The sequence below is a fragment of the Biomaibacter sp. TOL genome (assembly GCF_059717795.1).
Genome location: NZ_AP046092.1, coordinates 2,548,765 through 2,606,435, shown reverse-complemented (window position 1 = coordinate 2,606,435; position 57,671 = coordinate 2,548,765). Strand labels below are relative to the sequence as shown.

The window sequence follows — 57,671 nt, the reverse complement described above, 5'->3', positions numbered from 1 at the left end:
TACCTGGTGAAGAGCTCGTAGTATTCCAGTCTCAATGCCTGTATGAAAACTATCAGGCCTTCCAGGCCTATGATTATTATATTTCCTATTACGAGAATCACAATATCTTCCCATGCGGAACCCATCATCTCCCCCATAGTGGCGAAGGCTACATAGAGCCCCACATGGTTTAAGGCAAAGGCTCCCACCCTTATGAAGGAGATGGTGTTCGACATCATGGAAAGGAGGGTTTCGATGACCCCGAAACCTTCTTCGATATAGTAATCTGCCGGAGAACCCTTATAAAGCTTATCCGAATGTGTGATCTTCCCCGCCAGAGGCTGCTTGAACACCATCAAAAGCAAAAGTCCCGCCATTATGAAAACCAGTGCCGGGGAAACGCCGCTGTGGGCAAGGGCGGCATGGGAAGCCGCGTACAGCAGAATCAAATAGAATGCGAGCCCCGCAACACCGTTTCTGCCGAACAATCCTTCTTCAATGTTCCCTTCAATCTTTGAATTCATGATGTTGTATATATATCCGCCCATGATGAGTACAATGCCGAAAACAACTGCCGCGACCAGCATAAAATTAATATTGGCCATGGGCCTTACAACCAGCGGCGGTATTATTTCCTCCGAACCGAATACGCTGCCGTAAATAAACCCGAATACGGTGGATGCAAGGCCTATCCTGCTCAGCACGCCTCCCAGGCCGGTCCTTTTTGCAGCATGCTCGAGAAAGAGCCCTGTAAGAAGCAGCACAAGGCCCTGGCCCACATCCCCGAACATGGCCCCGAAAAGCAGCATGTAAGTCAGGCCGAAAAATACCGTCGGGTCTTTCTCGTTGTATGCCGGGGTGCCGTACATTTTCACCAGCGTTTCAAAAGGCCTGAAAAGTTTCGAATTGCTGAGCTTTGTGGGCGGGGTTATGCCCGGCCCGCCGTTTATGTCGTCCACCAGCACTATTATATCTTCCCTGAACTGGCTTTCCAGAGCGTTTTTAAGGTCCGGCACGCTGCTTGTGGGCACAAATCCGAACATAAAAAACAGTTTATCGCCCACAGCAAGCTCTGTTTTCAGCTCCTCGACCTTTTTCTCCATCTCAAGCCTAGAAAAGCCTTTTTCGAATTCCTCCGCAAACTTTACCCTGTAGTCTTCCAGTGATGTTTTCAGGGCGTCAATCGCTTTCTGATCCTCCTCTATGCTTTTAGTCAAATCTTCGATCACACTTGACGCGGTGCCCGGGCAGCCCTCCGGCAGAGGAAGAAGGGTGTGGTTGAGCGAACTGAAGATTTTTTCCACGGTTTCCTCAAGGCTTACCGGCGTAATCGACGCCACAATCACGTATTTGCCTTCCGCTGCAACCTTTATGACCACTGCGGGGATATTTTCGTAGTTCTTTTTGAGCTTATCGTAATTTTCCCGGGTTATCTTCAAAAGCCTGAAGGCTAGGTATTTCATGCCGGTCAAGCGGCCCATGTCAAAGCCATACTTTGCCAGGTACCTGAGACTTTCAATGTACTCCCTTTTTTTCTCAATGGAACGCATTCTTTCCTTTATCTCATTGTCTTTGGAACGCACCTTTTCGTGGATGTCGGAAAGCTTTTTTATGAACTCATCATAGTCGTAATCCTGGCCCAGGTGCTCCAGCTTCACCCTGGGTGTAATCCCAAACAGGTTCAACAACGATGTCACCACTTCTTCATCATGCGAAAAATCTCTTTTTGAAGAGTAGGGTTTGAGGAAAGGCAGTTCTTCCAGAGCCTCTATGTTTTTCTCGCTAGGGGGCAGGAAGAAATCGCTGGAATTGACTCTCACCAAGGCGTTTATCACATGCATGCTGCCGTTTAAAACCACCAGCCGGAGCACACGGCTCAGGAGACTATTCTTGCCTATTACCCCTACTATTTTCATTTTTTCTACAGCCAAGCCAATCACCTCCCTGAACTCATGCAGCCTTCACCAGAAATTTTCTGATTTCTTCCGGGGGCAACTCGTATCTGATGCTTTCTATTATTGATATTATATCCCTGATTTCAAAATCAAAAGACCATACGTATCCCACGGTTTGGATTATGCTCATGGGATATTTGCGGATAAGTGCCCTGAGCTTATAGTATATGAAGCGATTTATTCGCCTTTCCATGTAAATATCCCTTGACATCTCTTCTTTTTTAAATAGAAACCCGTAACCGGAATCCATGGTCATGCGGTACAGCTCATCAAGATTTTTTGCATAGCACATGGCTTTTCTGTCGGCAAAAGTCAATTTGTCCCCGAAATTCATAGTATAGTTTAAAAGTTCTTCGGGCGACAGTTTGTAGAATTTCTTGCCCCGGTAAATCCACTGGATATTGTACAGATCCGCCACCATGCCTTCCCACTTTTTCAGCACTTCCCGATCTTCTACGGATACTTTCTGCACCCTGTTTTGAATGATGCTGAAATAGCCCATGTCCAGAGCCATTTCAAATCTGAAAAGGTTTTCCCTTTTTCCGTCCAGCAGGGGTTTTAATATCTCGAAGAATTCCGAGCCTTCCAGTGCATATATGAGATTCTTTATTGATGTAGCCTTCAAAAGCTTTCCGGTATCCGCACGGCTGTATTTGCCCAAAAAAGCAAGGGGCCTTTCCATGGTTTCGGGTCTTTTGCCGTTGAATATAGCCCTGGCCAAACTTTTTAAATCCTCTATCTCGTATTTCGTATAAAGGGAATGTATAAAGTCCCTGTAGTCATCCCGGAAATAATGGGTAAGTCTATCCATGTTCTTTATCATGTTGCGCTTTAAAATGTCTTCCAGGTCTCTCCTGCTGATATTTTCGATGCGTATATCCCCCAGGAGCCTGCCGTATGAGGTTCTCTCTTTAAGGTAACGGGCAACGTCAGCCACAGACTTCTTCTGAAGGAGGTTAATGTAATCTTCTTTTTTTAAAAAATCTCCTTCCATGGCTCTTATCTTTGTGTTGACAGCGGCGTATAAGGCAACTTTATCCATGGGTCTCCCTCTTTATATCAAAAATCCGCTTCTGTATTTCATCCGCCATATCTTTGCAGATTTTTTCAAACTCCCGTTCCATATTTTCAAGAGTTTCTCTGGTTTTCACGTTAAGCTTTTCAACCTCCTCCTTTCCTTCCTGCAGGATGTTCCGGGCGGCTTTTCTGGTTTCATCTTCAATCATTTGAGCAAAATCCCGAATCATTTTTTGTTATTCTTCTTTATACCGGCGCTCGAGGTCCGCCAGCTGCTTTTCCCTGCTTGTGCTTATTTCCACCGCCCTTGCATCAATTTCCATGAGCCTTTCTATGGCCTGTTCTTCCAAAATATCACCTTCTTCGCAGCGCTAAATTATTCTCCAGGAAGCTCAAAAACCTGCCCGCAGAAGGGACAGGCCGAAAAAATTAAACTTTTTAAGTTTCACAGACTTATTTTTAAGTATATTACTGTTATGTTACAAAAGCAATTATTATTATAGTATAAATACAATAAAATAACGGCAAATAGCATCAATACAGTCTTTTGGCGAATATTTGCTTGAAAATCATTTCATTTGCTGTAAAATACTAATCGGCATACAATATACATGATTTTTAAAAAAAATATAGCTGTTGAATAAAATTCAACAGCTCAAGTTTCCCTCATTATGCGATTTTTTTCATGCCCCGCGTGTTTTCGGCGGCATTTTTAACATCCTGCAGGCCCTTTCCGAAGCTGGCTTCCATGGCGGCGGCTATGGCTCCCTCAATAAAAGGAGCATCTGCTATAGCCGCCCTGGATCTCGTCGGTTCTTCCAGAGATTCTATGGCTACTTCGGTGCTCATGATCGAGCTCCCTAAATCTACTATTACAATCACTCCATCGCCTGTATCCGCTTTCCTTATCTTTTCTCCGATCAACACCGGATCGGTGCCCAGGCGGTTGTCACAGGTTCCGGCGGCAATTTCTATCAAGACTTTTTCACCGGTCATCTGCTTTATCAATTCTAGAGTCCCTTCCGCAATTTTCGGGGCGTGGGATACCAGGACAATTCCGACCATTAAAACGCCTCCCTCTCAAATCTAACACTTGTTACCGGACATCTCTTTTATCTTTTCTATCGCCGCCTGCAACATCAAATAGCACGAGGTTGCTCCGGGGTCCTGATGCCCTATGCTCCTTTCTCCAAGGTAACTGGCCCTCCCCTTTTTGGCGATTATGTTTTTCGTATATTCCACTCCCTCTTTTGCAGCATTGAGTGCTTTGTCCATAGCCGAATTTTTATCGGAAAAATCTTTTTCTTTTTTTAGGACTTCTACAGCAGGCTCCAGCGAGTCGATGATGGTTTTTTCGCCCATCTGCGCTTTTCCACGATATTTTATGCCTTCCAGGGCCTGGTCCAGGATGGTTACAAAATCTTCAAAATCAAGACTCGACTTGCCCGCCACTGCCTGGCCCGCTTTCATAAAAGCTGTCCCGTAGAGCGGCCCCGACGCTCCTCCCACTGTCGATACGAGTGTCATACCGACGGTTTTCAAGATCGTTCCGCAATCATCGATTTTCTGCGAATGAAGCTTTTCAAGAACCGCCGAAAATCCCTTGGACATGTTTATGCCGTGGTCCGCGTCCCCAATGGCCGAATCCAGTTCGGTCAAAAATTCGCGGTTTTCGCTGATTTTTCCCGCCACTGCTTCAATTATTTTCACAAGTCCCGCTGTGTCCGTTGCCATTTGACAGGTCTCCTTTCGCAATAGTTGTGGTGCAATAAAGCTTTAAAACTGTCTGAAAGCGGGGGTATCCGCCGGTGCATCCAGCAGGTTTTTCAATTCCTCGTCCAGTTTGAGCAGCGTTATCGAGGCGCCCGCCATTTCCAGCGAAGTCATGTATTCGCCGATGTATGTCCTGTGAACTTTTATGTCATGTTCTTTCAATATCTTGCTCACTTTATTGTTCATTATGAATTGTTCCATGATGGGAGTGGCTCCAAGGCCGTTTATCATGACCGCCACTTCGTCTCCGGGCTTGTAGGGGAGGTCCGTCAGTATTTTTGACATCAGATGCTCCACTATTTCGTCGGCTTTCATGATCTTTGTCCGCATGGTGCCCGGTTCGCCGTGGATTCCCATGCCTATTTCCATTTCATCTTCAGCCAGAGTAAAGGTGGGCTTTCCTGCTGCCGGCACCACACACGGGGTTAAGGCCATTCCCATGCTTCTAACATTGGCGATGACCTTTTCGGCTGCCTCTTTTACTTCTTCCAGGGTGCCGCCGGCCTGGGCCTTTGCTCCGGCGATTTTGTGCACGAATACGGTACCCGCTATGCCCCTCCTGCCCGTGGTGTAAGTGCTGTTTTCCACCGCCACGTCGTCGTTTACCACGACTTTGGCCACTTTGATGCCTTCCATCTCCGCCATTTCGCCGGCCATTTCAAAGTTCATCACATCACCGGTGTAGTTTTTGATTATGAGCAGCACTCCGGCGCCGCCGTCCACAGCCTTAACAGCCTCGAATATCTGGTCCGGAGTGGGAGAGGTGAATACGGCTCCGGCAACGCCGGCATCCAGCATGCCCTTGCCCACAAAACCTGCATGAGAAGGCTCATGGCCGCTGCCACCGCCGGACACAAGGCCCACCTTGCCTTTTACCGGCGCATCGGCTCTCACGATGACGTTAAAGCCTTCCAGCTTCCTTACGTAGCCGGGGAAAGCCGCCACCATCCCCTCAAGCATTTCTTCTACCACATGTTCGGGGTTGTTGATGAGTTTTTTCATTTCAAGCCCTCCTTTAAAATAATAGATGTAAAATATATCAAGCAAGAATCGTGCCAGTTAAAAAAGGGCATTATAATGCCCTTTATTATCTATCGGCCTGGTAATTTTTATCAACCTGCATCATTTGCCACTGCTCTGACTATGTCATAATTCTCATCCATGGCCGGAATAAAGCCATTTATGATAGATCCGCCCCCGTTCATCTTTTCTTTTTTTGCTCTGTAAGCCATAAATCCGCTCTTCAGGCTGTCCACCACGCTTTTTTCGAGGCCCGGCCTGGCAGCTATGCAGTCTTTCGGGATCGGGTCGGTTTTTGCAAGATATACGAGTTTTTCCACCGCAAGCCCCCGCTTTTTTGCGTCGTCAAGGGCTTCGGAATAAGTGGCGCCCGCATCCACGGTCCCCTGCAGCACCGCTTCCACCACTCTGCTGTGGGTGCCCAGAAAGACTTTCTCCGAAAGGTCTCTATCCGGATCGATCCCCGCCTTTTTTAAAAGCATCCTCGGATAAGCGTACCCCGAAGCAGACTTCGGGTCTACGAAGGCCAATTTCTTTCCCTTCAAATCTTTTATGGAAGAAATACCGGAACCCGGAACCGTTATTATATAACCCCTGTAGTTTGCAGCCCCGTTTACCACCGGCGTCGCAATGGGAGTTATGTCGGCTTTATATCTGGCGTTGACGTATGCCAGGGGAGAAAACCAGCCCACATCCACTATTCCTTCTATAAGGCAATCAGCCAGAGCATTGTAATCCGCCGCTATCATCACCCTGAAGTTGAATCCGGCCGTCTCCCCCACTGCGTTAATGGCCGGCAGGTACATGGCTTTTATTACATCGGGGCTTAAAGCGGGATTTATTCCTATAATAAATTCATCCTTTTTCTTGAACTTCAACGTGGTTTTCTGAAGAGCGTAAACATTTTTTACGAGTTTTTCCGCTATGTCGAGCAGCATTCTGTTGTTCTGTTCCTGTTCTTTTATCAATTCCGTAACCTTGCGGGTGGAGTCTGAAGTGGCAGCAGTCTCCCGGGCAAGAGAAGAAAAAATCTCGCTCAGGGAGCTCGCCGTCTTAGCCTGTCGGGATATGGATTCGAACAGTTTTTCGTTTACACCGGCTATATCTTCGAACACCTTCACCGATTCATCCATGACATTCCCGCTGAGCTGAGTCTTTTCTCTGACACCTTTCAATCTGGCGGCGCTTTCTCTGGAAATTGAGTGTGCCCGGCTGATACCTTCGTTGATTATGCCTGCAGTCTCCTGAATCTCGTGGGCTCTTGTACTGCTCAATTCCGCTAGCTTCCTTATCTCCGACGCCACTACGCCGAATCCCCTGCCGACCTCTCCTGCTCTTGCCGCCTCAATAGTCGCATTTATCGCCAGAAGATGTGTCTGACGGGCGATGCTCCTCACAAAGGTCACAAATCCCGCAACCTTATCGGTAAGCTCCAGGAGGCCTGCCACATCATTCGAAGATCCGTCCATTTCCTCCGAAACCCTGTCAATCAGATTCTGAACTTCGGCAATAGCAAGGCTTCCCTCCCTTATTTTCCCAAGGCTTTCTCTGGACTTGTTCAATACCTCGAGAGCGCTCTCCTTCAGACCTGAAGAAAATTTGGAAAGCTCCTCCAGGTCCGATGTGCCTGCAGTTAAACTATTACTGTTTTTCTGGGAATTTGCATTTATACCTTCTATTATTTCTACCAATTTTCTGGATTTTTCGGAATTCCTGTCAACTATCCAGTTTATCTCATGGGCATCATAACCTAATTTTTCACTAAGAGGCAGAATGTCGTCAATCCCCGATATCCCCAAATCGACCGGCATGATACTACTCCTTTCTCCGTTTTACACCAAAAGGCCGTACTTTCTGGCTTTGGCCGCCACCGTCTTGTGAGTGAGCCCCAGGGCTTTTCCGGCAGCGTTAAAACTCTTATACTTTTTTAGAGCAAATTTTATTATTTCCTTCTCATACTCCTCGAAAGGCGCTACTTCTCCGTCGGTATCGGGATTTACCAGAAATTGTTTGTCCTCGATGCTGATGCCTGTGACGTACGTCGGAAGATCGTCTATGTCTATTACGTTATCGTCGGTGAGATTTATGGCTCGTTCAATGACGTTCTCCAGTTCCCTCACATTTCCCGGCCAATCGTAGCCCAGCAAATATTTCATGGCCCGGCGGGTTATGGCTGTAACGTCCTTTTCCAGCTCACGGCTCAGCTTGTTTAAAAAATGTTCTGCCAGGTCCGGAATATCTTCTTTTCTTTCTCTCAGCGGCGGAAGCACAATCGGCACCACATTCAGCCTGTAGTAAAGGTCCTCTCTGAAGGTTCCTTTTTTGACCATTTCTTCCAGATCTCTGTTTGTGGCAGCTATGACCCTCACATCCACTTTTATCGTCTGGGTTCCCCCTACTCTCTCGAACTCTCTTTCCTGCAATATTCTCAAAAGTTTTGCCTGCATTTCCACATTCATTTCTCCGATTTCATCTAGAAAGACGGTGCCTCCGTTGGCCAGTTCAAACTTCCCCAGCTTCTGATAGAGTGCTCCTGTAAATGACCCCTTCTCGTGGCCGAAAAGTTCGCTCTCCAGGAGAGGCGAAGGTATGGCAGGGCAGTTTACGCGGACAAAAGGTTTATCCTTCCTTTTGCTGGCATAATGTATAGCTCTCGCTATAAGCTCCTTGCCGGTGCCGCTTTCCCCGCGTATCAGCACCGTGGAGTGGGTCTCGGCCGCCTTGGAAGCGATGGCCAGTGCATCCTGCAGCCTCCCGCTTCTGCCAACTATGGGTTCAAAGGCACTGTCCAGTTTCTGAGTCCGCTTTAATTCTTCCTCAAGGTACTCGGCTTTTGCCACCGCTTCATTTATCAAATCGATCCTGTCTTTTAATTCTTTAAATTCATCCAGTTTGTCTATAAGCCTTTCAATCTGAAGGATATCCTGAAATACTATAACGGCTCCGAGTATTTCATTGTTGATGATTATCGGAGTGATATCGGTGACCACTGCGGATTTCCCTATGACCTTTTTGCTGCCCAGCTCGTCCCTTCCATCCCGCAGTATATTTTCCATTTTTATTCCGGGAATGATATTTTCTATTTTTTCACCGATTACCTCATGGCTCTTGAATCCGGTAATCTCTTCAGCCGCACGGTTGAACATCGTAATGCAGCCCTTTTTATTTACCACTATAAGGCCGTCGGCAATACTCTGAAAGATTGTGTCCGAAGTTAAAGCATTTTCCTCCAGGATGTTATCCATTTTTTCAATCTCTTCACTGTTTTTTGGCGAAAAGTCACTTTTCAGCAATCTATCAAAACAATCTACTGCTTCCACTACCCTGTTGCCTTTTGCCACAATGGTTATTTTTTCTCCGGATTTTAAATTGAGCGAATGGAGGGCCATGAGAGCGGTAGCAGGAACTTCCTTCCCGTACCGGTTGCGTATATATACATTGGTGCCCCAGTTGTGTTCAATCTCATGCGCTTTCTGAACCATCATGGCCGCCGCTCTTATGTGTAGACCTTTCGGATGACAGAATACCACTTCTTTTTGAAGCAAGTTCCTCACCCCTAATGCGAGATGGCCTTGAAATTATTCAGCCCAGCTTCTCGAAGCTATTACGTCCACTCCGGTACCCGCCACATCTTTTAAAACCACATCGCCCATCTTCACAGGCGCGGCAACTGATACATTTTTAAGTTCCTGCATGGCTTCTTTCAGCTTAGATTTAGGAATCGGAGTCCGTGTACGGACAGGAAGAACATGAGCAGCCTCCGCCTTCAATCTGACCGTTGTAGTCAGAATCCTCTTCGGCGACGTCACTTCGTCTTTGGCATATTGAAGGCCCCGCCTGCAGCGATAACCGCTCAGGTTCAGTATATTTCCGTTTTCAATCTCCACCTCTATTCGGCATCCCACGGGACATATTATGCATGTCACATTTTTCTTATCACTCATCGGAAGCACCTTCTTCCTGAAGGATGAATTTCAGATGGCCCGCCGCTTTGGATATTTCCGATTTGCTAAGTTCAATATTTATCATTTCGCTGGGCTTTACATATGAAAGCATCTTCGTTTTTATAGTGCCGTTTTCGGATTCAATGGCAAGTTTTGCTTTTTTCATGGGTCTCGTGCTTCTCATGAAAAAGTTCTGTTTTTCATCGAGCATTTTTTCTACGCCAACAGCGTGCGGAAGCACATATCTCAGGCCTTCGCCCGCGATGACGGACATCTGCCGGTAAGCCCCATCTTTTTCTTTCAGGTACCGGGCGGCTCCCCGGGCCGCAAGTTTTGCTTCCATCGTCACAAAGTCCACCAAATCATGAACGTGCAGCACATTGCCGCAGGCAAAGATCCCCTCGCAGGATGTCTCCATCCTTTGATTCACCATGGGGCCCTGGGTGCTTGCATCAAAATCAGCACCGGTCATTTTTGTTAATTCATTTTCGGGTATCAAGCCCACCGATAGCAGCAGAGTGTCGCAGGGTATGAATTCCGCAGTTGACAGGATAGGTTTTAGATTTTCATCGACCTTCGCCACGGTGACACCTTCCACTCTTTTTTTGCCATGGATATCTATTACAGTATGGCTCAGCCTGAGGGGTATTCCATAATCCTCCAAACACTGCACCACATTTCTTGTCAGGCCGTTGGAATAGGGCATTATTTCAAGGACGCATTTTACTCTGGCCCCTTCCAGAGTAAATCTTCTCGCCATGATGAGGCCTATGTCGCCCGAGCCCAGAATCACTATCTCTTTTCCCGGCATGTAACCTTCAATGTTCACATATCTCTGGGCCGTTCCGGCGGTGAAGATTCCTGCGGGCCTGAATCCCGGGATGTTCAGGGCCCCCCGGGTGCGCTCCCGGCATCCCATTGCCAGGATAACGGCTTTTGCCTGAATCTCCAGAACGCCTTTTTCGCTGTTTACAGCAAATATTCGTTTATCCGGTGTGATTTCAATCACCATGGTGTCCAGTAAAACTTCAACTCCGGTGTTTTCCAGCCTATCGATAAATCTCTGGGCATACTCCGGCCCTGTCAGTTCTTCTTTGAATACGTGCAGCCCGAAGCCGTTGTGTATGCACTGCTGAAGGATACCCCCGAGGCCTGAATCCCTTTCGACTATCATGACATCATTTACGCCCTGTTCAGCGGCCTCCAGAGCCGCGGCAAGCCCCGCAGGACCTCCTCCGATTATTACCAAATCCTTATGAAGCATCTGCCGCACCGCCTTTCCAGCTAAGGCTTTCGACATCTTGAGCGTTTAAAAACTTATTCTCGTCCCCTTCTGCAATAAATTCTTTATAACCGCCCTTCAATATTTCCGAACCCGGACCGCACTTGGTTATCTGCCTCGGATCGAGCTTGAGCTCCCTGGCCAGGATGGATAGCACTCTCGATGAGCAGAAACCTCCCTGGCACCTGCCCATGCCCGCTCTGGTCCTCCGCTTGACACCGTCCAGGCTTCTTGCTCCCAGCGGCCTTTTTATGGCGTCCACAATTTCCGCTTCGGTGACGGTTTCGCAGCGGCATATCACATGGCCGAAGGCGGGGTTTTCCTCTATAAGCTTTTGCCGCATTGCATTGTCCATTTCCCGAAAGCGATACTTTATAGGTCTTGTCGGCACAAAACCCGGTTTTTCTATCAAATCCATTCCTTCCTCCTTCAAAATCTCTATGACAGTTTCCGCGATGGCCGGAGCAGAAGTAAGTCCCGGCGACTGGATGCCTCCCACATTGACAAAGCCCTTTACCTTTCTGGATGCTTCGATTATGAAATCGTTGGTATTGGAAACAGCCCGAAGCCCCGCAAAAGAAGTTATAACTCCCGACAGCGGCAGATGTGGGACCAGTTTTTTTCCTCCTTCGATGATCTCTTCGATGCCTTCCCTGGTGACACCCACGTCGGTTTTGTCTTTAATGTCGTTGGAATTGGGGCCTATGAAAACATTTCCGTCCACCGTCGGGCATACCAGGATTCCCTTGGATTTCTCCGAAGGAGTAGGAAATATGACTCTCTTTACGAGATGGCCGAAATTTTTATCAAAGATGAGATATTCTCCCTTTCGAGGAGTAATGGTGTATTCTTCCGCTCCCGCCATTTTCGAAATCTCGTCGGAGAAAAGGCCCGCCGCATTTATTACAAACCGAGCTTTTACAGCCCCATGCGGTGTCTTTATGATAAAGCCGTCGTTTTGCATCATAATCTCCATCACCGGAGAATTGAACCTGAATTCTACACCGTTTTGAGCCGCATTTTCTGCCAGAGCCACGGTGAATTCGTAAGGACATACGATTCCCGCTGTGGAAGCATAAAGCGCCGCTTTTGCTGCAGGATTTAAATTGGGCTCCATTTTCATCAGTTCGTCATGCCCTATTATTTTTAGGCCGGAAACACCATTTTCTTTCCCCTGATTCATCAGTTTATCTAGGACCTTGATCTCACCCTCATCAACAGCGACAACCAGCGACCCGTTGTTTTTATACGGCACATCCAGTTCGGCGCAAATTCCCGGAAATAAGGCATTTCCCCTTACATTCATCTTCGCCTTCCAGGTGCCCGGCTTGGCGTCAAATCCCGCATGGATTACCGCACTGTTGGCTTTGCTGGTGCCGCAGGCCACATCTTCTTCTTTTTCCAGCAGTATAACCCTTATATCATACCTTGATAATTCTCTTGCTATCATGCAGCCCGTCACACCGCCGCCGATAACTACCACATCATACATTAAAATCCCTCCTAAAAAAAGGAAAACCACACCCTATAAAAGAGTGTGGTTCTCCTCATCTCCACCACGCATCTTTCTTAAAGTTATATATAACTTATTCTTTCTCCCATTCCATAGCCCTCTTGACGGCTTTTTTCCATCCGCTATAGAGACTGTTGCGTTTGCCCTCATCCATGTCCGGTTTAAAGACTCTGTCGATCTGCCACTTGGCGGCAATTTCTTCCCTGCTTCCCCAGTATCCCGTGGCAAGACCCGCAAGATAAGCTGCACCCAGTGCCGTGGTCTCGATTACCTTGGGTCTTGAAACGGGAACTCCCAGTATATCAGACTGGAACTGCATCAGGAAGTTGTTGGCAACGGCTCCTCCGTCTACCTTCAGGTTGGTAAGGGTTATGCCGGAATCCTTCTGCATGGCTTCCAGAACGTCCCGGGTCTGATAGGTAATTGATTCAAGAGCTGCCCTGATGATATGTTCTCTCTTGGCGCCTCTGGTGAGGCCTACTATGGTGCCGCGGGCGTACATATCCCAGTAAGGAGCGCCAAGGCCCACGAAAGCCGGAACCAGATATACGCCGTTGTTGTCGTCCACCTTTGTGGCGTATTCTTCGCTCTGAGCTGAATTGTCTATGATCCTGAGCTCATCCCGCAGCCACTGGACTACGGCTCCGGCAATAAATATGCTTCCTTCCAGAGCGTATTCGACCTTTCCGTCAACTCCCCACGCAATCGTCGTCAGAAGTCCGCTCTTGGATTCCACCGCCTTTTCGCCGGTGTTCATGAGCATGAAGCAGCCGGTGCCATAGGTGTTCTTGGCCATGCCGGCACTGTAGCAGGCCTGGCCGAACAGGGCCGCCTGCTGGTCGCCCGCGTCCCCGGCGATTGGCACTTCAGCGCCGAATACCTCTTTGCTGGTTTTGCCGTAAATATGGCTTGAAGGTTTGGGCTCCGGCAGCATTGCTTTCGGTATGTTCAATTCCTTTAATATATCCTCATCCCATTCCAGCTTATGAATGTTTAAGAGCATGGTGCGGGAAGCGTTGCTGTAATCGGTAACATGAACCTTGCCGCCCGTCAGGTTCCAGATTAGCCATGTATCCACGTTTCCAAAAATTACTTCGCCCTTTTCAGCCTTTTCCCTTACCCCCTCCACATTGTCGAGAATCCATTTCACCTTGGTGCCGGAAAAATATGCATCCACTACCAGACCGGTCTTCTGGCGGATGGTTTCGGCAAGGCCCTTGTTCTTCAGGTCATCACAAATGGGGGCGGTCCTGCGGCACTGCCACACTATGGCATTGTAAACCGGTTTGCCTGTATTTTTATCCCATACTATTGTGGTTTCCCTCTGATTGGTGATACCGATGGCGGCAATATCTTCGGGCGAAATGCCGGCTTTTTCCAGAACTTCTTTCGCTACGCCTATCTGAGTCCCCCAGATCTCCATGGGATCATGTTCCACCTACCCGGGTTTCGGGTAAATCTGAGTGAACTCCTTGTTGGCCACGCTTACAATCGAACCGTTTTCATCAAAAATGATCGCCCGCGAACTGGTGGTTCCCTGATCAAGGGCCATGACATACTTTGCCATGTAAACAAACCTCCCTTTAATTTTACTTAATATTTTTATTTATTGCAATCCATGAGGGCAAGAACAATTCTTAGAAACCGGAGCTAGGGAAATTAAGCCTTCATGGATTTGTCGGCCTTAAGGCTCTCTTCCATCTTCTTCGGCAGGAATGGCGAAATAAGGTAGTCGTAAGCATAAGCGCCGAGCGGACCGCCGATCAATGGACCTATTACGGGAACCATCAGCCAGTAACTGCCGGAAAATGCTCCCTGATCGCCAATCATAGCCGCAAACAACCTGGGCCCAAAGTCACGGGCCGGATTTATGGCATATCCGGTAGGTCCGCCAAGAGAAAGGCCCAGGGCATATATCGCACAACCGACTACCAGAGGCCACATATTACCAGCAGGCCCCAGATTATATATGTTATCAACTATAGCATATATAAAAAGCACGAGGAAGAAGGTACCTGCAATTTCAACTAACATACTGTTTCCAATACTGTATGCATCATTGGCCGCACCGGTATAAAATATATTCATGTAGCCGTCCTTTATGAAGTTTCCTAGATAAATCTTATGGATTATGAAAGCCCCGACAAAAGCCCCCAGCACCTGAGCAATCCAGTAGCCTATGGCTTTGCCAAAACTCATTCCGCGTCGGAGCACTGCCGCCAGAGTAACTGCAGGATTCAGATGAGCGCCGGTTATCCCACCTGCCACATAAACCGCCATTGTAACCGCTAAAGCCCAGCCGACGTTTATGGTATTCCAGTCGTAACCTGCGCCGGTCTTGAAAATACCGAAGCCGTTAAGTCGCGGAGCAAAATTGACGTTTGCAACAACACCGCAGCCGAAAATGATAAGGATTACAGTTCCGAAGAACTCTGCCCAGAGTTCCTGCATCAAAGTATCCCTTTTCATTGAATAATCCCCCTTTTACTTCTAATTCATTTTACATGATAACAGAATAAATCAATCTTTCTCGTAAACCGACAAAACATTCTACAGTTTTGTTCGATCCCCCCTTTATTTTTATATTATCGGTACCGCCAAGCTCACCTCCTTTGCCCAAAATAAAAATCCTCCCCACGCAAATAGTAAATGTACTATCTGCCCGAGGAGGACTTTCTCCTTTTCTCCAAGTCCTCGTATGGGATCTCATCCCACAGTTCCTCTTTGCTGATCGACACCGCCAGCGCCCCTTCCTTCAGGGCTGCCTTAACTTCATCCAGGGTTTCAATAAGGCCTCCGGCTATTACCGGATAATGGACTTCCCTGTGAATCTTGCTAATTATCTTGGGTATGACGCCGGGCAGTATCTCTACTGCATCCGGGTCTACCTGGTTAATGGATTTTTCAGCGGTATCCTTCGCCAGACTGTCGAGGATGAATACTCTTTGAATTGTAAATATCCCTTCGCTTTTGGCACAGCTTATAAGATTTCCCCTGGTAGTAATGATTCCATCGGGTTTGACTTCCTCCGCAATGTACTTGATTCCCATGCCGTCCTTACTTATGCCTTCGAGGAGGTCGATATGGACGAAGGCGCGTTTTCTCGCCTTTCTGATGTGCGTTACCGCATATTTAATGTTAAGTATGTTGCCCGTCAGAAGAAAGAGACAGCGAAGAGGCTTTTCTAAGGCTGTATCGACTTTTTCTATATCTCTTATTGCGGCTATTATGGGACATTTTTTTATATCCGATAAAACATCCTCCAAACAATCACCTTCCACTACGAATTTAATTGTCTAATTTTGAATCTGATGTATTTTTAATAATGAGTGCGTTATTGAATATTTCTTAAATTTTTATATTGCAAGAAACATGCCATGATAGGAAGCCTGTATTTATTTATGATCCCCAGGTTTGCTTGGTAAAAAATATCAATAATCATAAATTAGCCCCGATTTTTTGATTATTTTTACCAGCACAGTCCATCTTTTAATAACCCAACATTCTATCTTGCTTTTTGACCAATCTTATTCTCAGTCCCCGAAATGAGCCTTTTTATATTGCTTCTGTGCCGCCAGATCGCCATAGCGGCGAGTGCCAATCCAAAATAAAAAAATTTTGCCGGATAATTAAATTTGATAAGTAATATAGGAAATAAAACCGCACCTGTGATAGATCCGAGGGATACAAACCTGAAAAGAATGATTACACCAACACCGGCAATAAGAACCCACAATGCGACAGGAGGAGAAATTCCCAGCACCACTCCTAAACTGGTGGCTATCCCTTTCCCACCGTTGAACTTTAAAAAGACCGACCAATCGTGCCCCACAACTACCGCCAGCCCGCACAAAAGAGCCAGATTCTCACCGCCAATATAGCGGGCCAGCAGCACCACAAGAAGCCCTTTCAAAAGATCCATGGCAAAAACAAGGGCTGCCGGTTTTGCTCCGAGCACCCGGAGAACATTAGTGGAACCAGGATTTTTGCTACCGTATTGCCGTATGTCTACTTTGTAAATATTTTTAGATACCAAATAAGCCGTTGATATTGACCCGATAAAGTAACTTGCTATGAGGGATATAATATACTTTGCCATAGTCTTCATCCTTTTGTAATATTAATGTATTTTTAGAATTCTAGTAATATTATATCCCATTTGCCGTCGACAGTCAACCGAAAAAATGTCAGGACAAAAATTAAAAATCACCACTGAGTCAACATCTGGCCATTTGAATCAAACTCAAAGGAAATAGGCCCTTCTACAATCTCCAGTTGCGGATGGTTATCGATCTCTTCTAAAAGTGCTTCAGATGCATATATATATTCGAGATGTAAAGTATTTTTAATCCGCACTATGCGGGATTTTTCTCCTTTATAATCAAGATTGTTTGCTGTTTTTATTGCCGCTTTTATCGCGGTTTTATCGTCGGGCATTATCATAGGCAGGCGCACAGTCCGTGGTATCGCAGCGGTTATAGAATTGATATATCCTTTGGTAAAGTCGGTTTCCTCAAGTACCTTCAGGGTTGTTATATCCGCAACTCCTATCCCGTTGGCGTTTCCTTCCGTTTTTTCCGTAAGGCGCAACACAACAATACGATCAGCTTTCAGATCTCCTCTGGCATAATCGGATGCAAACCTTCCGGTGATATTGGGGTCCATGCCGTCTCCGCTTACATCTTTGCCCAATTCGTCTACAATCAGCACGTCAAGATTATTTAACAAAATTTTTGGCATCCATGACTTTGCTTTTTCCAAAAGAACAGGCTCCACGGTAAAAAACTCATCCGGAGCAAGTACACAAATATCAGCAGTTTCATCATAAGCATTTTCTAAAATAGCAACGCCGAGAACAATGGGCACTCGTGAAAGCACAATCCGCGACATGGCTTTCAATCGTTCGGCAAAATGATTGAAACCCATTTTGTGGCAGAGATCTGCGCCCTTTTGTTTACCAAGCCCGATGACCGACATCTTTATAAGACCGCTTTCTATATCGCCTCGAAAAGATGTGTGCGGTTTTACTCTGTTTATTAATATCACGGCGTCCGAATACAGTGCATCCTTGCTGGTATATACAGGAATCCCTTCATCCGTCTCTGCTAATAGTTCCACATCCAGACTTGATACAACGGGCACCCCCATATTTTCTTCCGTAATTCCCAGTTCCTCCAGTACTTTTTTCTGGCCTTCCGGAGTGGCACCCCCATGACTTCCCATAGCCGGGATTATGAATGGAATTCCTCCGGAATCTTTTACTTTTTTAACTACTCGTTCTGCAATTTTAGAAAGATTATTTATACCTCTACTTCCCAACGCGATGCATACTTTTCTTCCTCTCAAATCATCTAAAATATTTTTTCTATCATTCAAAGATTTCTCAAGCTTATATATATAATTTATTCTACCTGGCACAACGAATTTCTGCCGAACTTTGTACATGGGTGGAATTAATACATCATCGATTAGTTTCACTGCTGAAGAAAAATCAATATTAAAACCGTATCTGCTCATAGTAATTCCTCCATTATACTAATATCTGATAGCACAAAGAATATAAACTTCAAACATTTTTTTCTCATATGCAAAGGCAGTCACCCGCATCACAGGGCAACCGCCTTTAACGGACAAAAGATTTCTTTACCCATTCGCTTTATGTGCCTGCGCTTAACAGTTACGAGTTTTTAACCGGCTGTCCAGCCTCCATCCACCATGATATTTGCACCAGTAATATAACTTGCTTTTGATGACGCCAGAAAAACTATAACTTCGGCGATTTCTTCAGGCGTTCCAACTCTTCCTATAGGCGTTCTGGAAATTATCAGACCACCCCAGTCTTTATCTTCCAATACTTTTTCTACCATAGGGGTTCTTACAAATGCGGGAGAAATGGCATTTACTCTAACTCCAAACTTTGACCACTCTACAGCAAGTGCCTTTGTAAGCTGCTTTACGCCTCCCTTGGTTACGGCGTATATGGCCCTTTCCGGCAAAACCACCTCACCCTGTATAGATGATATATTTATAATTGCTCCTTCTCTGCGCTCAATCATATGCCTGCCTGCTTCCAGACATGCAAAAAATACTCCTTTAAGGTTAATATCTACCATATAATCCCAATCTTCCTCATTATATTCGACAGCTTTTTTTCTTCTATTTACTCCTGCGCAATTCACCAGTACATCTATTTTTTTATATTTATCAAGAACATTTTTTACCATCTTCTTAATTTCTTCCACATTTGCCATATCCGCTGCTATAGATTCCGCTTTATATCCCTGACTTAAAAGCTCATTTTCATAATCCTTGCCATCTTTCGCATTTCTATTTACAATTATTGTGATTGCCCCCTGCTGGCAGAATTTTTTTACCGCTGCTTTGCCGATGCCTTTTGTTCCCCCTGTCACAACCACAACTTTACCCTCAAACTCTTCCATCCAAAAAACCTCCCGGAAATTTATTTATATTGACTTACTATCCGTTTATTATACAATCATTTACCGAATAATTGAGGCAGCAGCAATACTGTCTTGGGAAATAAAACTACAATTAAAAGAGCGAGAGTCATTGTTCCCACTACATAAATAACATCGGGAAAAGTGTCCTCAATTGTTATACCTATAATTCTCGACGAAGTGAATAAACATACCGACAGAGGCGGCGTCACACCTCCGATTGCCAGGTTGAGTATCATCGTGACTCCAAAGTATATCGGATCTATTCCCAGTTTAGTAATAACCGGCAAAAGTATGGGTGATAATAAGATGATTGTGGAATTGGTTTCCATAAATGTCCCGAGAAAAAGGAACAAAGCTGTAATCAGCAGCATCATTAAAACCGGATTCTGCGTTATTGCGAGCAATTTTCCTGCGATAAGCTGCGGGATATTCTGGGTGGCCAGCAGCCAACTGAACGGTGCCGCATTCGCCACTATAAAAAGTATTACCGCGCTGGTAATAAGGCTTTTAGAGCAAATATCATATATATCTTTTAATTTTAATTCTTTATAGACAAACTTCGCAAGGAAAAAAGCGTATGCGCAGGCAACGGCGGCGGATTCCGTCGGAGTCACAATACCCGTCATTACACCGCCCAGAATAAATACGGGCATTGCTAAAGGGAACAGCGCATCCATGACTATTTTTAACTTTTCCGCCCCTGTTAAATGTTCAATCTGACCCTTATAGTCTCTTTTTCTTCCAATATAGATGCAAAGTAATATGAGAAATAGTACAGTTATACCTCCGGGGATGAATCCTCCAAGAAATAGATCCCCCACAGAAACTCCGCTGCACATACCATATACTACCATTGAAATGCTGGGCGGGATTACAATTCCCAGCGTTCCGCACGCAAGCAATGATGCTGTAAAACCTTTCCCGTATCCTTTTTTAACCATTTCCGGCCCCATGATGCTTCCTATGGCTGCCGTTGTGGCTACACCGGAACCGCAAACAGCGCCGAAAAAACCCGTGGCTGCAACAGCCGACGCTCCGAGCCCTCCCGGTATCCTGCCCACCAGCATGTTAGCAAGTTTCATCAGACGGGGAGTGCTGCCGTACGCCATTATTTCTCCCGCCAGGACAAAAAGAGGCAAAGCCAGCCACGGGAAAGAGTTGATTCCTTCCACCATGCGCTGAGGAATTATGGAAAGCATCATATTCATATTAGTAAAAGAATACACCAGGCAGCTTATTCCAATGGCAAACCCCACAGGTATACCAATGATTAGTGCCACGACAAGAGTAATAAAAATAATCGATATCATTCATTTCACCTCTGTAAATCTATCGATTTTTACGGCATCATAAATTCTTATTAAATAGTAAACAATCATCATAAAACCTGCTACTGTCAGCGAACCGTAAACAAATCCAAGCGGTATGTTCATCCCGGCGCTGCGGTTTGGCATTGTAAGTTTCATCACATTTATGCTGTAATATGTTATTATGCACATAAAACCGAGACAGACTATGTCATCAAATATATATATTATTTTTCTTAGAGGCTGCGGTAAAAAATTTATAAAGAAAGTAATGCGGGTATGAGAATCATTACTGACCGCTAGGGCGGCTCCCAGAAAACATATCCATATCATGCTGAACCTGGCCAGCTCTTCACCCCAAAATAAAGAATACCCGAACAAATATCGACTTGCTGCCTGAATGAACGTTATACATGTCATTACTATGAACAGTATTGTTGATACTAGCCGAATTCCTTTTGATATTCTATCAGTCCAATTCATCGCGAGACCTCCCGAAAATGATTCTGAAAAACGGCCCCGGTTTCTTGAATTCATCTTTATTTGTTACTACCGGGGCCACCAGTATATTCATCTATTTTGCATATTTTAATGCGGCGTCCACCAGGTCGGTACCGTTTTCTTTCTTGAAATCTTCCCACACTGGCTGTACTGCCTTAATAAAGGCTTCTTTGTCTATTTCATTGACCTGCATTCCGGCGCTCTTTAGCTTTTCGATAATCTTTTCATTTTCTTCAACATTTATCTTGCGCTCATAGTCTCTGGCCTCTATTGCTGCTTCCTGAATGGCATTCTTTACATCTTCCGGATAACTGTCCCATATTTTCGGGTTGATTATAAAAACTCCCGCATTATATAAATGTCCGGAAAGTGAAAGATACTTTTGCACTTCGTAGAACTTTGAAGATTCAATAACCGGCAAAGGATTCTCCTGACCGTCTACTGTCCCTTGCTGCAATGCCGTGTAGAGCTCTGTAAACGACATCGGAATAGCATTTGATCCTAAGACCTTAAACATCTTCAGTCTTATGGGCGATTCTGAACTTCTAAATTTTATTCCCTTCATATCCTCTGGAGCCGTTATAGGCCTCTTGTTGTTTGTAAAATGCCTGAACCCGTTTTCCCAAAAAGCCAGAACTTTAACACCCGCCGGTTCCAGAACAGTTTTTTTCAACAATTCACCCAAATCCCCATCAAGGGCTTCATGGGCCATTTTTTCATCCTTGAATAAGAAGGGGAGCCCTTCAACGGCCGCTCTTTTATCCCTGCCCTGCCAGATATCGATTCCCATAATGATCGCCGCGTCAAGAGAACCTGCTATCACCTGCTGCAGCTCTTCTGTATCGCCGCCCAGAACGCCGCTGTTATAAATGTCAACTTTCACTTTGCCGTTAGTTTTTTCTCCAACCAGTTCCGCAAATTTCTCCAGACCTTTATTCGCAGGATGCGTAGGGGCAAAAATATGGGCGACTTTTAGAGTGATTTGTTCAACATTCTGGTTTTTTTCCGCCGTTTTTTCCGCCGTATCCGTATTTTGTGAAGTTTTGTCCGCCTTGCCGCAACCGGATATTAACACTGATAAAATGAAGATTACCAGTATTATTAAAGAAAAATATTTTATTTTTTTCACCGCAATTACCTCCGTTCATTTTTTAAATTTTGGTTAAATTTTACCAATTTGGTTGGCATTGAAAAAATATTTCGAGATATAGTATTTTTAATATTTTCCGCTTTATTTTATCAACCACCTCCTTTGCTGGACAAAACACCTTTTATAACTAAAAAACATATCCTCTGCTGCTCAATTCCTTTATATTATAGATATATTTCGGACGACGGCCTTCAAAATAATCAACCACTGCCAGAGTGGCCTCAGTCGACATGCGTATTGCCGCCTCTTTGGTGAGAGCCGCCGAATGCGGAGAAAGAATTACATTATCCAGCTTGAGTAATTCGTTGTCAGGAGCCGGCGGTTCCTCCTGGAATACATCAAGACCCGCCCCGGCAATTCTCTTTTCTTTTAAAGCGTCTATCAAAGCCTGTTCGTCTATTACGCCTCCCCTTGCCGCATTTATTAGATAGGCCGTAGTTTTCATAGAGTATATAAGATCTCTTGTTATCATTCCTTTTGTTTGAGGCGTGTCGGGACAATGCAGGGTTATAAAATCCGATTCCTTAAATAACCTCTCAAGCGTATCAGTGAACTCATAATCATAATCTTTGAACCTTTCTTTTACATATGGATCATAGGCAAGGATCTTCATCCCAAACCCATCATGGCATTTCTTTGCTACCAGGGCCCCAATATTGCCCATCCCTACAACTCCAAGCACTTTTCCTTCCAGCTCTACGGACAAATTAGAATTTCGGGCTTTCCAGTTACCATTACGCACCGCTCTGTCCATGAAACTCAGTTGTTTTGCCAGGTGCATTATCATTGCTATCGCATGTTCGCATACCGACAGATTGTTTACCGCAGGCAGATTGCAGACAAGAATACCTCTTTCTGTTGCCGCATCCACATCTACGTTGTCAACACCCGCACCTGTCCTGGATATTATTTTTAATTTGGGAGCATTCTCAATTACTTCTCTTGTAACTTTTGAAGTAGTTCTGAGAATAATTGCATCTATGTTTTTTGCCATAGATAGAAGCGTTTCCTGGCTTGTATCAGGTGCCGTCAGAATTTCAAATCTTCCTTCTAATATTTTTCTTGCTTCAGGATGTATTTCTTGTGAAAGCAATACTCTTATCATACCAGCAACCCTTCTTCATTTAAAACTTTTTTAATCTCTTCAATTTCATTTTCATTTAACGGCAACAAAGGAAGTCTCGGTTCCATTCCATAATACCCCAGAAGATTCATTGCCGCTTTAACAGCCGCAACACCACCTTTGCCCGAGATTTTTTCATTTATTTTGCAAAGTCTTTCGCTCAGTTTTTCCGCATCCTGATACCTGTCAGCATTGAACAACTCCTGAATTTCGCAGCAAAGATCAGGTAAATAATTTGCCATGGAAAGCACTCCGCCTATAGCTCCTTTTTGCAGTCCTTTTAAAAATTTATTTATAGAACCTGACAGCACATAAAACTCTGCTCCTTTTGGAACGGCGTTAATAAAATTTTCTATGTTTTCTTTGGAGGAATCTTTTATACCTACGATATTAGGATGCTTCGCAAGTATTGATATCGCTTTTGGAGATATCAATACTCCGTTTGCAGATTTAGGGATGCAATAAATCATTACTGGTACCGGCGATTTATCAGCAACTTCAGTATAAAACCGAATTAATGCCTCATCATTCATTTTGCCTGCAAAATAATGTGGTGTAAGTACACTTGCAAAATCAATCCCCATATCGGCGACCTTTTTTGTAAACTCTATTGTAGCCCATGCAGATTCTCTGCCTGTACCCACAATCAAAGTTTTATCTTTAGCCCTGTTCTTTACTATTATTTCGACCACCTTAATAGCTTCTTCATCTGTTAAGCCTCTGAATTCTCCATTGCTTCCAAGAGGCATATATCCTTTTATTTTGCTATTATTCATTTTCTGAATATTTGCTTCAAGTTTTGAACCATCCAGTTTCTGATCTACAAATGGGGTCGCTACAGGAACAAAAACACCTGTTAGTTTGTTTTTATTTACACCCGACATAAAAAACAATCCTTTCTATCCTTATTGAATTTGATTTATTAGCCAAGTAATTTTATTGCTAATTTTGCATTACCCAATGTAGAACATTCTTTTTTCATTATGAAGTCAAAGCCTTTAAATATCTTTTTCTTAAACTGCAGATAGGCTTCACTTACCATACCGCCTGTCCAAAAAATGTTTGGATTTAGTTTCATCTGTTTCTTACAGATATTTATAGTATTAAACACGGGCTCATATGTCCCTATAAGCAGACTCAAAAGAAAATCTTCTCTTGTGCTGTCAAATGTAAGACCGGTAAACGCTCCTTTCTTTTTAACCAAGCTATGCCTGTCGCCTGCAAGATAAGGTTTGAATTTCACATCGGTATAAGTATGTTTTCGCACAAATTCTTGTAAATAGACTTCGTAAAAATATTTCTTATCCATTTCCCGATAGAACTCTTTTCTGAACCACTCCAGTGCAAAGCCTCCAACAGTTATAGCAAGATAAAGCCATTTTCCAGATTCCATTGAAGTCCTGATGTAATATTTTTCATGAGGTTGAGGGTTATCTGTAGTAACTGTAATTATTTCACTGCTTCCAGATATGTTGAGTATGTCACCGGTATTTATCGCCCCTGCGCCATATGCTGCACTGGTGGTATCATTGGCACCCATTACGACCGGTATTCCTTCCCGCAGGCCGGTTAAAGCCGACGCCTCCCTGGAAAGGGGGCCGGCTATGCTCATGGACGGAATTATCTCGGGCAGTTTGTTCATATCTATACCCAGAGCATTACAAATAGTCTCAGACCATCCTCCTTGCAATTTGAGCGTTTCATAAAGCCCTGTAAAAGATGCGTTCGAGGGATCTATAAGCCATTTCCCAACCATGCGGCGATGGAAGAATGTATTCATATGCCCGAATTTATGTGTTTTTTGATATATTTCAGGAAGGTTGTCTTTAATCCAGAGTATACTGGTACATGAAATTCCTCCGGGAAATGGTAGATTGCCATTGATATTTAGAAAATTCTTCTTTCCAACAGCTTTAAGAGCAAACCTTGACTGGGGATAACTTCTCCGGTCCAGATGAATAATGGCAGGATATAGAGGCTTTCCATCTTTATCCATGGCTATGAGCACTGGTGAAAATACGCACGGTACAACCACGTCTATTTTCTCAACAAAATCGCCCAAATTTTTCAACCCTTTGAGAAAAGCCTCAAAAATAATCTCCGCGTCAATTTGAATCTTATGTTTATCAATGACTTCATAATCGTATTCAACCTTGGTACTTCGGATAATCTCAATCTTATCGTTCAACACGGCCATTTTAAGCGATGATGTTCCGAAGTCTATAGTCAATATATTCACTATTCAATGCTCTCCTCTCACCGGAACGTAAGAAATTCAAAATTAAGCATGTAAATTTTACGATAGTATTTTTTTATTGCAAAATTTGTACCAGAAGAATGATTTTGCAAAAAAGGCTAGAATAAAGATATTGATTTACTTTAATTTTGTTTTTTAATGTATTTTTGCAAAAAAAGCAAATAAACCAACTGCATATATGCATTTTCATATTTTAGAATACTAGCTTTAAATCATATCTTGAGATATATAATTGATTATTTATTTCACAAAATTTATTCCTTACATTTAATATTATCATATTTTGTCAAAATTGAAGACTCTCCAAAAAATAACAAAATATCATATCATTCCACAATTTCCGGTTTATCATCAATTCCTCCATAAATTGGTTTATCAAGGACAAATTTTAATACCTCTTCAGCTTTGTTCGCCGAATTAAGCAACCGTATTTTCTCTTTTACCACTTTTTTCACATTCTCCCTGCCGAAAGCGCCGTATTTTCTTACATCCACCAGGCCAGGATCTTCAGAAAGTTTTTGTTTTATTCCTGTTGTAAAGGCCTTATTGAGTTCCGTAGCGAAGTTTATCTTGGCTATTCCCGCCCTAATGGCCGCACTAATAGACTCATCCAGAACTCCTGACGCTCCATGAAGCACCAGGGGAACTTTGATTCTCTCCCTGATCCGGGTTATCCTTTCGATGTCCAGCCTGGCCGACTGCACTTTCATTCTATGGGCACTCCCCACGGAAACCGCCAAGGAGTCCACTCCGGTCCTTTCATAAAATTCCATGGCTTCTTCCGGTGTGGTGAGATATTTTTGAACTTCTTCAGGCGACAGCGGCCCCTTTGCCGCATCGGGGACTTTTCCGATTTCAGCTTCCAGCGGGACGGCCGCTGCATGAGCTATTTCCACAAGGCTTTTTGTAACTCTCACATTTTCTTCGAATGGAAGTGATGAGCCATCGAACATGAGAGATGTAAAGCCTGCTCTCAGTGCTCTGATGACCGTATGAAAATCCACTCCGTGGTCCAGATGGCAAACTACCGGCACTTGTGCCTTATCTGCCAGTGTTTTTATTATGGCGAAAAGGCAGTTTTCACCGGCATATTCTATTGCTCCCTGGCTTATCTGAACAATAACAGGGGCTTTTTCCTCTTCCGCAGCCTCAACTATAGCCTGAGCTATTTCCATGTTATTGGCATTAAATGCGCCTACAGCAAATTCATGTTCCTGCGCATATATCAGCATCGCTTTGCTGTCTACAAGAGGCATATTATCAACTCCCTCAAATCATGTATTCCCTAATGGCTTCAAATTCCTGTAGGGAAATGCCGCCTTCGCCGAGATATCTCGGATTTGCCGCACCCTTTTTATGATCGGCATGATAATCCGAACCGCCGGTAAAAAATTTCACTCTCCCCGAATACTCTTTCTTTACATACTGTTCGATTTCTAAATCTTTTAAAGTTCCTTTATAACTCGTTTTGCTGTAAGGGTAGCACGCCTCCATGCCGTCAAGTCCATGTTTTATTAACCTTTTGATATATTCGCTTCTCGTTAAATTCCTGCCGTCAGGGTATTGAATTATATCATCTATCAGGAAGGGATGGGCCAGTACCGCCGTGCCTCCGCAGGTTTTTATCAGATCTATGGCGTCAAAAGGCTCTATTTTTCTTCTCCGGACATTCAATTCGGGATCATCTCTCACCATTATCTTGGCATCTTTCCAGGTCGGGGCATAACCCTTTTTAGCCATCAATTCAAATATATGCTTTCTCTGAACTTCATCAGGATCTCTATATTTTATATCACCTTTTTCATCAGTATATTTTAATATCTCATTTTCATAATCAACCGGCATCCCTTTTGATGTAAGTATATCGCACAATTCCCTGTAGGCCTCAGACTTGCTTTTTTTGGCCCTCTCCACCTCCTCTTTCAACAACGGGCTTTCCCAGTCCATCCGGTATCCCAGGATGTGTACATCATCCACGTAAGTATCGCATGAAAATTCATAGCCCAGCACTAGCTCTATACCGTTTTTTTGTGCAAAAGCCTTTATATCCATTCTGCCGTCGCGGGTTTCTATATAGAGCGGAGGCTGTATGTCATGATCGGTAATGGCGATTACTTTAAGGCCTGCTTTTGCTGCATTTTCTATAAGCTCCTCCGGAGAATCGTTTCCGTCGGAGCGAATCGTGTGGCAGTGCAGGTCGCAATCGTATCTCACTCCTGTTCACCTTCTTTCTCCTGTCATATTTTATTACCCAAAGTATCATCTACTGTCTTTACAACCTTCCTTAATTCTATTAAGTCTCATACAGCTCAAAATAATGGCTACTATTTGCCAAGTTATCGTTTCCTCATTCCACTTTGCACCGGTACTTCACATCTATTTTATTTATCTTTTCCACTTTTGGCAAGGACCGGCCTCCCTGAAACTCGGATTCCAGCCAGACATCCACCAGTTTTTTTGCAAGTTCGACGCCCACCACCAACGCACCCATGGTCATGATCTGGGCGTCGTTGCTTTTTCTGGCCCTTTCGGCCGAGTATACGTCGTGGCAAACCGCCGCCCTGACGCCGGGGACCTTGTTGGCTACGATGGCCATGCCGATACCCGTGCCGCAGATGAGAATCCCCCTGTCATAATCTCCCCTGCTCACTTTTTCAGCCAGGGCAAGGCCGATATCTGGATAATCGACTGGACTTTTATCATATACTCCTATATCCGTAACCTCCAGCCCTTTTGATTGTATGTGCTGCTTTATTATTTCCTTCAGCTCAAAGCCCAGATGGTCGGAACCTATAATAATTTTCATTACGGTGACCTCCTTTTAGATTTTGGATTTTACCCTTAATAATCTTTCAAAAATTTCTCCACTCTTGATGCCAGACTTTCACCGTCCAGGCCGAATCCCTTTTTAAGCATATTTTCGGAGCCGGCGGTGCCAAACCGGTTTTTTACTCCCAGTCTCATAAGTCTCACATCGGGATTGTTTTCCGCCAGGAACTCCGCCACTGCGCTTCCCAACCCGCCCGTTATGTTATGATGTTCGACAGTCACGATATGTTTTATGGATGAAGTAAGTTTCATTAGCAGTTCTTCGTCCAGAGGTCTTATGGTGGCCATATTTACTACCGTTGCATGCATGCCTTTTGATTGCAAAATCTCTGCGGCCTTCAGGCTGTCGTATACCGCACCGCCGCAGGCGACAATAAGAACATCGCCGCCTTCCGCCAGGATTTGCCCTTTTCCAATCTCAAAGCTTTTTTCTGCCATGGGAAGCAGTGGTTCCTCTTTTCTCCCCCGGAGACGCATATAAACAGGGCCCTCATACTTGAAGATCGCTTCTGTCGCTTTATAGGCTTCCGCCGCATCGGCGGGATCTATAATGGCGATATTCGGCACTGCCCTTACGGCCGCCATATCTTCCAGCGCAAGATGCGTAAAGCCCAGCCATGCCGATGAAAAACCCGTATCGGTGCCTATCAGTTTTACGTTCAACCCGCTGGTTGCAATGTCCACGCGCACCTGCTCTATGGCCCGGAATGTCAGAAAGTTGGCGTAAGAAGTAACCACGGGGATTTTACCGGACAGCGCCAGGCCTGCGGCCACACCTATCATGGTCTGCTCCGCTATTCCCACATTAAAACTGCGTTCGGGAAATCTCTTCACAAAATCGCCATAGCGCGATGCAGAATCTGCCGCCACCGCCACCACATTGCGGTTTTCTTCCCCCACCTTCAGCAGGGCTTCGGCAAATGAGGTTCTGGTAGACTTTTTCATCTCATTCATGGCAGAGTTCCTCCAGTGACATTTCATTTTTTAGCTCTTCATACTGCTGTGGGGTGAGCACCTTATAGTGCCACTCGACTTTGTTTTCTGCAATGGCCAAACCCTTTCCCTTTATGGTGCTGGCGATAACGGCGGAGGGCTTACCGCATACAAAGGGAACTTGTTTAAATGTGGATAGCAATTCTTCTATGTTGTGGCCGTCAACAACCCTGACGCCCCACCCGAAAGACCGCCATTTGTCCGTCAGAGGCTCAAGCTGGCTTATGTTTTCAGTAAAATCTCCCAGTTGAAGTTTATTCCTGTCCACTATCACGATCAGATTGTCCAGCCTGTGGTGGGCAGCTGCCATGGCAGCCTCCCAGTTGCTTCCTTCCTGCAGCTCCCCGTCACCGGTCACCACAAAAACCCTGCTGGCCCTTCCGTCTATGCGCGCCGCCAGCGCCATCCCCATGCCAAGGGCTATACCGTGCCCCAGCGAGCCGGTGTTGGCTTCAACTCCCGGTAGTTTTATTTCCGGGTGCCCCGGAAGCATGGTATCATATACTGAGCAAAACTCATCCAGCAGGCTCCTTTCAAAAAAACCCGCCTGCGAAAGCATGGAATAAAGCGCCAGGCATCCGTGGCCTTTACTCAAGATGAATCTATCTCTTTCGGGCCATTTCGGGTTTTGTGCATCATAACGCATTACGCCTTTATACAGCACCGCCAGGATTTCCGCCAGGGAAAGTGCAGGGCCCAGATGCCCGGTCCCCGCCCTGGTGCTCATCCGGATGCAGTCCTTTCTGATTCTGTCGGCAGCCTCTCTTATGGTGTCGATCTTTTCCGAAGCTTTATATACAGGCAGCACCATTTCATCGCTCCTTTTAAAACAATGATTGCACATAGTTTTCCAAGTCCATTACTGCTTTTGAAAACTGTTCACGAGTAGTAACGGTGGGCTCTATTTTTTCGAAATCTTCGGGCTTTATGGTGTCCTCGCCGTAACCCTCAGCAAAATAGGGTATTTTCAAGAGTTTTTCCAGAACTTCATCCGGAACCGGTTCTCTGCTTTTATTTTCAAGCGGCCTGTCCATATAGAGCAGCATGAAAGATTTTATCAATTCTGGGTTCATGGTGAATACCAGATTGCATCCCGCCAGTTTTTCGATATGCCATATATACTGGGTACCGTTTATTTTGGGGCTTACCCTGCTGGAGGCTACAAGCATCTTGCTGGGGTAATTCCTTTCCGCCAGTATCCGGCAGGCTTTTTTGGTTATGGCAATCCCTGCCCATCTTTTCATTTCTTCAGTCAATTCTATACCTTTTTCCGAGGCCTGTTCGGCAAAGATTTTGGCGTCTTCAAACCTGCCTATCATTATGGTGATGACCGAGCGCCATCTGGAATAATCAGTTCCGTATTTTTCTCCCACTTCTTTCCCCTGCTTTACGGCTTCAGCCACGGCCATTATCTGCGGCAGTGTAAAGCAAAGGGTGGCATTGGTGGGAACCCCGAGGGATGTGAGGATGGATATGGCCAGCACTCCAGCCCTGGTGGCTGGGATTTTCACCATGATGTTCGGCTGAAGAGCCTTTAGTTCCAACGCCTGTCTTACCATTTCCCTCGCATCGGTAAGAAGCCTTGGATCTACCTGAGCCGACACGTAACCATACTTATAGCCGGATTTTTCAAATTGAGGCATATAACGTGCGGCGCCCCTTCTGCAGGCTTCTTTGTACGCTTCCCAGGCAATCTGCCTGTAGTCCATACAGGGGTTTTGCCGGATTAAACCCCGTATGATATCTGCCCACTGTTCCTTTAGTTTATCGAAAACTGCCCTGGTGAGGGGCGGATTTGTGGTTACCCCCCTGAAAATCCAGTTTTCCGGATCCGCTTTTTCATCCCACATCCTTGCCAGTTGCTTGGCAATCAGCTCTTTTAAATCTTCCGGTGCGGATTCGATGAAACCTTCACACCATTTTTCATATACAAGGGGGTTGGAATCCCACCATATTTCCATATCCCCGGATGTTTGGCAGAGTCTTTCCATAGCACCGGCATGGTAAATGTCTCGTATCATAATTACGACCTCCTGAATAATAGTTTGCTTGAGGTCATATTAAAGCAATATACGTGCCAAAAAGAAAAGCTCCCGCGCGAAATAGCACAGGAGCTTTAATATCAACGGATTATTAAGTTCTGCCGTCGTTGAGGACCTTCATTGAATGATGGATTTATGCAATCAAAAGCCGGATTTACTGCAAAATTGCATCACAGCATGGCCTCGTACCTCTTGAGCTTCCTTATTATTGTGGACTGGTCCACGCCCAGCATTTCGGCCGCCTTGTATGTGCTGCCGCCTTCTTCTATAGCCTGTTTTATCAATTGATACTCCACCAGAGCGCTGGCTTCTTTCAATGGCATCAGCCTTGAAACATAGACTCCGGCGGAATTATTCATTTCTTCCTTGTTGAAGAACTCCCCGGGCAAATCCTTTTTTGTTATCTGATTGTCTTCGGAAATTACCACCATTCTTTCTATCACATTTTCCAGTTCCCTCACGTTGCCGGGCCAGGAATACCTGATCAATACCTCCACCACCTCGCTGGTCAACTGCTTCGAGCGGTTGTATCTTTCGTTGTAAATGTTCAGAAAATGATGGGCAAGGATGGGAATATCCTCCGGTCTCTCCCTCAAGGGAGGGATAGTAACCGGAACCACATTCAGCCTGTAGTACAGGTCCTGCCTGAATTTTCCTTCCTTAACCAGCTCTTTTAAATCTTTATTGGATGCCGCTATTATCCTTACATCCACATTTATGGTCTTGATGCCGCCCACCCGGATGAATTCCCTTTCCTGCAGCACTCTCAACAGTTTCACCTGCAATGAAAATGGAAGTTCGCTGATTTCATCCAAAAGCAGCGTCCCCTTGTCGGCGATTTCAATAAGGCCGGGTTTGCCTTCGCTTCTCGCCCCTGTGAAGGCTCCCTTTTCATAGCCGAAAAGTTCGGCTTCCAGCAAATTCTCCGGGATTGCGCCGCAGTTGATTTTGATGAAGGGGCCCGAACTCCGGTCGCTTATATTGTGGATGTACTTTGCCAGAACTTCTTTTCCCACTCCCGTCTCTCCGTATATCAAGACTGTCGACTCTACATTCGCAACCTTGTTTACCATTTCCAGGAGTTTTTCCATGGCTTTGCTTCTATATATAACTTCAGAATTTTTAAGGTGGGCTATCCTGAGGGAAGACAGCTCTCGTTCATACCTCTGCAGGAGGGCTTTTGTCTGTTTTAATTCAGCCTTCAACTTCTCCTCATCGGTGATATCCTTGGATATACTCACTACCCGCTTGATGTGGCCTTCATCATCAAAGACTGGTGTGGCGGTAACCAGGAGTTTCCGGCCGGTTTTGGTTTTCTGAGTCACGGTAACCGGCTTTTTCTCTTCTATAACCATCCGGGTTGCGGATGGAAGGTACATCCCGCTCTTTTCCAGGTCTTTGACATTTTTGCCTATGAGGCTTTCCGGCTTTACGCCGTATAATTTTTCGCAGGATGAACTTATCCTTACCTTTGAACCGGAACCATCGGTGATGCACGCCAGGTCATCCGAGCAGGCCATAAAAGCTTCAAGGTCCGTCTTCACCAGGTCAAGCTCGGTTTCGAGAGACCTTAAAACTTTTAATAAAAAAGAAATGACCTCATAAAATGTAATAACGCCACACACCTTGCTATTTTTATTCAATACTACGAAATTTTCGCCGCCATATTTTTCAAAATCTATAAAATCTTCTTCCTTCAACACCTGGAGTGGGGAAAGGGGAATATCTGATCCGTTCCTATTGTTGCGGTCTGAAAACAATTCAACCGGCGAATTGTCATCATCCAGTACCACTGCATACTCGCAATTTTGAAAATGAATTTTATCGTTTTGGCCGTTTACCCCCAGTTCGTAAACACGAACGTTTTTGTTCATGATTTTCGCGGCGATCTCCTTCATGATTGAATCACCCTTGAAAATTTTTTATATAGTACAAATATTATATCACATCGGGTGAAATATTTCTTCCTAAAATATTGCATCCACTGCCAGCATTTTTTCCGGGCAAGCCTTTTTTTGATTACACAAAAAGCCGCGGATGTTGCGCGGCTTTCTGATAACAACAATAAACCTGGATCTAATTTTTAAAAAACTGCGGCAGAAATTCCCTGTTTTCTTCCAGAATATCATCCAGAATCTTTTTGGCCACCGACAAAGATGGCACCAGAGGATGAATGGTCAATGCCTGAAGGGCAGAACTGTAATCTCCATTTACCCCCGCCTCGATGGTCAGTTCTTCATAGGCTTTTACCACCTGCATCAATCCTCTTATCCTGGCGGGCACATGGCCCACACTCAATGGGTGGGCTCCATTTTTATCTATTACGCAGTTGGTCTCCACAACCGCATCATCGGGCAGATCAAGAATCGCTCCCCGGTTTTTTACATTTACCACCTGAATGTCCCTTCTGTCGTTAACTATGGAGCTTATCAGGTTGCAGGCCGCATAGGAGTAAAGGGCCCCGCCCCTCTTTTCAAGCTGGGGTGGCTTTATATTAAGTGCCGGGTCCCTGTAAGTCTCAAAAAGCTCCTGCTCCACTTTTTTAACTACTTCTCCTCGAGTGCCCGCATGGGCAGCCTCTCTTTTCTCTTCCTCCAGCATTCTGTCAGCCATGTAGTAGTATCTGTGATAGGGGCATGGAAGCATCCCCAGGGATTTTATCAAGTCCTTATCCCATTGCAGGTCCGGTATGTTCCTCATGGTCAGGTTTCCTTCGCAGGAAAGCTTATGTAGCAAATCTTTTGTTACATCCTCTCCGTCAAGAAAAATTTTCATTCCCCAAACCAGGTGGTTTAATCCGGCAAATTGTATATACACCCTTTCCATTTCTACTCCGAAGGCTTTCGCCACGTAGCTTACCATGTTGACGGGAACATTGCAGAGCCCCAGTATTTTGACGCCTGTATGCTTCAGCACCGTTTCCGTGATGATGCCCGATGGATTTGTGAAATTTATCAGCCAGGCATGGGGAGACAGTTCTTCCACGTCCCTGCACACATCCAGTATTGCCGGAATGGTCCTCAATGCTTTGGCAAAACCGCCAGGCCCGGTGGTCTCCTGGCCTATGACGCCGTATCTCAGGGGGATTTTTTCATCCCTTATGCGGGCATCCAGCCCTCCCACTCTGAACTGGGTTATCACAAAATCGGCGCCGGCAACAGCTTCCCTACTGTCCAGGGTCATATGAATATTGATATCCAGGCCGGTCCTTTCTACCATGCGCCGGGCAAGGCCGCCAACGATTCCCAGCTTTTCTCTGCCCTGTTCTACATCCATAAGATAAATATCCTTTACGGGGAGCTCCGAATATCTTTTAATAAATCCCTCCATGAGCTCGGGCGTATAGCTGGAACCTCCGCCGATGACGGCTACCTTCAATTCCTTTTTCACATCGCTCTCCCCTTTTAGTTAATTTTTAAAAAATGCTCAGTCTCCAGCTTTTCCCTTTTCCGAATCATTGGGAACCGGTCGGGCCACTCCCTATGGACCTCAATTTAAATCTGAACTTCTGCCAGGGACGCAAGTAATCCAGCAGAAATACTTCCTCGGGCGCTATCCTGCCCACCACGCTGATTTTGCCGGTGTTTTTCATGTCCCGCAGGGCCACCTGGAGTTCACCGGCATATCTTTCGTAAAGAGAGCTGTGTATCAAAAGGTCCCCCTTTTTTATATCCTCTTGGGCATTAAAGAGCTTAAAATAATTTCCTCTATATTTTACCCGGCTTTCCGTAGACCTTACCACGTACTCAGACGCGTCACCCCTGTTTATGTGTGTCTCGTTCAGCACGATCTTTTTCTCGATTTCGGATACACCTTCCTCCAGCTCCACATTGAAGCTCAGCACATCCCTGTCCATTGCCCCCAGAAGTTTTAATTCCTCCTCCGATGCATAACAATCTCCTATGATGGCCGCGTCCACAAGGCTGGTATTGAACAGATCCTTCACCTGGGTTTCCAGGGGAAGGTCCCGATGTTCTTCCAGTGTGTACAGGCCGTCATAATCCTGCCATGCTCCGAAGGTGGCGCTGGGGGAAGTCACAAAGGCCGCAGTAGGTATGCCGCAGGATTTGAAGACTTCGGAACATTTATTAAAATGCGCCCTGGAAATCCCGGTGTACCTCAGAGGATAAAAATTATGGCATCCCAGAAGGTTGGCGATATTCGGCTTATACTCAATTATGTTTTCAAGATATTTTGTCCCGGAACTCATATTTATCTCAATTTTAATGCCGTACGGGTTGTAAGTCATGATGCTTTCCTCTAGACCCGTAAAGCCAATGTCAAGGCGGATTCCGAAAAGACCCAGGTCATGAAAAAATTTCATATCGTTAAAGGTAATATTCATGTTCTTTAATACTTCCGGATTTATATCGGCTATTACTTTCATCCCTCTTTCTCTGGCATAGTAACAGATCTTTTTAAACTTTTCTAGCACCGACCGGTCCTCTTCTATGGAAATTAAGTTTGTAAAGACTCTCGTGAATCCATATTTTCCGGCTTTATCCAAATACCCGAGGATGTCTTCCATGCTTGCCTTCTCTGGATATACGGAAACCCCCAGTTCTTTCATTATATTCATCCCCTTATTCCGCCGGATTTTTAAGCTTTCGGTATATGTTAATGAACTCCCGGGCCAGAGTATTTATGGTGATGGCATTCATAAGGTGGTCCTGGGCATGAACCAGAAGTATAGACATGGTAAAATTCTCGCCGGATGCTTCTCTGTGCAGCAGGGATGTCTGTATATTATGCACCATTATTAGTTTGTCATCGGCTTCTTTCAGGTAACTTTCCGCTTTTTCATATTCTCCGATTCTGGCACATTCGATAGCTTCCATGGATAAACTCCTGGCTTCTCCGCTGTGCGTTATCAAAGCTAGTATGTCTTTTTCCATATCCATAAGATAATCTCTCCTCGATATAAAAAATGTCCTGATATTAATGCATAAGCTATTGTGTATGCTGCATGCCGGGAATTTAAAGTAACGGACTTTCTTCCGTTACTTTAAATCGGGCGTATCCAAGTCATTTTTTGATTTCTGCCGATCCAGCAGAATCACAAAGGGGATATATATGATGGTCGCTATAGCCAGATTAATTAAAGCCACTATCGCAGCTCCGATACTACCTCCCGTGGCTAAAAAGGCCCCGATTCCCACGGGCGATGTCCACGGAATCGCAACATAAGTGGGGGAAGCCAGTCCAACTGCCGTTGCAACATATGAAATTAAAGTGAGGATCGGTTCCACGATTACAAATGGTATGAACAATATGGGATTTAATACTATTGGAAGGCCGAAGATCACCGGTTCATTGATCTGGAATATGCCCGCCGGCAGGGCGAGCCTGGCTATGTTCCTCAAATCCTGCCTTCTTCTGGCTACGAACAAAATGGCGATGATCAATCCCAGCGTCGCTCCGGAACCTCCTAGATGGGAGTAGGTATCAAAAAATACTCTGGTGATAAGGTTCGGCGGCACGGCTCCGGACTGAACGGCAGCAGTATTGGCCTGCAGCGCTGGCAGATATATGGCGTTCATAACAGGATCCAGCAAATTGGCTCCGTGCAGGCCGAAAAACCAGAAGAGCGTTATCAGAAATGTGGCCAGCATGGCAGACCACACACCCTGCCCCATATTCTGGAGCGGTGTTTGAATGGTTTTCAAAATGATATCGTACAGGCTGGTGCCGCCCATGGCAGTAATCAGCGCCGTCAGAATTCCGAAAACAAACACCGTTATAATGCCGGGTATCAATGCGGCAAAGGCCCTTCCAACAGCTGGAGGGACATCCCCCGGAATGTTTATGACAAGGCGCGCTTTTATCAGCTTTACGAATATCTCGGTAGCCACCAGTGCCACAACAAGGCCTGTAAAGAGAGCTGTGGCATCGAGATAATTTATCTTTATGAAGCCCCAGCCCACTCCCTCAGGCGCCTGGGGAAGGGTGATAATAAAAGATGCCACCGCCACCAGCCCGGCAGCAAGCCCATCTTCATCATAGCTTTTTGCCAGATTGTATCCGATGGAAAAAACTATCAGCAGGGTCATGACAGCAAAGGTTCCCCACCATATGGCGCCGTTTACAGGCGTTAAAAATTTTAGGGCTGGTATCCAGACGCAGACGGTGTTGTTAATAAGCACCGCCAGAGAACCTGCAATAATTAACGGCATGATTGCAGCAAAACCATCCCGGATGGCCACAAGATGTCTCTGAGACCCTATTTTAGCTGCCACCGGCACAAAATGTTTCTCCATCCATCCTATAAAGGCTTCCATTTTCAAATCCTCCTTATAAAATTTATTTGTTTTCCTGCTGCATAAGCTTGAGGGCCTGTTCCAGTACCGCCTCTCCGTTCATCATCCCGTAGTCCCGGCTGTTTATAATGTCCAGCACCAGTTTTTTGCTGGCCAGGGTCTTTTTGAGCTCATTGTAAAGATATCTCACCTGGGGACCCAGCAGAAGTACGTCCATGCTGTCATAATGATTTTTGGCGTCCGCCTGGGATGTTGAAAAAATTTCCACATCCGCAAGGCCCTTTTTCCGGGCTGCCTCCTGCATCCTTTTTACGAGAAGGCTCGTGGAAGACCCCGAAGAGCATACCAGCATAATTCTCTTCACGCTTTCACCTCCTCTGCACTTTTAAATAATAAAGCATATTTCATGCCGGAATAATGGTTTTACAACTGACAAGAAACTGCGGGGATATAAAGGATTTCAGGCTATCGACAAAAATAAAAGCGTGTATTATCCGAATACACACTTCTGCACACTTACATATATTATTTACACGCCTCCATCGCATTTTCCATAAACATGCGGCAAAGATAAGCGCACTCGTGCTGCCCAATTTTTATATTAAAATGCTCTTCCAGAGTCTTTACGCTATTTTTTATCGCATCAAGCTCGCCGTCATGTTCCCTTTTATAATCATCGATTCCCTCAAAATCGCTTTCCTGGCCGCCGGAGGCCAGCTTTTCCACAAGAAAGCACAAATGCAGTACTATACCCACCTTCACATCCGGCGGAATCTGCAGCTCCAGCATTCTTTGTATATTTTCAACGATAAAACGGCACATTCTAAAACAGGCTCTTCCATCCACAGCTTTCAGATATTCACCAAGAGAAGTTTCTATTTTTTCATAAGTATCGGCTTCATCAATAAGATTTTGCAAGGCAGCCTTTGCTTTGCCGGTAAAAAGATCTACAGCAGTAATATACGGTGTGCCGGGCACTGTAAAATCCAGCGTCCCCACCACTGCAACAATGTTATAATTTTGCCGGTACTTCTCAACAGTTGTGTAAAATTGGTTCTTATCTATAAACTCCACGGGTACAATCTTTATACCGCTCTTATTTTGCAGATATTCTTCCGCCAGAATCCTTTTCAGTTCTTTTGCGGCACCCTGCCCCGTAAAACAGGCGGTAATTATTATGTTTTCTTTTCTTTTTTCATCCTGGAGCCCGGTGGGGATGCTTCTCGAATTCATCTTCAAAACCGATTCATATATATCATCCAGTTCTTTTCCCATTACCGCTTTGTGGCATGCATCTATAACCATTAGCGTAGTCACCATGTCCACCGTTTTTATCTTAATATTGGTTTCTTCGGATATCATGTCGCCGAAATTTTTTAGGGAACCCATGTCCACCAGGAGCAAAACGCCCCTGCCGCCATCGACCGAAAGGGCGCTGTCTTTTATGATGCTGTACATCGTTTCGGGGCTCATGCTCAAAGGCATATCGAGGCCCACCGCATGGTTTACGCCGACTATTTCGTTTGCCACCTGGGCCATGCTGCTGGCCGTGGAATTGCCGTGCATCGCCACCACAACTCCCACCTTGCACTGAGGCTCTTCTTCTTCCTTTCTGGAATCGGGGACGAAGAACATGGCAAGATAGCCTATTTCATCAAGAGGCGTCTCCACCTGAAATTCCATATCGATAAGTTTTGCCGCCTCCACTGCCACAATAAATTCATCAGGATAGTTTTTTCTTATTATGTTTATTCTGGGATTGTATATCTTGCCGCCTGATTCTATGCGGCCGATGGTCTTTTGCAGGTGGAGGGCGAGGCCGAAAAAGATCTTTTCATCCATATATCTGTTCAGCCTTTTTTCAGCCATGTTCAGTATTTTCTCCGCAACTATCAAGAACTTTTTCCCCACTATTTTGGAAATTTCATCCTTCCTGTATTGGCCGGGCATATTCCGAATATATCTTTTGAAATGTTTCTCGATTTCGCCATTTAAAATCCTACTTACTTCTTTTTCATCCATGCCGCTCTTTATTAAAATATCCATCTTTTTCTCTATAACATCGTAAAAATACTCATCTTCACTATTCTCAAAAGAAATCATGCCGGAACCTTTGCCCGACGAGAAATAGAGCATATCTTCATCATTGCCTATTAATTTTTCTACCTCCTGCCTGTAGTAATGCATTTTCATGATTCCTTTTTTTACATGGGTAGGAAGATCTTCGGATGATATCACCAGGTATTCCCTGTTTTGCGACTTATAGTTTAAAAACGCCCTGGCACAGGCTATCTGAATGTCACTCTTCAACTGCCCCACATTTCCGGCGCATTCGTACAGCAAAAATGATATAAAACAGTTCCTATCAATGTAAATGTCTCTGCTTATACGTCTCGATTCTTCTTTCAAGAATAAGCAAATGAGATCGCGCCTTTCGGCCAGGCTTCTTTCTCTCAAAGGCGGCAGCGCTATTATTACCGGTATTCTTCTGACAAAGGTCTTCAAAAGACAGGACTGGGGCTCTTCGGTGGTGGCGGCTATAATTCTGACGCTTGCCCTGACGATTTTTTCGGTTTCCCCCAGGGGTCTAAAATATCCCCGATCCATATATGTGAAAAGTAATTCCTGGCCCTGGGGCGGCAGGCGATGTACCTCATCTAAAAATATCATCCCCGTGTCGGCCTTTTTTAAAAGGCCCACCCTGTCATCTTCCGCACCGGTATATGCTCCCTTCTTGACTCCAAAAAGTTGTGCAACCAAAAGCTGCGGGTTATCGGCATAATCCGCACAGTTAAAGCTTATAAATGGTGCATCATCCTGTATTACCCCCGACTCCCTGGCAAATCCGTACATGGCCTCTGCAAACATGGACTTGCCGGCACCGGTTTCGCCGAGCATCAGCACCGGAAGACCTTCGGGCGGATAAAGTACAGCCGCCTTTGCCAGTTGAATGGCCGTCTTTAAGCTCATGTCCGAACCTACGAGTCTGTCCAGGGAAATCAAGCTGCAGCGACGGTCATTTAACCTCTGTAACCGTGGAGATTTTTTCGTATCCCTGGGTTTATAGAGCACCGGTTTACCTTTTGACTTATCAATCTTGCCATTGCTACACAGTTCATTCAAATATCTGCTGACATTTGCTCTATCCATCCCCAGCTTTGCGGCAATTTCTGCGGCGCATACCCCATCACTTTTATCCTCGGCTAACTTTATAAGTGTTTCAAAAACCTCATCTATCTTCCTCATAAAAATCATCCCTAATAAAAGCTAATGCCCGGGAATTACCCCTATCCATATAATAATGTTTATACAGAAAAATGTAAAGGATGCGAGTTTTCAATTATAATGGGGTACATTATAATCATAAAGTTCACACAAAATGGCAATGCGTCCATTTAAAATATTTATAAAAGTGTGATATAATTATATCTGAAAATCTTTTATGCTTTATCAAATCGAGGTGTAAAAATTGATTGAACTGAAGGTTAAAGCCGTCACCGTCGATGCAGCCGGGAATTTTTCGGTGCTGCTGGTGGATGATGAGGAAAAAAAATTCCTTCATGACGGCCACCACATTGGGGTCTATTTCCGAGGCCGGGCGCGTTCCGGCACTGAAAGCCTCTATCACATCCTTGCCGTATTTTCTTGCAAAACCTTCCGCCATCTGACTTCTGCAGGAATTTCCCACACATATGAAACCAACCTTGAATGCCATTTATCGATATTCCTCCTTTTGCAGGTTTTTAACAATAGCCAGGTAAATTTGTCGAATTATAATCATATAGTATATGTTGGCTAAATTCTTGTCAATGCCATTGCTTTAAATTCACTTCTATTCTTGTATTATTCATCGAAGTGAGTAAAAAAGCATTGAAGTTAAGTCGGAAATTTAATATAATTGAGACAGGGAGAGGGAGGAAAGGATGATGAGCATGCCTTTGGAAGATATGGAGAAAATGAAAAAAGAGGTTGCCGGAGGAGCAGACGATCGCCCAGATGAGCCAAAAATTCCTGAAATCGGTTATTTTTATCTTGCGCAACAGATAAATACTATTATGCAAATGTTAAATGAATCCAGAAATAATACGGATATACGGTTTGATAATCAAAGGCATGAATTTAGGGCTGAAATAAAGGGGCTAAAAGATGAAATTAAAAATGATATTAGTGAATTAAAAGGCAAATTTAATGAGTTCAGGGATAATACAGATACACGTTTCGATAATCAAAAGCAGGAATTTAAAGCCGAAATAAAGGGGCTAAAAGATGAAATTAAAAATGATATTAGTGAATTAAAAGGCAAATTTAATGAGTTCAGGGATAATACAGATACACGTTTCGATAATCAAAAGCAGGAATTTAAAGCCGAAATAAAGGGGCTAAAAGATGAAATTAAAAATGATATTAGTGAATTAAAAGGCAAATTTAATGAGTTCAGGGATAATACAGATACACGTTTCGATAATCAAAAGCAGGAATTTAAAGCCGAAATAAAGGGGCTAAAAGATGAAATTAAAAACGATATTAGTGAATTAAAAGGCAAATTTAATGAGTTCAGGGATAATACAGATACACGTTTCGATAATCAAAAGCATGAATTTAGGGCTGAAATAAAAGGACTAAAAGATGAAATTAAAAACGATATTAGTGAATTAAAAAGCAAATTTAATGAGTTCAGGGATAATACAGATACACGTTTCGATAATCAAAAGCAGGAATTTAGGGCTGAAATAAAAGGACTAAGAGAAGAAATCAAAAAAGATATAAGTGAATTAAAAGGCGAATTTAACGGCATAAAAACATGGTTTATTGGGACAATAGTCGGAATTGTAGGCATTATTATTGCCATTGTAGGGTTAATATTAAAACCGTAGGGTGGAAGAATCCACCCTACAGCATTATCTCCTGGCCTTCCGCCACGACTGTTTCCCTGTTTCTCACGGTTTTATTGTCCAGAACATAATACACATACTTCATGTTTGCCGTGCGATGCTTTAGCTGAGGAAAACGCTCCAGCAGCTCTCGCTCTATGTCTTGTATTTTAATCGTGCTGTCGATGTCCATTTCGTATTTTTCCAGCTTTAAAAACATGTCTTGGCCATAGCACAGTATGAGCAACCATCACCCCAGAAAAAGTAGATATTAACAGTCATATTGCAGCGCTCCTTTATGTATGGGGTCTCAGCTCGCAGTGTCGTTCGGTCTTCAGGGGATGTAATTCTCTCCTTGTCGTCGAGCGCGTCTTTATATAGTGCATGGTGTGATGTTGTGTAACCTTCTCGCAGTCCTCTTGGGGGGCTCGGTCGTGGCCGGATTCGTGTCGTTTATTCTATACTGCCTCAGATGCCGTAAGCTCTTTTGACATCCCGCTGGCCTTTCCTATAGTGGAAGGCTCATCAGATATTGATTCCCTTCCATGGAACCCCGAAGAACGTTTCCCCTATTAATTCTTCTATTCGTAATCTATCTTGGTGTGACGCATACTCAATGACAATTATTCCTTTTCCCGGACAAGGAGATTCTATTTTTACAAATATGAATCCTGGATTTACATTTTCAATCTCTTGAATTAGGTCCCGGTGTTCTTCTACAATTTGTTCAACTTCAGACAATGCCGGCAATTTCTCACAGCTGACACCATGTGGTCGATTATCATATACGACGTCGGCAATCTTATTTTTGAAGAAATGGGTCTTATATTCGACACCTATTCCTACTATAATCACAATCATCATTGCGAGCAACCCTATTTTACCTTTTAGCCTGCTCATATATGTCCTCCTTGTGTTTAAATTAGCTGCCTGCCCAATTTATCATTGGACAGGCAACTTTTTCGCTATGGCATACCCTAGAAATTATTATGCCACCAACGGCAATAAGCTCCCCAGTTCCAATATGGCCAAACATAGGAAAATATCTCTGGGTTAGGTTCCCCATACTGTACTGCATACCGAGAGCTGCTCTGTATCCGCCCATGGTTACGAAAGCGCGGAGAGCTACAAGTTCCATATGGCCCGGTGTATGCTCTTCCATAAGTAAAGTCTACCCAATCGCCATTATCGTTTGTGCAGCCTTCTTCACATGCATATTCTGCCGTACGGTGGAAACCAGCATCAAGGAGGCTCTGTTCCGGATCATCTGAAGAATAGTAATACCACTTTGGCGTAGAGTCCGGTACTGGATAATCATAAGTTCCGCAAGGATGCGGGTCACTGGCAAGTGGTGAAGAATCGAGAGTTGCGTTGTCCTTGCCGGATTCAAACCGCTGTGTCATTTGAGTAAAAAACTTTGCGACTCTGGGATATTTCTGCAAAGGCACGTCCAATTGAGTTATATCTTTGATTCCACTTGTGAATGCTGCCTTTGCCATATCATTTTGAAAGGCAACTATTTCTTGCGCTAACAAGACTACATCTTTTGAAAATCCATCTTCAAGAGCAGCATTAGTATCAAAGGTCTGAAGCCTAATTCCATTACTATCAATGTATTGTATATAAGGCTCTAATCTGGCAAGTTCTTGGGTGATTTGGCTTGGAGCTAGTTCACCAGATTGAGTTTCAGTCGATGCCATCAATGCAGATACCTGAACAGCGGATAAAGCAAATAACAAGCATAAAACTATCCCGTATTGCCAATACCTCCTTAAGATTTTACTCAACTTAAATCCCTCCATTTAATTTTTTTAGATCAAGTCTTTACCACTTGAAAACGAATTAAAAAAATGATTTAATGGAATTGTAATAGTGGTTATGGACGGCATAACAGGGGCACGCGATTGTCAGGTCAGTACCCGGTTGGCTGCCCAATCCACTATTACTTTTTGTGGAGGATCCCGGAGTTGATAAATTAACACGTTCCTTCACCTCCTTGATACTTGATTTCTAATGCAATTCCAAGGGATGAGTGGTTTTACGATACTATTTTTTTAGTTCCTCAAATTTCATCCCTTTATATATAACATGACATTAGATTGCCAAAATCACACTTTTTTTAAAACATTTTTTTTGGAGATCTTCTGATTTAATTGTCTTACTTTTGCCTTAATTCTACCATCTGTCCCATAATATTTCTATAGCATGTGCGCAACCCGTAGAAATCGCGTCGCGAAACGTAGGAATTGTTATCTGAAACGTCGTTTTCTATGCATCAAAAAATTAGTCCTGAAAAAAATTGATTTTAATCTACGAATTTTTCTGAGGCAACATCGAATTTAAATACATCGCCATTCTCCGATGTCAAGGTCAAAATCAGCCCCTCGTAGCCTGTGATCTTTACGGCTCCAACCTTCTCGGGAGTTTTGATTATGCTGGATGACTTGATGCCGCGTCCTTTGCCGCTGTTAAAGCGCCTGATGAGAATCACTCCCTGAGTGACATTTTCACTGAGAAATTTTAAGATGACATTATCACAGAATAACTATATTGCAAACTTTTTACTATTGCCTTCAATCAATTTATGTGTTATTATTTAAGAAAATTTAATAAGATAGTCTTCAGGGCAAGGTGAGAAGGTAAAACCTTCAATTCCTGACCGGCGGTAAAAAGCGAAAGCTTCAAGCCCGCGAGCCGAAAGGCAGATCCGGTGTGATTCCGGGGCCGACAGTAAAGTCTGGATGGAAGAAGACGAAGTTAGGCGGTATTAATTAGTTATGCCAACACGCCCTGAAGATTTTTCTTCAGGGTTTTTTATTTTATCATAAGTTAAGAACTTCCGGCTCGGTGGGAGAAGTTGGATTTTCTTTAAGGGATTTTTATTTTATTGCCTGTAGGGAGGTAATTATGGATAGGGACAAATTTTTTATGGAAAGAGCTTTAAGATTGGCCGAAAAAGGGGTGGGTTCCACCAGCCCCAACCCCATGGTGGGAGCGGTGCTGGTAAAGGATGGAAAGATCATCGGTGAAGGTTTCCATAAAAAGGCCGGAGAGCCCCATGCGGAAGTGTTGGCCTTAAAACAGGCCGGTGAAAGGGCTAGAGGTGCTGAACTTTTTGTTACTCTGGAGCCCTGCAGCCATTACGGTAGAACACCACCCTGTGTGCAGGCCATAATAAAAGCCGGAGTGACAGGAGTGGTTGCCGCCATGGAGGATCCCAATCCTCTGGTCTCGGGTCGGGGCATTAAGATGCTGGAAGAAGCAGGGATACAGGTAAGAGTGGGGGTGATGGAGGAAAAAGCCAGGAAGTTAAATGAGGTATTCATAAAATATATCACCACAAAAAAACCTTTTGTGGTGGGGAAAATAGCTCAGTCGCTGGACGGCAAGATTGCATTATCCTCCGGAATATCTCGATGGATAACCGGGGAACCGGCCCGGATTAGAGCCCACGAACTTCGCAGTCGTTATGATGCAGTTATGGTGGGCATCGGCACGGTGCTGGCCGATGATCCGCTCTTGACATGCCGCCTGCCCGACCGAGAAAAAGATCATGTGAAAATAGTTGTGGATTCTACCCTGAAAATTCCCGTAAATGCCCGTTTGTTCCAGGACAGCGGCAAAGTTATAATTGCCGCTACTCAAAAGGCAGACAGGCAAAAAATGCGGGTTTTAAAAGAGCTCGGTGCCGATATCATAGAGACAGAAAGCAACGGCGGTGATATGGTAAATCTACCGCAACTTTTTGAAATCCTCGGAACTATGGGCATAACCGGAGTCCTTGTGGAAGGCGGTTCAAGACTTCTGGCGTCGCTTTCAAAGGAAGAACTTCTGGACAAGCTCATAATATTTGTGGCACCAAAGCTGATAGGGGCGGAGGGCTTAAGCTCCGTCGGAAACCTTTTTGTTGATGAATTAAAAAAGACCCCGAGATTTACCATAGGGTCTTTGGAGCAAATAGGTGAAGATATCATGCTGGAAGCTTACAAGGGGTGATCGAAATATGTTTACCGGCATCATTGAAGAAATCGGATGTATTTCACAGATTTTAAAAACGCCATCGGGAGCCGCAATAAAAATTTCCTGCCGCAAAGTTCTAGAGGGGTTAAGAGTTGGGGACAGTGTGGCGGTAAACGGAGTTTGCCTGACCGCTGCAAAAATCCAAAAAAACGGCTTTACGGCCGATATGATGCCCGAAACTCTAAAGAGCACCAATCTTGGGGAGCTGGTACAGGGTGATTATGTGAATCTGGAAAGAGCCGCAAGTACCGGCGGCAGGTTTGGAGGCCACATGGTATTGGGCCATGTGGACTGCACCGGCAAAATCATAAAAAAATATCCTGAAGGCAATGCGGTAGCCTTTTTGATAAGTGTTCCGCCAGAATTATCCAGTGAGATAATCCCCAAAGGTTCCATTGCCGTAGACGGCATCAGCCTGACAGTGCAGAAAGTAGGGCAAGCCCGGGGAACAAAAACAAATATGCCTTTTAGTTCCATAGAAGCTAACAGGGAAAATGCGGGGAAAGCAAGACAAAGTCAGGGGGCGGTGCATCTTAGATGGCGGCTGAAAAGGTAACTCCCGAAGCCATCAGCTTCATGGCATCCTACGGCCGGGGGCTCATATGCGCTCCCATAACCGAGGAAAGGGCAAGACAGCTGGATCTGCCGCTCATGGTGCGGCAAAATACGGAGCATATGGGCACGGCTTTTACGGTGACCGTGGATCACATAGAAAATTCCACGGGGATCTCGGCTTATGATAGGGCCCAAACCATAAAAGCCCTAATTGACCCTTCCACCAAACCCGAGGACCTTCGGCGACCGGGGCACATTTTCCCGCTGATAGCTAAAAGTGGCGGAGTGCTAAGAAGGGCGGGCCATACGGAAGCCGCGGTGGACCTTGCCCGGCTTTCGGGGCTTTATCCTGCCGGGGTCATATGTGAGATTATGAAGGACGACGGCACCATGGCAAGGTTACAGGATCTAAAGACCTGGGTTTACGCAAGATGCGTCTCTTGACCAACAATCCCAAAAAGGTAGTGGGCCTTTCGGGGTATGGCCTGGAGATAACGGAAAGGGTGCCACTTAAAATTCCGCCGACGAAATATGACATAAGATATTTACAGACCAAGAAAGAAAAATTAGGCCATTGGCTATAAGGAGGACTTTGATATGATAAAAAAAAATAGAGGCAAAACTTTCGGCTGAAAATCTAAAATTCGGCATTGTTATAAGCCGCTTCAATGAATTTATCACCGGGAAGCTTCTGGAAGGCGCACTGGACTGTCTTGGCCGCCACGGAGCCTGTGATGAAGACATCGAGGTGGTATGGGTGCCGGGGAGCTTCGAGATACCCCTTGCAGCAAAACTTCTGGCCCAAAGCGGCCGCTTTAATGCGGTCATATGCCGGGAGCCGTCATTCGTGGGGCCACACCGCATTTTGACTATGTAGCGGCGGAGGTCTCCAAAGGTATAGCACTGGTTTCGCTGGAATCAGAAGTGCCCACCATATTTGGAGTTTTAACCACCGACACCATTGAACAGGCTATAGAACGGGCGGGCACAAAAGCAGGAAACAAGGGCTGGGATGCGGCGCTCACCGCCATCGAAATGGCAAATCTAAAAAAGATGCTGGTTTAAAACAGGTTATATATTAAAAAAAGGGGCTGATTTGTCCCTTTTTAATTTACCTTTATAACGCTGCTGTATTTTGCCTGTCATTTCTCAAATTAATTCATCCCATATTCTCAAATTGTGATACATTAATTAGTAGTATACTTTTCTTTGTTTTTCATTCCACAAAAATCTCAGTTTATTTGTTCAAAGATAGCTTTCGAATACCCTTCTATATCTCCAGGAGTAAGCATGCGGAATTTTTCTTTCACTGCGATGAAATATTCCCCGATCAATTCTTTAGATATTATACGGTTAGAATGCACATCCACCGGCAATCCGTCTCTGGTATGCCGCCATGGCTTTTCCAAATGCGTAAACTTTTCTAATGTTTTTCCGCTATAACAGCAGAAGTTTTTAATGACGCTATCCAGTATCGCTTTTTCAGAGGTTGTAAAAACCGATTCATCAAAATCTTCAACACTTTCAATAGGGTCAAACCGATAGGATGAATATCTGTTATACACATCCCTGTAAACCGGTCCATGAACCCATGCCTCACAGTCTTCGTCAAAAAGAAATCGTCCTTCAAAAGCGTAATAAAAGCCCTGGATATAATATAACGCTTTTTGTAAAGCCAATGGAGTAATATCCTCGCATTTATAAAGCAGATATTGGATAATTAAATCGAGCTTTGAGCCTGTGTTGTTTTCTTCTCCAAGCAGTTCCTGCACCTTCCGCTTACTTTTTTCATATGCCTGCAGTGATTTTAGATTATGTTTATTTTTCTCCAGTAATTCTTTATAATATGCCGGATCATCATAAATCTTTTGAAGAATATCCGAATACTGTTTTGTAGGCATGTCACCTTCACAATATCTCGAAAAAGTCATTTCTCCCCAACCTAAAAGCAATGACAGCGGACGTTTTCCAATATTATATTTTTGAGGAATTTCTAATATCTTCTCCAGCGAAATAATACCATTCTTTTGACGGTAAATATCATACAAAGCCTTCAGGTTTTCGTCCTCTATATCCGCTACATAGACTTCACTCCCACATTCCGTACATACAGCCCTCTTTCCGGTGTACTCATATTCTTCGCCTTTAAGCTTTCCCTTAATTAATGCAGTCTCTACCATGTATTCAACATCTCTTCTGCATTCCTCGCAAAATGTCTTACTCCTATTCATAAAGCGGCCTCCTTTCAAACTTTCTGATTGATCATCGGAAAAGATAATCAATCGGCTTGTTACGCTTATGAAACGATATGACAACCACTCGTTTTCTGCTTTCACTGTCAATAAGGTTAAACTTAGTATAAATATCAACTAGCTCCTCGATGCCATCAAAGTTAAATAACATGACTTGGGGACAAAATACATATATAACCTCATGTTCGAATCCTATTTTTGTATTTTGCAATGAATGGCAAAAATCTTCTGTTTTAATTTTTAACAAAATTTCTTTTTGTCTTCTGCTGCTTAGATTATATTCATTTATAAAATCTATATTTTCTTGCCTGTTCTCATTTTTTGATATAATAAATCTGCCTTCTCTAACACAGTCTTGTATCATTTCCAAAATCACATCAATCTGCTCCCGGGTATAGTTCTGATTGTAGTGTTGATTCATTGCATCACCTCTTTGTGATACAATGATACTATATTATATGCTTATTGTCAAGTTTTATGCATCAATTAGTGCATTTTTTCAAAATCCAATTGATTTTCTTTTTAAAGAGCGTATACTAAAAATAACAGATCCTACGAGCTTATATTAAGCGCAATACAGTAGGCCATAAAAATGCCCACTTAGGTAGATTGTTCTATCTAAGTGGGTTTCTTACTTATATACAAAAAGCTCGAGGGAAAGGCAAGTTTATGGACCGCCCATTCCGGAAGTTTCAGATTCCTCAGTTCCCGGTATCTTGTCTTAACTTTCTTCCATTGTTTCCACAGGCACATGCGTAGTCTTCTTCTTATCCATCCGTCGAGTTCTTCAAGTTTGCTGGGTGTTTCTGATAGCGCGAAGTATCCCAGCCATCCGCTAAGGTATGTGTTTAGTCTGTCTATTCTCTGGGTTATTCCATATCCGTTGCTTCTTGATGTTATCTCTCAGATTTTGTTCTTAACTTTGTCTATGCTCTGTGGTGCTATTCTTATCTTGGTTGTTCCATCTTTGGCGATGTACATGCTGAAGCCGAGGAATTTTCTCTTCCAGGGTCTGTCCACTGCGCTCTTTTGCGTCGTTTACTCTGAGTTTTAGTTTATTCTTCAGGAAAGCTGTTATGCTTTCCATTACCCGCGGGTACCCATCGAAGATGGGTGCCGCTCTTTTGCTTTTGACGTAGATGTTGCAATCGTCTGCGTATCTTACGAATTTGTGTCCTCTTTTCTCTAGTTCTTTGTCTAGGTCGTCAAGGCCGGGTACCCACCGAAGGTGGGTGGTGGCAAGAAGTGGACTTAGGGGCCCGCCTTGAGGTGTTCCTTCGTCGGTAATCTTGATTACTCCGTTTATCATTACTCCTGCCGCAAGATAGCTGCGTATGAGCTTTAATATGCGTTTGTCTTTTATCTTGCGAGCTACTCTGGCCATGAGTATGTCATGGTTTACTCTGTCGAAGAATTTCTCAAGGTCCATGTCCACTACCCAGTTATATCCTTGGTTTACGTATTGGCGTGCTTTCCTTACTGCGTCGTGGGCTCTTCGGTTGGGCCTGAATCCATAGCTTGATTCTGAGAATTCCGGGTCAAAGATGGGTGTTAGTACTTGCAACAGAGCCTGCTCTCAAGGCGGTCTGTGACGGTGGGGATTCCTAACAGTCTCACTCCTCCACTGGGTTTCGGGATTTCGACCCTGCGCACTGGTTGAGGCTTGTAGGTCCCCGTTGGCATTGTTGGGTCAGTTGGATAAGATTATGTTCCTTTGGAGGATCAATTTTATTCTCTTCCAAAAAGCCTTTTAGTGCCTTTTCTACTGCCTGATGAGAAAAAAAAGCATACATTATTATATCTTGCCTCTCTCATCATAATATTAGCACAATCCAGATCATCCAAGAAGAATGGCACCCATCTGTTCTCAGGCTTCATAAAGCACCTTTCCTTTCTTTATTACTTCCTCTTTAAAAAACATATCGTCTTCTAATTCTTTAACCTCTTCCGGTGTGTATACTATAATATCGGTATCAACATCTTCCTGTAGCAAATCCACCGTTTCTTCAAGCCTGTCATAAAAATTCTTTTCAGTATTTTTAATGACAACCAAATCTATATCGCTGTACTCATGGATATTGCCCGTTGCAAGGGAGCCAAAAAGTATGATTTTTAAAGGATTATATTTTTCGATCAATGTTGAAACAATTTTTTCAAGTTCTTTCTCAAGTTTCCGTTTTCTTTCGGTTATTATGTCTTCCTTCGACTGAACCGATTCCATATAAAGCCCTCCCGAAAACATCTATTGTTCGAATTTATTGTATCATTTGCAGATAATTTTCTCAACTTAGCTGGCTTAAAAACTATTTTTATTATCATCTTTCACATCAACTATCAGTGTCGTACCCGGTTTGATTGAATTGCGAAAAAATAATAATCTATCCCGACAGGATAGATTTATCTTTGAAAGTCGATATAAAATTCGAAACGGAAAGTGGTAAGGTTGGTGGAGGCGAGGGGAATCGAACCCCTGTCCGAAGGCACATCGATAAAAGCGTCTACAGGCTTATCTCCCGTTTTTATTCTCGCCGTCTTTTCTCCCGGGAGCAGGATAAAAGATGGGCCAGCTCCTTTAGTTTCTCCTGCAGTGCCGGAGCAACACTGCGGGAAGATCCCGGATTTATGACACCCTTTTCCCGGCCGCCGGGCGCTGCCGGGGAGGGCGCGCTACTTTAAATTAAGCAGCGAGTGCTAATTCGTCTTTGGCGTTTATTTTACGCTTCCGGATTTACGAGTCGGAACGCTCGACCTGCAGCTTTTATCCCTGCCGCCCCCGTCGAAACCAAACGCCCCCGTATTCATTTTTCTGCAATATTATTATACAACAAATGATATTATATAGCAAGCGACCATAGAACCTGATGTGGCGCTAAAACCAGTATATTTATAGAAGCGGGCATATTCTACCCGCTTCTATATTAATATTTGTTATTTGGATATATATGTGTCTTCAATTGTTATTCCCGACTGGAAACTCAAGAATCCCGGGAGATTTTGAAAGCCGTTCACTTCTTTTTTCATAGCATAACTCTGCTCACGCCAGGTTAAGAATACAAAAGGTGATAATTCAAGAGCACGTTGCACGAATCTGTCATATATTTCTTTTCTCTTGTTTTCATCCAAAGTAATCTTTCCTTCATCCAGCAGTTTGTTTATTTCAGGATCGTCGAAATACGCCGAGTTGTTCAGCCTTACCTCCCCGCCATAGAAGAAGTTGCTCAACCAGTCGGGGTCCGTTATATCACCCGATGTTCCCGCTACGAGAAAATCGTATTCGCCCTTGGTATTTTTTTCTATCCTTGTTGCCCAGTCAGGCAAATCCAGAGTCACATCTATTCCAATTTTTTTGAGCTCAGCCTGAACAGCGATAGCGGTCTGTTGATGCATGGAATACTGAGAAGTGGCCAAAAGCGTCGCTTTGAACCCATTGGGATATCCTGCTTCGGCCAGAAGCTGCTTGGCTTTTTCCGGATCATATTTAAAATAATTTTCATATTTTTTATCATATCCAAGATATCCTTCCGGTATCGCAATTCCGTATATGGGCTTTCCACGCCCGTTAAATGCCGTGTTTATTATGGCCATTCTGTCTATTGCGTAGGAAATGGCCTGTCTTACTTTTGGATCACTAAAAGGTTTAAAATGGGTATTGAATTGAAGCATCATAAATGGCCCGTTGGTGCTGTCAAGTTTCAAATTAGGGTCCTTTTCTATATATTCCGCATCCTTCCACGGAACATATTCAATAATGTCCACATCGCCTGCTTTAAGAGCATTTACCCGAGTACTCTCATCGCTGTAAAACACAAATTTTACTGTGTCCAATTTGGGAGTATCTTTTTTGTAGAAATCAGGAAATTTTTTAAGATTGATCTCCTGGCCTTTTGCCCAGTTTACAAACTGGAACGGACCGGCACCCATAGGGTTGGCGCTTAAATTGCCGCCTTTTTCTTCGGTCCACTTTTTGGACACTATACCCATTTCAGGTAAGGCCAAGTAATGAATAAATGGAGCATAAGGGTTCTTCAATGTTATCTTTACTGTGGATTCGTCTATTACTTCTACTTTATCGATGACGGATAATTCGTTTCTATATGTGGCACCAGTTTTTGGATCCAGAGTTCTTTCAATGGTAAATTTTACATCTTCGGCAGTGACCGGGTCGCCATTTTGGAATTTTGCTTTGCGCAATTTAAAAATATAGGTTTTACCGTTATCTTCTATTTGATAATCCTCGGCCAGTTCTTTCGACAGCTGTCCGTCTTTGCCGTAATTCAGCAAACCGCGGTATATGCACAATTTTATAGTTCTTTGTGGGGTTCCAATTCCCAGTCCTAGAAAACTTAGTCCTGATTCCAGGAGTATGGATGCAGCGATCGTCAAACTGACTTGGATGATTATCGGAGACAGTATATTGGGGAGAATCCCCTTTCTGACAATGCGTAAAAAACTTGCTCCAAGTGATATCTCAGCTTCAATATACTCCTGACTTTTTACCTGAATTGTCGATGCGAAAGCCAGTCTTGCAAAATGTGGGGTATACACTATTCCTATAGTGACAATCAGATTTTTAATTCCGGGGGCCCCAAAATCCGACTACCATCAAAGCCAGAAGTATCGGAGGAAAACAGAGTATTATATCCACTGTTCTCATTATAAGCTGTTCCGCTGCTCCTCCCAGATACCCCGCAAGAATTCCCAATATCAAGCCTGCACAAAGCGCCATCAGAGTCGCACCAATAGCCACTACAAATGACGGCCTTATGCCGAAGATAAGGCGGCTTAATATATCTCTGCCAAACTCGTCGGTGCCCAGAAGATGCCCGGGCGCCGAAATCCTGAGGACCATTTCAGGATCTATTGCAAGCGGATCATACGGAGCTATATACGGCCCCAAAATAGCTATAATAATTATAGGCAGTATTACAATAAAGCTGATAAGGAATGCTTTATTTTCTATAAATTTATGAAACATATTATCAACTCCGCTCAAACTTATCTGACCCTCGGATCCAAAAGCCCATACAGCAAATCAACAATCATATTGATAAATATAAATAGTGAGGATATTACAATAATACATCCCTGTACCAGCGGGTAGTCTCTGTGAGATACGGCTTCTACCAGCAGCGTGCTCAAACCCGGCCAGTTAAAAAGGTATTCTATAAGAACCGTGCCGCCCATGAGATTGCCGAACTGCAATCCGATGACTGTCACCACCGGAATCAAGGCATTGCGCAATGCGTGCTTATATATCACTGCCCTTCTCCCCAATCCCTTGGCCCTTAAGGTCTGAATATATTCCCTGTTCAGGGTCTCCAGCAAAGAGGACCTTGTCATACGGGCGATAGATGCCGATAATCCAAAGGCTAGTGTAAACGAAGGCAAAATCAATCGAGAAATATGGCCGATTGAATCCTTCGAAAATTTAATATATCCGCTGGCTGGCAGCCACTGAAATTTTATGCAGAAAATTATCACAAATAGAGTTCCAAGCACATATACAGGCAATGATATGCCCAGGGCCGTTGTCGCAGTAACTGCGATGTCGACTATACTTCCTCTCCTTAGCGCTGCAATTATTCCTGCCGTCACACCGATAAATACAGCAAGCACTATGGATATAACGGCAAGTTCTATTGTTCTGGGCAATCTCTGTGAAATATAATTTTCTATTGGTTCATCATTAAAAAGCGAATTTCCGAAATCCAATTTTGCCATATTTTTAAGCCATGCGCTGTATTGTTTTAAGACAGGCTGATCGAGGCCAAGCTTGTGGCGCATTTCGGCAACAGCTACAGGATAGCCTCGACCATCTGGGCACCGCAAGTATATACCGGATCCAGGGCTGCCATAGGGTCCTGAAAAATCATGGAAATAAGTCTTCCCCTGACATCCTGCATCTCCTTCTCTTTTTTTTGCAGAAGGTTTTCCCCTTCAAATAAAATTTCGCCGCCAGTTATCCTTCCTGTTAAAGGAAGCAGCTGCATTATGGATAATGAAGTTACCGTCTTACCGCTCCCGCTTTCCCCAACAATGCCCATGATTTCGCCATAATCCAAAGAAAAACTCACTTTATCAACAGCAGGGAGAACTCCGCTTCTCGTATAAAATTCAGTTCTGAGGTTTTTTATTTCAAGCAGTTTTTTACTCATAGCATTCTCTCCCATTTGCAGGATAAACTTTTCATGTGAGACGTTGCTTTAAACTATATTTGAAATTTAAAGCGGTCTCCCCTCAAAAGAGTTTTGACATACTCCACAGGCCGATTGTCATCCGACAAAACCAGAGCTTTCAATAGGAATAGGGGCTGACCGGGATATATCTGCAAAAGCTTGGCTTCGTATTCATTGGCAATAGTAAGTTCAAGAGTCTTTTTAGATGATGAGGGCACAATTTTATACTTTTCTTTCAGGAATTGATAAAGAGACCCCATATTTATATCAGCTTCCAGAACGCCTGGAAAAGCCGAATAGGATATGAAAGAGTTTTCAAGGACGACAGGTTCTTCATTGGTCAGGCGCAGACGCTCTATGGCTATTACCAATTCGCCTTCTGTAAGTCCGAGATTCTTCCTCACCTCTGAAGAGGCTTCAATGAGCTTTATGCTTATAACACGGGCTCCCGGAATATATCCTTTTGATCTCATCCTGTCGCTAAAACTGCTGACGCTTACCAGTTCCCTTTCGATTTTTGGCGCCGCAACGAATGTCCCTTTACCCTGTTTGCGGCTCAGCAACCCCTCTTTTACCAGATCGGCCAGTGTTCGGCGTATTGTAATGCGGCTCACTTTGTATCTTTCAGCCAGTTCGTTTTCGCTCAGAATCTGGTCTCCAGGTTTTAACTCCCCTTTGTCTATCATTGCCCTGATAATTTCCTTAAGTTGTTGATATAAAGGAGTTGCATCATTGTCTCGAAGCATATCCGATTTCCCCTTTTTTAAAAATTTATTGTAATTATAATACCTGGAAGACCCTTAAAATTCAATATTTAATATATATTATAGCGCTTTCAGCTTACGGCGCCTCTCCATTGTCATTTGTTCATCAATCCGCAAACCATTTCCGCTTCCGCACAATATAACTCCATATTGCTCTGACGCCTTATCTGGGGATACCTTGCCTTCTATTACGTCTTTTTTCACCAATTCCGGTTCGCGTTCGAGAGGATTGCCATACCCGCCTGCTCCGGGTGTCAAAATGCTGATTACATCTCCTTTTTTGAGTTCAATATTTGAACTTTTGGAGCCGATGCGCCTGGAAACTCCGTCCCTTATGTGATAGTAGGCGCCGCATGCCCCTTCACCGGCTCCTTCAAGGCCCCATGGAGCAATTTTCTGACGATCTGCCAGGCCCGAAAATGTAACACCGTCATTGAGAATTCTTATGTCGCGCTGAATTCCCAGACCTCCGCGGTATTTACCGGCACCGCCCGAGTCGGGCCTTAACGCATATCTTTCGACCAGAAGCGGATATTCTATTTCGAGAGCTTCCACCGGGAGGTTCGAAGTATTCGTCATATGAACCTGCACGCCGCTCATGCCGTCGCATCTTTTGCTTGCACCCGAACCGCCAGCAATAGTCTCAAGGTATACGAAAAATGCCTCATTTCTCGGATCAATACCTGAAAATGTAGCAGTGGTCACCGCACTGTTACAGGCTGCTATAACCCTTTCCGGTATGGCTTTTGCCATTGCTCCGAAGATCACATCCACGACCCTTTGACATGTGTCTATCCTCTCTCCTACGGGAGCGGGAGAAATGGCGTTGACAATCGTTCCCTTTGGAGCTATCACCTTAAATGTTCTGTAAATGCCCGCATTTGAAGGTATGTCAGGGTCTATCAACGCCTTCAGAGAGTAAAACACAGTAGCAAGAAGACCGTTAAAAGTTACATTGATCGGCCCTGACACTTGAGGGCTCGTATCGGAAAAATCCAGTATCATGAAACCGTTATCAACCGTAATCTTTACCGATATCTTGACAGGTTCATCATTAATTCCGTCATTGTCCATATAATCCGTAAAGGAATATATACCCGAGGGGACCTTCGCTATGCCCGCACTCAATCTTCTGGCGGCATAATCCTGGAGTTCATACATACATTCTTCAAGTTTGTCGCCATATTTTCTGTATGCTTCTATAACGCGCCTTGCTCCAACTGTATTTGATGCAAACTGCGCCTGAAGATCTCCTTTGCGTTCTTCAGGTGTGCGGCAATTGGTAAGTATGAAATCTATAATTTCACGAATGGGCTTCCCTCCCTGTATGACCTTTATGGGAGGTATTCTTATACCCTCCTGAAATATGCTCACCGCATCACCCGATGTGCTCCCTGGCACCTTTCCACCTACATCGGAATGATGCGCAATATTTGCAACCCACGCTATTGTATTTTTGAAACTTTCCATGTCAAACTTCCCATCCTGAACGGGGATGGTAATCTCATAATTCTGTCGCTTGTATCTTGCGTCAACACTCTTTATATATTGTCTCTTATCTTCCGGAATTTTCTCGGCATCCAAAAATCTCTTCCCTTTTTCTATGAGAGAATCGAATATGCCGTCAATC

General features: G+C 44.3%; 51 protein-coding genes, 1 other RNA gene, 6 pseudogenes and 1 riboswitch (2 of these 59 only partly in view). Of the genes and pseudogenes, 5 read left to right on the top strand and 53 right to left on the bottom strand.

Annotated elements, in window-relative coordinates; all coding sequences use genetic code 11:
• The 37 genes and pseudogenes from AC6I1H_RS12880 to AC6I1H_RS12700 form a co-directional block, all read right to left on the bottom strand.
• On the bottom strand, positions 1-1,910 hold the 5' portion of the coding sequence (locus AC6I1H_RS12880; RefSeq protein ID WP_497737958.1) for a V-type ATP synthase subunit I. The gene continues 133 nt to the left of window position 1, outside the view; the window shows 1,910 of its 2,043 coding nt (coding positions 1-1,910); the start codon lies at positions 1,908-1,910; its stop codon lies off the left edge, out of view.
• 19 nt (positions 1,911-1,929) lie between these two features.
• On the bottom strand, positions 1,930-2,976 hold the full coding sequence (locus tag AC6I1H_RS12875) for a V-type ATPase subunit (protein WP_497737957.1): 1,047 nt from the start codon (positions 2,974-2,976) through the stop codon (positions 1,930-1,932).
• Entirely contained in the window at positions 2,969-3,160 is a 192-nt protein-coding gene (locus AC6I1H_RS12870) for a hypothetical protein (protein ID WP_497737956.1), read from the bottom strand. The genes AC6I1H_RS12875 and AC6I1H_RS12870 overlap by 8 nt, the downstream gene beginning before the upstream one ends.
• 460 nt (positions 3,161-3,620) lie before the next feature.
• Entirely contained in the window at positions 3,621-4,016 is a 396-nt protein-coding gene (gene dhaM / locus AC6I1H_RS12865) for a dihydroxyacetone kinase phosphoryl donor subunit DhaM (protein WP_497737955.1), read from the bottom strand.
• A gap of 21 nt (positions 4,017-4,037) precedes the next feature.
• Positions 4,038-4,685 carry a dihydroxyacetone kinase subunit DhaL gene (gene dhaL / locus AC6I1H_RS12860; RefSeq protein ID WP_497737954.1) on the bottom strand — a complete coding sequence of 216 codons (648 nt, stop codon included), beginning with the start codon at positions 4,683-4,685 and terminating at the stop codon, positions 4,038-4,040.
• A gap of 42 nt (positions 4,686-4,727) precedes the next feature.
• Positions 4,728-5,726 (bottom strand): dihydroxyacetone kinase subunit DhaK, encoded by a 999-nt coding sequence (gene dhaK / locus AC6I1H_RS12855; protein ID WP_497737953.1) that lies wholly within the window; start codon positions 5,724-5,726, stop codon positions 4,728-4,730.
• 110 nt (positions 5,727-5,836) lie between these two features.
• Positions 5,837-7,555 carry a phosphate/phosphite/phosphonate ABC transporter substrate-binding protein gene (phnD, locus tag AC6I1H_RS12850; RefSeq protein ID WP_497737952.1) on the bottom strand — a complete coding sequence of 573 codons (1,719 nt, stop codon included), beginning with the start codon at positions 7,553-7,555 and terminating at the stop codon, positions 5,837-5,839.
• A 21-nt stretch (positions 7,556-7,576) separates the two neighbouring features.
• Positions 7,577-9,289: a sigma 54-interacting transcriptional regulator gene (locus tag AC6I1H_RS12845; RefSeq protein WP_497737951.1), complete on the bottom strand. Its 1,713-nt coding sequence runs from the start codon at positions 9,287-9,289 to the stop codon at positions 7,577-7,579.
• A 33-nt stretch (positions 9,290-9,322) separates the two neighbouring features.
• Positions 9,323-9,688: a DUF1667 domain-containing protein gene (locus tag AC6I1H_RS12840; protein ID WP_497737950.1), complete on the bottom strand. Its 366-nt coding sequence runs from the start codon at positions 9,686-9,688 to the stop codon at positions 9,323-9,325.
• Positions 9,681-10,952 carry an NAD(P)/FAD-dependent oxidoreductase gene (locus AC6I1H_RS12835; protein ID WP_497737949.1) on the bottom strand — a complete coding sequence of 424 codons (1,272 nt, stop codon included), beginning with the start codon at positions 10,950-10,952 and terminating at the stop codon, positions 9,681-9,683. The genes AC6I1H_RS12840 and AC6I1H_RS12835 overlap by 8 nt, the downstream gene beginning before the upstream one ends.
• On the bottom strand, positions 10,942-12,462 hold the full coding sequence (locus AC6I1H_RS12830) for an NAD(P)/FAD-dependent oxidoreductase (RefSeq protein ID WP_497737948.1): 1,521 nt from the start codon (positions 12,460-12,462) through the stop codon (positions 10,942-10,944). The genes AC6I1H_RS12835 and AC6I1H_RS12830 overlap by 11 nt, the downstream gene beginning before the upstream one ends.
• A 94-nt stretch (positions 12,463-12,556) precedes the next feature.
• Positions 12,557-14,050: pseudogene (gene glpK / locus AC6I1H_RS12825) on the bottom strand (glycerol kinase GlpK).
• 92 nt (positions 14,051-14,142) lie between these two features.
• On the bottom strand, positions 14,143-14,952 hold the full coding sequence (locus tag AC6I1H_RS12820) for an MIP/aquaporin family protein (protein WP_497737947.1): 810 nt from the start codon (positions 14,950-14,952) through the stop codon (positions 14,143-14,145).
• Between the two features lie 185 nt (positions 14,953-15,137).
• Complete coding sequence (locus tag AC6I1H_RS12815) at positions 15,138-15,749, bottom strand: glycerol-3-phosphate responsive antiterminator (RefSeq protein WP_497737946.1); 612 nt, start codon at positions 15,747-15,749, stop codon at positions 15,138-15,140.
• 239 nt (positions 15,750-15,988) lie between these two features.
• The gene (gene plsY, locus AC6I1H_RS12810) at positions 15,989-16,582 is read right to left on the bottom strand and encodes a glycerol-3-phosphate 1-O-acyltransferase PlsY (RefSeq protein ID WP_497737945.1); all 594 of its coding nucleotides are present in this window, start codon (positions 16,580-16,582) and stop codon (positions 15,989-15,991) included.
• A 107-nt stretch (positions 16,583-16,689) separates the two neighbouring features.
• A complete protein-coding gene (locus AC6I1H_RS12805) occupies positions 16,690-18,000 on the bottom strand; it encodes a nickel pincer cofactor-dependent isomerase, group 22 (protein WP_497737944.1) in 1,311 nt (436 codons plus the stop codon).
• A gap of 170 nt (positions 18,001-18,170) precedes the next feature.
• Entirely contained in the window at positions 18,171-18,923 is a 753-nt protein-coding gene (locus AC6I1H_RS12800; protein ID WP_497737943.1) for an SDR family NAD(P)-dependent oxidoreductase, read from the bottom strand.
• 56 nt (positions 18,924-18,979) lie between these two features.
• Positions 18,980-20,254, bottom strand: coding sequence for a TRAP transporter large permease (locus AC6I1H_RS12795; RefSeq protein WP_497737942.1), 1,275 nt, complete (start codon positions 20,252-20,254; stop codon positions 18,980-18,982).
• The gene (locus tag AC6I1H_RS12790; RefSeq protein WP_497737941.1) at positions 20,255-20,734 is read right to left on the bottom strand and encodes a TRAP transporter small permease; all 480 of its coding nucleotides are present in this window, start codon (positions 20,732-20,734) and stop codon (positions 20,255-20,257) included.
• Positions 20,735-20,825: 91 nt separating this feature from the next.
• Complete coding sequence (locus tag AC6I1H_RS12785) at positions 20,826-21,881, bottom strand: TRAP transporter substrate-binding protein (RefSeq protein ID WP_497737940.1); 1,056 nt, start codon at positions 21,879-21,881, stop codon at positions 20,826-20,828.
• A gap of 148 nt (positions 21,882-22,029) precedes the next feature.
• A complete protein-coding gene (locus AC6I1H_RS12780; protein ID WP_497737939.1) occupies positions 22,030-23,007 on the bottom strand; it encodes a hydroxyacid dehydrogenase in 978 nt (325 codons plus the stop codon).
• Complete coding sequence (locus tag AC6I1H_RS12775; protein WP_497737938.1) at positions 23,004-23,909, bottom strand: dihydrodipicolinate synthase family protein; 906 nt, start codon at positions 23,907-23,909, stop codon at positions 23,004-23,006. Before AC6I1H_RS12775 ends, AC6I1H_RS12780 begins: the two co-directional genes overlap by 4 nt.
• Before the next feature lie 38 nt (positions 23,910-23,947).
• Positions 23,948-25,264 carry an FGGY-family carbohydrate kinase gene (locus tag AC6I1H_RS12770; RefSeq protein WP_497737937.1) on the bottom strand — a complete coding sequence of 439 codons (1,317 nt, stop codon included), beginning with the start codon at positions 25,262-25,264 and terminating at the stop codon, positions 23,948-23,950.
• A 344-nt stretch (positions 25,265-25,608) separates the two neighbouring features.
• Entirely contained in the window at positions 25,609-26,538 is a 930-nt protein-coding gene (locus AC6I1H_RS12765; protein WP_497737936.1) for a class II fructose-bisphosphate aldolase, read from the bottom strand.
• 13 nt (positions 26,539-26,551) lie between these two features.
• The gene (locus tag AC6I1H_RS12760) at positions 26,552-27,496 is read right to left on the bottom strand and encodes a PHP domain-containing protein (RefSeq protein ID WP_497737935.1); all 945 of its coding nucleotides are present in this window, start codon (positions 27,494-27,496) and stop codon (positions 26,552-26,554) included.
• Between the two features lie 133 nt (positions 27,497-27,629).
• Positions 27,630-28,088 (bottom strand): ribose 5-phosphate isomerase B, encoded by a 459-nt coding sequence (gene rpiB / locus AC6I1H_RS12755; RefSeq protein ID WP_497737934.1) that lies wholly within the window; start codon positions 28,086-28,088, stop codon positions 27,630-27,632.
• Positions 28,089-28,123: 35 nt separating this feature from the next.
• Complete coding sequence (locus AC6I1H_RS12750; RefSeq protein ID WP_497737933.1) at positions 28,124-29,065, bottom strand: transketolase family protein; 942 nt, start codon at positions 29,063-29,065, stop codon at positions 28,124-28,126.
• On the bottom strand, positions 29,058-29,915 hold the full coding sequence (locus AC6I1H_RS12745) for a transketolase (RefSeq protein WP_497737932.1): 858 nt from the start codon (positions 29,913-29,915) through the stop codon (positions 29,058-29,060). Before AC6I1H_RS12745 ends, AC6I1H_RS12750 begins: the two co-directional genes overlap by 8 nt.
• A 13-nt stretch (positions 29,916-29,928) precedes the next feature.
• Positions 29,929-31,125 carry a transaldolase family protein gene (locus AC6I1H_RS12740; RefSeq protein WP_497737931.1) on the bottom strand — a complete coding sequence of 399 codons (1,197 nt, stop codon included), beginning with the start codon at positions 31,123-31,125 and terminating at the stop codon, positions 29,929-29,931.
• A 191-nt stretch (positions 31,126-31,316) separates the two neighbouring features.
• Positions 31,317-33,044 carry a sigma-54 interaction domain-containing protein gene (locus AC6I1H_RS12735; protein WP_497737930.1) on the bottom strand — a complete coding sequence of 576 codons (1,728 nt, stop codon included), beginning with the start codon at positions 33,042-33,044 and terminating at the stop codon, positions 31,317-31,319.
• Positions 33,045-33,222: 178 nt separating this feature from the next.
• On the bottom strand, positions 33,223-34,536 hold the full coding sequence (locus tag AC6I1H_RS12730) for a 6-phospho-beta-glucosidase (protein ID WP_497737929.1): 1,314 nt from the start codon (positions 34,534-34,536) through the stop codon (positions 33,223-33,225).
• 64 nt (positions 34,537-34,600) lie between these two features.
• Positions 34,601-35,716, bottom strand: coding sequence for a DUF871 domain-containing protein (locus AC6I1H_RS12725; protein WP_497740790.1), 1,116 nt, complete (start codon positions 35,714-35,716; stop codon positions 34,601-34,603).
• A 13-nt stretch (positions 35,717-35,729) separates the two neighbouring features.
• Positions 35,730-36,047, bottom strand: coding sequence for a PTS sugar transporter subunit IIA (locus AC6I1H_RS12720; RefSeq protein WP_497737928.1), 318 nt, complete (start codon positions 36,045-36,047; stop codon positions 35,730-35,732).
• A 99-nt stretch (positions 36,048-36,146) separates the two neighbouring features.
• Entirely contained in the window at positions 36,147-37,424 is a 1,278-nt protein-coding gene (locus AC6I1H_RS12715) for a PTS sugar transporter subunit IIC (RefSeq protein ID WP_497737927.1), read from the bottom strand.
• A 22-nt stretch (positions 37,425-37,446) separates the two neighbouring features.
• Positions 37,447-37,767, bottom strand: a complete 321-nt coding sequence (locus tag AC6I1H_RS12710; RefSeq protein ID WP_497737926.1) for a PTS sugar transporter subunit IIB — start codon at positions 37,765-37,767, stop codon at positions 37,447-37,449.
• A 161-nt stretch (positions 37,768-37,928) separates the two neighbouring features.
• A complete protein-coding gene (locus tag AC6I1H_RS12705; RefSeq protein WP_497737925.1) occupies positions 37,929-40,649 on the bottom strand; it encodes a sigma-54-dependent transcriptional regulator in 2,721 nt (906 codons plus the stop codon).
• Positions 40,650-40,773: 124 nt separating this feature from the next.
• Complete coding sequence (locus AC6I1H_RS12700) at positions 40,774-41,118, bottom strand: arsenate reductase/protein-tyrosine-phosphatase family protein (RefSeq protein ID WP_497737924.1); 345 nt, start codon at positions 41,116-41,118, stop codon at positions 40,774-40,776.
• Positions 41,119-41,329: 211 nt separating this feature from the next.
• Here AC6I1H_RS12700 and AC6I1H_RS12695 point away from each other — a divergent pair, with 211 nt between their 5' ends.
• Positions 41,330-42,277, top strand: a complete 948-nt coding sequence (locus tag AC6I1H_RS12695; RefSeq protein ID WP_497737923.1) for a coiled-coil domain-containing protein — start codon at positions 41,330-41,332, stop codon at positions 42,275-42,277.
• Between the two features lie 16 nt (positions 42,278-42,293).
• Here the strand turns inward: AC6I1H_RS12695 and AC6I1H_RS12690 are convergent, their stop codons facing one another.
• The 4 genes from AC6I1H_RS12690 to AC6I1H_RS12675 all read right to left on the bottom strand — a co-directional run bounded on the left by AC6I1H_RS12690 (position 42,294) and on the right by AC6I1H_RS12675 (position 44,765).
• On the bottom strand, positions 42,294-42,521 hold the full coding sequence (locus tag AC6I1H_RS12690; protein ID WP_497737922.1) for a hypothetical protein: 228 nt from the start codon (positions 42,519-42,521) through the stop codon (positions 42,294-42,296).
• A 278-nt stretch (positions 42,522-42,799) separates the two neighbouring features.
• Positions 42,800-43,174: a hypothetical protein gene (locus AC6I1H_RS12685; RefSeq protein WP_497737921.1), complete on the bottom strand. Its 375-nt coding sequence runs from the start codon at positions 43,172-43,174 to the stop codon at positions 42,800-42,802.
• A gap of 77 nt (positions 43,175-43,251) precedes the next feature.
• Positions 43,252-44,061: a hypothetical protein gene (locus AC6I1H_RS12680; protein WP_497737920.1), complete on the bottom strand. Its 810-nt coding sequence runs from the start codon at positions 44,059-44,061 to the stop codon at positions 43,252-43,254.
• Positions 44,062-44,579: 518 nt separating this feature from the next.
• Positions 44,580-44,765 (bottom strand): hypothetical protein, encoded by a 186-nt coding sequence (locus AC6I1H_RS12675; protein WP_497737919.1) that lies wholly within the window; start codon positions 44,763-44,765, stop codon positions 44,580-44,582.
• Positions 44,766-44,887: 122 nt separating this feature from the next.
• Positions 44,888-45,031: riboswitch (FMN riboswitch) on the top strand.
• 150 nt (positions 45,032-45,181) lie between these two features.
• Here AC6I1H_RS12675 and ribD point away from each other — a divergent pair.
• From ribD to ribH, 4 genes and pseudogenes are all read left to right on the top strand, one after another.
• Entirely contained in the window at positions 45,182-46,270 is a 1,089-nt protein-coding gene (gene ribD / locus AC6I1H_RS12670) for a bifunctional diaminohydroxyphosphoribosylaminopyrimidine deaminase/5-amino-6-(5-phosphoribosylamino)uracil reductase RibD (RefSeq protein WP_497737918.1), read from the top strand.
• Between the two features lie 7 nt (positions 46,271-46,277).
• Complete coding sequence (gene ribE / locus AC6I1H_RS12665) at positions 46,278-46,850, top strand: riboflavin synthase (protein WP_497737917.1); 573 nt, start codon at positions 46,278-46,280, stop codon at positions 46,848-46,850.
• Positions 46,832-47,433 (top strand): annotated as a pseudogene (gene ribB, locus AC6I1H_RS12660) (3,4-dihydroxy-2-butanone-4-phosphate synthase); the annotation flags it as partial. The gene ribE and the pseudogene ribB, both read left to right, overlap by 19 nt.
• A 26-nt stretch (positions 47,434-47,459) precedes the next feature.
• Positions 47,460-47,914: pseudogene (gene ribH, locus AC6I1H_RS12655) on the top strand (6,7-dimethyl-8-ribityllumazine synthase).
• Positions 47,915-48,081: 167 nt separating this feature from the next.
• Here the strand turns inward: ribH and AC6I1H_RS12650 are convergent.
• The 12 genes and pseudogenes from AC6I1H_RS12650 to AC6I1H_RS12595 all read right to left on the bottom strand — a co-directional run.
• Positions 48,082-49,080, bottom strand: a complete 999-nt coding sequence (locus AC6I1H_RS12650; RefSeq protein ID WP_497737916.1) for a type II TA system antitoxin MqsA family protein — start codon at positions 49,078-49,080, stop codon at positions 48,082-48,084.
• A gap of 31 nt (positions 49,081-49,111) precedes the next feature.
• On the bottom strand, positions 49,112-49,522 hold the full coding sequence (locus AC6I1H_RS12645; RefSeq protein WP_497737915.1) for a hypothetical protein: 411 nt from the start codon (positions 49,520-49,522) through the stop codon (positions 49,112-49,114).
• 239 nt (positions 49,523-49,761) lie between these two features.
• Positions 49,762-50,775, bottom strand: a pseudogene (ltrA, locus tag AC6I1H_RS12640) (group II intron reverse transcriptase/maturase); the annotation flags it as partial.
• A complete protein-coding gene (locus AC6I1H_RS12635) occupies positions 50,715-50,894 on the bottom strand; it encodes a HEPN domain-containing protein (RefSeq protein WP_497737914.1) in 180 nt (59 codons plus the stop codon). The pseudogene ltrA and the gene AC6I1H_RS12635, both read right to left, overlap by 61 nt.
• A gap of 74 nt (positions 50,895-50,968) precedes the next feature.
• A complete protein-coding gene (locus AC6I1H_RS12630) occupies positions 50,969-51,322 on the bottom strand; it encodes a nucleotidyltransferase domain-containing protein (protein ID WP_497737913.1) in 354 nt (117 codons plus the stop codon).
• Between the two features lie 223 nt (positions 51,323-51,545).
• Positions 51,546-51,895, bottom strand: a transfer-messenger RNA (tmRNA) gene (gene ssrA, locus AC6I1H_RS12625).
• A gap of 134 nt (positions 51,896-52,029) precedes the next feature.
• Positions 52,030-53,655: an ABC transporter substrate-binding protein gene (locus AC6I1H_RS12620; protein ID WP_497740789.1), complete on the bottom strand. Its 1,626-nt coding sequence runs from the start codon at positions 53,653-53,655 to the stop codon at positions 52,030-52,032.
• Positions 53,656-53,671: 16 nt separating this feature from the next.
• Entirely contained in the window at positions 53,672-54,076 is a 405-nt protein-coding gene (locus AC6I1H_RS12615; RefSeq protein ID WP_497737912.1) for an ABC transporter permease, read from the bottom strand.
• A 20-nt stretch (positions 54,077-54,096) separates the two neighbouring features.
• A complete protein-coding gene (locus tag AC6I1H_RS12610) occupies positions 54,097-54,885 on the bottom strand; it encodes an ABC transporter permease (protein WP_497737911.1) in 789 nt (262 codons plus the stop codon).
• A gap of 14 nt (positions 54,886-54,899) precedes the next feature.
• Positions 54,900-55,256: pseudogene (locus AC6I1H_RS12605) on the bottom strand (ATP-binding cassette domain-containing protein); the annotation flags it as partial.
• 53 nt (positions 55,257-55,309) lie between these two features.
• Positions 55,310-56,023: a GntR family transcriptional regulator gene (locus tag AC6I1H_RS12600; protein ID WP_497737910.1), complete on the bottom strand. Its 714-nt coding sequence runs from the start codon at positions 56,021-56,023 to the stop codon at positions 55,310-55,312.
• A 78-nt stretch (positions 56,024-56,101) separates the two neighbouring features.
• Positions 56,102-57,671, bottom strand: a pseudogene (locus tag AC6I1H_RS12595) (hydantoinase B/oxoprolinase family protein); its annotated part runs 830 nt beyond the window's last position; the annotation flags it as partial.

What these genes read in the sequence shown, in the direction of transcription:
- AC6I1H_RS12875 (WP_497737957.1), bottom strand. Translation starts at nt 2,976, where the DNA reads ATGGATAAAGTTGCCTTATACGCCGCTGTCAACACAAAGATAAGAGCC.
- AC6I1H_RS12870 (WP_497737956.1), bottom strand. Translation starts at nt 3,160, where the DNA reads ATGATTGAAGATGAAACCAGAAAAGCCGCCCGGAACATCCTGCAGGAA.
- dhaM (WP_497737955.1), bottom strand. Translation starts at nt 4,016, where the DNA reads ATGGTCGGAATTGTCCTGGTATCCCACGCCCCGAAAATTGCGGAAGGG.
- dhaL (WP_497737954.1), bottom strand. Translation starts at nt 4,685, where the DNA reads ATGGCAACGGACACAGCGGGACTTGTGAAAATAATTGAAGCAGTGGCG.
- dhaK (WP_497737953.1), bottom strand. Translation starts at nt 5,726, where the DNA reads ATGAAAAAACTCATCAACAACCCCGAACATGTGGTAGAAGAAATGCTT.
- phnD (WP_497737952.1), bottom strand. Translation starts at nt 7,555, where the DNA reads ATGCCGGTCGATTTGGGGATATCGGGGATTGACGACATTCTGCCTCTT.
- AC6I1H_RS12840 (WP_497737950.1), bottom strand. Translation starts at nt 9,688, where the DNA reads ATGAGTGATAAGAAAAATGTGACATGCATAATATGTCCCGTGGGATGC.
- AC6I1H_RS12835 (WP_497737949.1), bottom strand. Translation starts at nt 10,952, where the DNA reads ATGCTTCATAAGGATTTGGTAATAATCGGAGGAGGTCCTGCGGGGCTT.
- AC6I1H_RS12830 (WP_497737948.1), bottom strand. Translation starts at nt 12,462, where the DNA reads ATGTATGATGTGGTAGTTATCGGCGGCGGTGTGACGGGCTGCATGATA.
- AC6I1H_RS12820 (WP_497737947.1), bottom strand. Translation starts at nt 14,952, where the DNA reads ATGAAAAGGGATACTTTGATGCAGGAACTCTGGGCAGAGTTCTTCGGA.
- plsY (WP_497737945.1), bottom strand. Translation starts at nt 16,582, where the DNA reads ATGGCAAAGTATATTATATCCCTCATAGCAAGTTACTTTATCGGGTCA.
- AC6I1H_RS12805 (WP_497737944.1), bottom strand. Translation starts at nt 18,000, where the DNA reads ATGAGCAGATACGGTTTTAATATTGATTTTTCTTCAGCAGTGAAACTA.
- AC6I1H_RS12800 (WP_497737943.1), bottom strand. Translation starts at nt 18,923, where the DNA reads ATGGAAGAGTTTGAGGGTAAAGTTGTGGTTGTGACAGGGGGAACAAAA.
- AC6I1H_RS12795 (WP_497737942.1), bottom strand. Translation starts at nt 20,254, where the DNA reads ATGATATCGATTATTTTTATTACTCTTGTCGTGGCACTAATCATTGGT.
- AC6I1H_RS12790 (WP_497737941.1), bottom strand. Translation starts at nt 20,734, where the DNA reads ATGAATTGGACTGATAGAATATCAAAAGGAATTCGGCTAGTATCAACA.
- AC6I1H_RS12780 (WP_497737939.1), bottom strand. Translation starts at nt 23,007, where the DNA reads ATGATAAGAGTATTGCTTTCACAAGAAATACATCCTGAAGCAAGAAAA.
- AC6I1H_RS12775 (WP_497737938.1), bottom strand. Translation starts at nt 23,909, where the DNA reads ATGTCGGGTGTAAATAAAAACAAACTAACAGGTGTTTTTGTTCCTGTA.
- AC6I1H_RS12765 (WP_497737936.1), bottom strand. Translation starts at nt 26,538, where the DNA reads ATGCCTCTTGTAGACAGCAAAGCGATGCTGATATATGCGCAGGAACAT.
- rpiB (WP_497737934.1), bottom strand. Translation starts at nt 28,088, where the DNA reads ATGAAAATTATTATAGGTTCCGACCATCTGGGCTTTGAGCTGAAGGAA.
- AC6I1H_RS12750 (WP_497737933.1), bottom strand. Translation starts at nt 29,065, where the DNA reads ATGAATGAGATGAAAAAGTCTACCAGAACCTCATTTGCCGAAGCCCTG.
- AC6I1H_RS12745 (WP_497737932.1), bottom strand. Translation starts at nt 29,915, where the DNA reads ATGGTGCTGCCTGTATATAAAGCTTCGGAAAAGATCGACACCATAAGA.
- AC6I1H_RS12740 (WP_497737931.1), bottom strand. Translation starts at nt 31,125, where the DNA reads ATGATACGAGACATTTACCATGCCGGTGCTATGGAAAGACTCTGCCAA.
- AC6I1H_RS12735 (WP_497737930.1), bottom strand. Translation starts at nt 33,044, where the DNA reads ATGAAGGAGATCGCCGCGAAAATCATGAACAAAAACGTTCGTGTTTAC.
- AC6I1H_RS12725 (WP_497740790.1), bottom strand. Translation starts at nt 35,716, where the DNA reads ATGAAAGAACTGGGGGTTTCCGTATATCCAGAGAAGGCAAGCATGGAA.
- AC6I1H_RS12720 (WP_497737928.1), bottom strand. Translation starts at nt 36,047, where the DNA reads ATGGATATGGAAAAAGACATACTAGCTTTGATAACGCACAGCGGAGAA.
- AC6I1H_RS12715 (WP_497737927.1), bottom strand. Translation starts at nt 37,424, where the DNA reads ATGGAAGCCTTTATAGGATGGATGGAGAAACATTTTGTGCCGGTGGCA.
- AC6I1H_RS12705 (WP_497737925.1), bottom strand. Translation starts at nt 40,649, where the DNA reads ATGAGGAAGATAGATGAGGTTTTTGAAACACTTATAAAGTTAGCCGAG.
- AC6I1H_RS12700 (WP_497737924.1), bottom strand. Translation starts at nt 41,118, where the DNA reads ATGGCATTCAAGGTTGGTTTCATATGTGTGGGAAATTCCTGCAGAAGT.
- AC6I1H_RS12695 (WP_497737923.1), top strand. Translation starts at nt 41,330, where the DNA reads ATGAGCATGCCTTTGGAAGATATGGAGAAAATGAAAAAAGAGGTTGCC.
- AC6I1H_RS12685 (WP_497737921.1), bottom strand. Translation starts at nt 43,174, where the DNA reads ATGAGCAGGCTAAAAGGTAAAATAGGGTTGCTCGCAATGATGATTGTG.
- ribD (WP_497737918.1), top strand. Translation starts at nt 45,182, where the DNA reads ATGGATAGGGACAAATTTTTTATGGAAAGAGCTTTAAGATTGGCCGAA.
- ribE (WP_497737917.1), top strand. Translation starts at nt 46,278, where the DNA reads ATGTTTACCGGCATCATTGAAGAAATCGGATGTATTTCACAGATTTTA.
- AC6I1H_RS12650 (WP_497737916.1), bottom strand. Translation starts at nt 49,080, where the DNA reads ATGAATAGGAGTAAGACATTTTGCGAGGAATGCAGAAGAGATGTTGAA.
- AC6I1H_RS12645 (WP_497737915.1), bottom strand. Translation starts at nt 49,522, where the DNA reads ATGAATCAACACTACAATCAGAACTATACCCGGGAGCAGATTGATGTG.
- AC6I1H_RS12635 (WP_497737914.1), bottom strand. Translation starts at nt 50,894, where the DNA reads ATGTATGCTTTTTTTTCTCATCAGGCAGTAGAAAAGGCACTAAAAGGC.
- AC6I1H_RS12630 (WP_497737913.1), bottom strand. Translation starts at nt 51,322, where the DNA reads ATGGAATCGGTTCAGTCGAAGGAAGACATAATAACCGAAAGAAAACGG.
- AC6I1H_RS12615 (WP_497737912.1), bottom strand. Translation starts at nt 54,076, where the DNA reads ATGTTTCATAAATTTATAGAAAATAAAGCATTCCTTATCAGCTTTATT.
- AC6I1H_RS12610 (WP_497737911.1), bottom strand. Translation starts at nt 54,885, where the DNA reads ATGCGCCACAAGCTTGGCCTCGATCAGCCTGTCTTAAAACAATACAGC.
- AC6I1H_RS12600 (WP_497737910.1), bottom strand. Translation starts at nt 56,023, where the DNA reads ATGCTTCGAGACAATGATGCAACTCCTTTATATCAACAACTTAAGGAA.